The following is a 53501-nucleotide window of genomic DNA, read 5'->3' on the forward strand; positions in this document are numbered from 1 at the left end:
CGACCATGATGCCCGTCACGCCGCCGATCGTGAACAGGAACAGGAACGTCAGCGCGTAGAGCATCGGCGTCTTCAGCCACACGCTCCCCTTGTACATCGTCCAGACCCAGTTAAAGATCTTGATACCGGACGGGATGCCGATGAGGAACGTGATGAGCGAGAACACCACCGAGCTCACCGGGCTCTGCCCCGACGTGAACATGTGATGGCCCCACACGAGGAAGCCCAAGAGGGCGATCGCCACCGACGACAGCGCGACGGCGCGGTAGCCGTAGACCCGCTGGCGGCTGAACGTCCCCATGAGCTCCGAGATCACGCCGAACGCCGGCAGGATCATGATGTAGACGGCCGGGTGGCTGTAGAACCAGAAGAAGTGCTGGAACAGGACCGGGTCGCCCCCGAGGGCCGGGTCGAAGATGCCGATCCCCATCACGCGCTCCATCACGAGGAGCACCATCGTGATGCCGATGACCGGCGTCGCCAAGATCTGGACGATCGAGGTCGCGTAGATCGACCACAGGAAGAGCGGCATCCGGTTCCAGGTCATCCCCGGCGCCCGCATCTTGTGGATCGTCACGATAAAGTTGAGGCCCGTCAGGATCGACGAGAAGCCCATCACGAAGGCCCCCAGCGCCATCGCGATCACGGCCGTCCCGGTCTCCTTCGAGTACGGCGTGTAGAACGTCCAGCCCGTGTCGACGCCGCCCGTCGTGATCGACCACAGCGCGATGCTCGCGCCGGCCGCGTAGACGTAGAGGCTCAGGAGGTTGAGCCGAGGGAACGCCACGTCCTTCGCGCCCACCATGATGGGGAGCAGGAAGTTGCCCATCGTCGCCGGGATCGATGGGATGATGAAAAGGAACACCATGATGAGGCCGTGCATGGTGAACACCCGGTTGTAGGTGTCCGGCCCCATGATGTTGCCCCCGATGACGGCCCCAGTGTCGCTGTACTGGTTCACGAAGAACAGCTCCGTCCGGATGCCGAGCGCGAGGAGGCCGGCGACCGTGAAGAACACCGAGACGGCCACGAGATACATGATCCCGATCCGCTTGTGGTCCACGGAGAGCGCCCACGACTTGACCCAGGCCCACGCCCGGGCGAGGCCGCGGACGTCGTCGGCCGGGCGGGGCTCGCGGAGGTAGTTGTGGACCGGCTCGTGGCCGACCGGGTACGCCCGCGCGGCGGGCGCCGGCGCGGTCTGAGGAGTCTGGGTGAGCGTCGCCATAGGTGCGGGGGGTGGGAGGCCGGAGCCTCAGGGGCTACGCGGAAGGGTTACTCGGAGCGGACGGCGTCGCGGTCACTCGGGTCGACGGGGTCGGCGACCGGCGTGCCGGGGTCGCCCATCCCGCCCTCCGGCGGCTGCGCGTCCACCGAGGCCTCCTCGTCGCCGGTGGGGACGACCCGGTCCGCCTCGGTGGCGGCGCCGCTGACCTCGCGGATGTAGGCGGCGAGGCCGGCGACCTGCTCCTCGTTGAGCTGGCCGTCGTACGACGGCATGTTGCCGTTCTCGTAGCCCGGCACGATGTAGGCCTGCGGGTACAGGATCGCCTCCGCGATGTAGGCGTCGTCGACGACGCCGGACTCGGAGCCGGGCCGCGGCTGGCCCCAGATGTTCTGCCACGATGGGCCCACGCCGGCCGTGCCGTCGACCGAGTGGCACGTGTTGCAGTTGCGCTGCGTGTAGAGCTGCTCGCCGAGGTCGACCGGCGCCTGCGGCTCGTTGTTGCCGATCTCGCCCCGGAGCGCGGCGTAGTACGTGTCGCGGTCGACGACGTGGATCAGGGCGCCCATGTTCGAGTGGGCCGTGCCGCAGTACTCCGTGCAGAGCACCTGGTACGTCCCCACCCGCGGCGCCTCGAACCAGACGTAGGCGTAGCGGTTGGGGATCACGTCGTGCTTGATCCTGAACTCGGGCACGTAGAAGCTGTGGAGGACGTCCTGGCTCGTCATCTCGAGCCGGACCGGCGTGCCGACCGGGACCCAGATCTCGCCGAAACCCTGGATGCCGTTCTGGTACTCGAACGTCCAGGCCCACTTCTGCGCCTTCACGTTGACCGTGATCGCGTCACTCGGTGGGATGGCCGTGCCGACGTAGGCCCGGAAGCCCCAGAAGAACACGACGAGCACGAGGAGCGTCGGGACCACGATCCAGCTCATCTCCAGCCACTTGCTCTCGTGCACGTCGACCGGGCGGTCGACGTGGCTCTGACGCCGGTACTTCCAGACGAAGTACACCATCGCCGCGGCGACGATGATCGTCAGGATGATCGAGGCGTAGAGGATGAAGTTGAACAGGCCGTCGATCTCGTGGGCCGTCGTCGACTCCTGCGGCGGGAGCCACAGAGAGCCGCCCTCCGTCCAGAAGGACTGGCGGGTCGGGGCGCCGGCCAGCGAGTCGGGAGTCGTCTGCATCATCGGGGCAAGGTCGTCGCGGGGTGCGACGACGGAGAGTCAGTGGGAAGGCGCGGGGTGGGCATCGGGGCCGACCGCGTCGCGCCAGCCGTCGGGGTCCTTTCGAGACTCGCGACGCCAGAAGTACACGAGGAGCCCGCCGAACACGAGGAGCAGCAGCCCGCCGCCGAGCTTCGTGATCTGGAGGATGGCCAGAGAGTACGACTGGGCGTCCTCGTCGTACTCGTAACACGTGATGAGGAACCGGTCGAACGCGCTGCCGACGGTCCCCTCGCTGGCCTCGACGAGGCCGAGCTTGACGGTCTTGGGGTCGTGGTCGATGCCGTAGAGGTAGCGCGTGACCTTGCCCGTCGGGCTGAGGAGGACGTTCGCGGCGTTGTGGGCGTACTCGCCCGTCCGCGGGTCCCAGGCGTAACGGTAGCCGACGGCGTCGGCGAGAGCCTCGACGCTCGCCTTGTGCTCCTCGCCGACGGTCCAGAAGTGGAACGCATCGAGGTCGCCGAACTCGGCGATCCGGGCGTACTTCGCCTTGGCGCTGTCGGCGCGGGCCGGCGTGTCGCGCGGGTCAACGGAGACGGCCAGCACCTCATAGTCCTCGCCCAACGTGAGGTCGGTCTCGGCGATGGCGTCGGCCGTCCCATCGAGCACGAGGCTGCACACCATGGGGCACGAGTGGTAGACGAACGCGACCATGAGCGGCCGCTCGCCGTCGAGCAGCGTCGCGAGCGAGACCTCGTCGCCGTCCTCGTCGAAGAACGTGAGGTCCGTCGGGACCACCTCGCCCAGGAACTCGGTGATGCCGACGGCGCCGGCCAGCCGGTTCGGGAGCGCGCCCTGACCCTCCTCCCCGTCGAGCAGGGGCATCGAGCCCGCACGCGTGACCTGCGCCTGTGCCCCGACCGCCAGAGCGGCCCCAACGAGGAGGGTCAGGAGGGCACGGGCACGCATCACTCGATGTCGTCGGGGACGGCCTCGGCGCCGTCGGCGTCCAGGTCACCGTCGTTCTCGATCAACTCGACCGTGTCGACGTCCTCGTCGACGCCCACTTCCTCCTCGCCGTCACCGGCGGGGAGCGTCCGAGGAGCGATCTCGCCACGCTGGGGCGTGGCCTGGATGGCCCGGCCCATGCCGCGGTCGAGCGAGAGCGTGTTCCACTGCTGACGCCGCGACGGGAGGCCGGCCCCGTCGGCCGAGCCGTAGTCGACGGCGACGAGGCCCATGGCCCGCGAGATCGGGAGGCCGTACGTCGAGTCGGAGCGGGTGTACTGGTCGAGCTTCGCGACCGCCTCGGCGCGGAGGTCCAGCTGCTCGTAGTTGACCGCCTGCCCCTCGGCCCGCTCGCCGACCTGCGTCCGGAACGGGATGTAGAACAGGTAGATCAGGATGACGGCGAGCGCGGCGACGGCCGCCAGCGTCGCGGCGACGAGGCCGAGCAGCTGGCCGCCCTCGATCCCCTCCTCCTCGACGCCCATCCGGGCGAGGAGCGCCTCGGCCTCGGGGTCGCGGTCGCCCGTGACCTCCGCGGCCTCTTCGGACACCTCTGCCCCGGCCGAGCTGACGAGGCCTGCGACGGGCCCGTTCGGCTCGTCCTGCTCGGGACGCACCGTCTGGTCGGCACCCGGGCGGGTCCCCTCCTGGGCCGGCGGCACCGGCTCCGTCTCGTGCGGGTTCGGCACGGGATCCTCGGGGCGTTGGGGGCGGTCGCCGGCCGGCGGAGTCGTGGGGGCCTGGTCGCTCATTGGTCAGACAACGGGTCGAACCCGGACGTGTTTTCAGTTTTGATTGAAAGCTCCGTGGAGCAGACAGCGGACCGCGTCGGGCCGAGCCTGAAGACGGCTCGGCTCCCGTCGTCCCTACACGTTCTCGAAGCGGAGCGAGTCGGCGAAGTAGGGGTCGGCGTACGGCGTGATCGCATGGCGCCCGAGGCGGAGGATGGCGGCGCCGACGTAGAGCCCGAAGAGCCCGAGCCAGACGGCCATCTCCACGAGCGGGAGGTGCGGCTCGACCACGTGGAGCGCCATGCCCGAGGTCGCCTCATGGACGGCCTCGGGGGCCGGGACGGCCTGGAGGCTCGCCAGCAGCTCGCCGCCGCTCGCGAGGGCGGCGTGGCCCGCCTCGGCGGCCACGTGCATCGACGGCATCGCGATCCACCAGAGATCGACCCAGTGCATCACGAGGAGCCAGACGGCCATCGTCGCGAGGGCCGGCGCAATCCGCTTCGTCGCCCGCGGGAGCAGGATCAGGAACGGGAGGACGAAGTGGAAAATCAACAGCGCCCACGAGACCGTTTCCCAGCCGCCCTCGAACCGCTTGTGGAACCAGACGATCTCCTCGGGCAGGTTCGCGTACCAGTAGAGCATGTACTGGCTGAACGAGACGTACGTCCAGAACACGACGAAGGCGAACATGAACTTGCCCATGTCCTGCGTGTGCTCCGTCGTGATCTCGTCGGCCATCCCGGCCTTCTTGAGCAGGAGCGCCAGGAACGTGATGAGGCAGAGCGCGCCGAGCCAGCCGCCGGCGAAGAAGTAGACCCCGAACATGGTCGAGAACCAGTGCGGGTCGGTCGACATGAGGAGGTCGTACCCAAAGAAGGCTGTGAAGACGGCCGCAATGGGGATCCCGACCGCGCTCCACCAGCGCTGATCCAAGGTGTTCTGGGGGTCCGGCTTGGTGTCGTTGCGGACCGAGAGCGCGTAGAGCTTCGCCCCGAGGACCGAGAAGACGACGAAGTACAGGACGTACCGGACGATGAAGAACGGGACGTTCAGGTAGGCCGCCTTCCCCGCGATGATGGCGTCGTACTCGGGCGAGGCCGGGTCGAACAGCTCGTGGTGCGTCCAGTGGAACAGGTCGTGCATCCCGAGGAGCACGGGGATGCCGGCGAGCGCGAGGAGCGGGAACGAGGCCGCGAGCGTCTCGGCGATCCGTCGGATCGTGACCGACCACTTGGCCTTCGTGACGTGCTGGATCATCACGAAGAACAGGGCGCCGATGCTGATCGAGACGCAGAAGACCCACCCGATGAGGTAGGAGAACAGGACGCGCGGCGTGTCGCCGGCCGCGAGGCCGAACACGACGCCGATCGCGAGGAGCGCCAGCCCGACGCCGATCGGCGCGACCCACCAGCGCTGGTCGCCGGTGAACCGGTAGCGCGCCGGCACCCGGTCGCCCTCGGCGGCGACGGGGTCGAAGAGGAACTGCGTGAGGGGGTTCGCCATGAGGGTCGAATGCGTGACTCGGGAGGAGGGGCGTTGCGCGCCCTGCCTCACGGATCCGTCTTAGTTCTGCCGGACGTTGGGGTTGGCGGTGCTGAGCCGTTCGCGCTCCGTCTCGGGGAGGTCGGCGGCCGAGCCGGCCTGCGAGCGCTGGAGCGCGCGGACGAAGGCCACGACGGCCCAGCGGTCGGCCGGGGCGATCTCGTGCCCGTAGCTCGGCATCGTGTTGATGCCGTTCTGGATCACGTCGTAGATGTACCCGTCGGGCCGGGCGCGGAGCGCGTCGGTGTGGTAGCTCGGGACCGAGAAGCCGTAGCCCAGCCCGCCGTTCCCGACGGCGACGATGCCGCGGCCGTCGCCGGCGTAGCCGTGACACACCGTGCAGTAGATGTTGTAGCGCTCCTGGCCGCGCTCGAGGAGCGCCGGCGTGACCTCGATCGGGACTTCCGGGACGTAGGCGCCGTCGGCCGTCCGGCCGTACTCGAACGGCGCGTTCTCGGCCGTCTTGAGCTGGCCCCGCGCGACGGTCCCCGCCACGGGCGTCCGCATGGCGGCGCCGTCGGCGAAGAACGGGTTGGCCTCCTGCGCCTCGAACCGCTGGACGTAGTCCATGTTGAGGTTCGGGTGGATCGGCGGGGCCTCGCTGGTCATGCCGCGGCAGCCGCCGAGGCCGACCGCCAGCACAGCGAGGGCGAGGAGAGATCGATGGGTCATGGTCTGGGACGTCGCGCGTAGGTCGGGGGTCTCCCCCACGCCCCCGCACGACGGGCTACTCTAGATGTCGCCGGTGGTGTGCGGGGGCGGCGCGGCCGGCGTGTCGGCGTGCGCGGGCACGACGGCGGACGCGCCCGCCTCGGCCGTGTTGCCGACGGAGGTGGCCCCGTCGTGGTCGACGTACTCGACGCTGGTCGCGCCGAGGCCGTGGAGGTCGGCCGCCGTGGTGGCCGGGTCGAAGGCCGTGTCGCGGCTCGAGACGTGGACGAAGAACGCGTCGTCGGTGGCCCGCCCGAACCGGTCGGAGTGGAACAGCGGGTTGTACGGCTTCGGCAGCCCGTTGAGCGCGAGCATCCCGCCGACGGCCGTGAGCGCCGAGAACAGGATCGTCAGCTCGAAGATGATCGGGACCGAGCTCTCCCACGCGAAGAGCGGCTTGTTCGAGATGTTGATCGGGTAGCCGAGGAACTGGTTGAGCTCGCTGGGCCACCAGTTCGGCTGCGGGCCGGCGCTCGTCCACCACTGGAGGAACACGCCGAGCAGGCCGCCGAGGACGGCCCCGACGAACACCATGAACCCGAGCTTCGAGACCGGCAGGCCCATCGCCCGGTCCATCCCGTGGATGGGGAACGGCGAGAACGTGTCGAGGCGGGTGTAGCCCTTCTCGCGGAGGCCCTCGACGGCCTCGACGAGGGCGCCCGGGTCGGAGTACTCGGCGAGGAGGCCGACGTGCTGGTTGCCGCGGTCCTCGACCGTCTGGCGGATCTTGCTCAGCATCGGATTAGGCGTTGGAGTCGTCGGCGTTCGGGTCGTCCGGGATGCCGTCGTCGTCCGCGTCGCTCGCGGCGGGGCCGGCGGTCTGGACGTTGGCGTCCTGCTGGTACTGGGCCAGCTCGTGCGGCATCGCGTGGCCGTCGCCGTGGCCGTGGTAGAAGTGCGGGTCGGCCTGCGGCATCACGCCCTTGACCTCCGCGATGGCCACCATCGGCACGAACCGGAGGAACAGGAGGAACAGCGTGAAGAACAGCCCGAACGAGCCGATGTACATCCCGAGGTCCCAGACCGTCGCCGAGTAGTAGTCCCACGACGACGGGAGGAAGTCGCGGTGGAGCGACGTGACCGTGATCACGAACCGCTCGAACCACATCCCGATGTTCGTCGTGATCGAGATGGCCATCGAGAGCCAGATCGTCCGCCGCCAGGACTTCTTCCAGAAGAGCTGCGGGAAGATGAGGTTGCAGCTCATCATGATCCAGTAGGCCCACCAGTACGGCCCCGTCGCCCGGTTCATGAAGGCGTACTGCTCGTACTCGACGCCCGAGTACCACGCCATAAAGAACTCCGTGATGTAGGCGAACCCGACCACCGTCCCCGTCACGAGGATGATGATGTTCATCTTCTCGATGTGGTCGAGCGTGATGAGGTTCTCGAGCTTGTACACCTTCCGCGCGACGAGGAGCAGCGTCTGCACCATCGCGAAGCCCGAGAAGATGGCGCCCGCGACGAAGTAGGGCGGGAAGATGGTCGTGTGCCAGCCCGGAATGATCGAGACCGCGAAGTCGAAGGAGACGACCGAGTGGACCGAGAGGACGAGCGGTGTGGCGAGGCCGGCCAGGATGAGGTAGGCCCGCTCGTAGTGGCGCCAGTGGCGGTTCGAGCCCGTCCAGCCGAGGGCGAAGAAGCCCAGGATCTTGGCCCGGAGCATCCGGCCCGCGCGCACGGCCCGGTCGCGGATCGTCGCGAGGTCGGGGATCAGGCCGACGTACCAGAAGAGCAGGGAGACCGTCCCGTAGATCGACACCGCGAACACGTCCCAGAGCAGCGGGCTCTTGAACTGCGGCCACATGGCCATCTGGTTCGGGATCGGGAGGGTGTAGTAGATGACCCACACCCGGCCGACGTGGAACGTCGGGAACAGGAGCGCACACGCGACGGCGAACAACGTCATCGCCTCGGCCGCCCGGTTGATCGAGGTCCGCCATCGCTGGCGGAACAGGAAGAGGACGGCCGAGATGAGCGTCCCGGCGTGGCCGATGCCGACCCACCACACGAAGTTGACGATGGCCCAGCCCCAGAAGACCGGGTTCGTCAGGCCCCACACGCCCGGCCCGTTCCACACGAGGTAGGCCACGGACAGCCCGAGGATGCCGAGCGCCGTGAGCGCCGCGCCGAAGGCGAGGTACCACCCGAACGGCGTCTTCTTCTCAGTGTGGTACGCCACCATCTCGGTGACGTCGTGGAACGAGAGGTTGCCGCGGACGAGCGGGGCGTCCTCGAGCGTCATCGGCGTGCCGTCCGGGTAGGCCGGCGCGCCGTCGCCGCCGAGGCGGTCGTAAGCGGACTTGGAGGTGACGGTGGCCACAGTCGTTGGGTCTTAGGCTTCGGCTTCCGCGTCGGCCGCGTGCGCCTCGGGGGCGCCGTGGCCGTGCTCGACGGCGTCGAACGGCGTCGCGAGGCCCGGGTGCGGGTTCCGCAGGCGGGCGAGGTAGGTCAGGCGCGGCTTGACGGCCAGCTCCGCGAGGAGCGCGTAGTTCCGCGGGCTCGTCTTGCTCCGGCTCACGGCGCTGCCGGCGTTGCGGAGGTCGCCGAACACGATGGCGTCGGCCGGGCACGCCTGCTGGCAGGCCGTGACGACCTCGCCGTCTTCAAGGGGGCGGTCCTCGATGTGCGCGTACTGCTGCGCCTGGCGGATCCGCTGGACGCAGAACGTGCACTTCTCCATCACGCCGCGGTAGCGGACCGTGACGTACGGGTTCGACTGCATCTGGACCTCCGTCGGGAGCGTCTTGGTCCAGTTGTAGAAGTTGTACCGGCGGACCTTGTAGGGGCAGTTGTTGGCGCAGTACCGGGTCCCGATGCACCGGTTGTACGTCATCTCGTTGAGCCCGTCCGGCGAGTGCGCGGTCGCGTTGACCGGGCAAACCTGCTCGCACGGCGCGTTCTCGCAGTGGACACACATCATCGGCTGCGGGACCATGCCCGGGTCCGACTCGTCGGCGCCGACGTAGTAGCGGTCGAGGCGGAGCCAGTGCATCTCGCGGCCGCGTGCGACCTGGTCCTTGCCCACGACCGGCACGTTGTTCTCGGCCTGACAGGCGACGACGCACGCGTTGCACCCGGTGCACGCGTTGAGGTCGACCGTCATGCCCCACTGGTTCTCGGAGTAGAGCCAGTCGCCGATGGCGGGGTCCTCGGAGGCCGCGTTGTCGTCGCCCCAGAGCGGGTCGAAGTTTTCCCAGGGCGTGTCCTCGACGTAGTGGTCCTCGATCTTGGCGAAGGCCGGGTCCGCGAGGTACTCCTCGACGGTCGCCGAGCGGACGATGGCCCGGCCCTCCATCTGGCCGTGGTCCTGCGTGCTCGCCAGGAGGTAGTCGTCGGCGACCTCCTCGATGTCGACGCCCGGGAGGACGGCGGTGTTGGCGAGCGACCGGCACCGCTCGACGCGGGCCGAGGGCGCTCCGGAGGAGAGCTCGGCGCCGACGAACGCCGAGATCGTCCCGGCGCGGTACACGTCGGTGTCGACGCTGCCCGGCCGGAGCCACCGGTTGATCCGCCCGAACACGTTCATGTCCTCGATCTCCCGGTCGGTCGCGAGGTCGCGGCCGTAGCCGAGGAACGCCGTGATCGAGTCGTCGGGGTGGCCCGGCTGGACCCATACGGGCAGTTCGACGGGCGTCCCGGCGGCGGTCGTGATGCGGATGACGCGGGCGTAGTTCTTCCCGGCGTCGAGGGCCGTGCCCTCGAACTGGTCGTCGTGGTCCTCGTCGAAGCGGGTCTCCGCGTCGAGCCCGAGCCGGACGGCCGTGCGAGGCGAGATGAGGGCGGCGGGGTCCCAGGTCAGCTTCGTGACCGGGTGCGGCGCCTCCTGCATCCACGACACGTTCGAGAACGCGCCGTCGTAGAGCGTCGGACTGAGGCGAGTGACGAGCTCGATGGCCCCCTCCGTCGGCGGCTCGAGGCCGGAGAGGTCGGCGGTGCCGCCGCCCGCCCCGATGGAAGCGAAGGCCGTGTCGGCGACGAACCCGTCGTGGAGGGCCGTCCGCCAGGCGGTCTCAAAGCCGCCGCCGAGCCGCTGGCGCCACGCCTGCCGGAGCAGGTCGTAGCCGGCGTTGTTGCGGCCGGTCGCGAGCGTGTTGAGGACCTCGAGGTCCGAGTGGGCGTCGGCGTAGAGCGGGGCGATGAGCGGCTGGACGACGGACAGCGTGCCGTCGTAGGCGCGGGCGTCGCCCCAGCTCTCGAGGTAGTGGGCGCTGGGGAGGTGCCACGTCGCGCGCTGGCCCGTCTCGTCGCGGTAGAGCCCGTGGTGGATCGAGACCGGGACGCTCGCGAGGGCCGCCTCGAACTGGAGCTCGGCCGGGAGGCTGTACACCGGGTTCGTGCCCAGCATCAGGAGCACGTCGACGTCGCCGGCCGCCATGTCGCGGACGAGTTCGACGAGTTGCGGGCCGACCGGCTCGACCGGCTCCGCGCCGGTGGCGAGGTACTCGACCACGCCGCCGCCGAACTGTCCGTTGAGGGCCGCGGCGAGCGCGTGGACCTGCGGCGGCTGCGTCGGGCCGGCGACGAAGGCGGCAGCCCCGCCCGCGGCCCGGACGTCCTGGACGATGGCGTCGATGAACGGCTGCATCTCGGCCGAGACCGAGGCGCGCGCGCCGGTCCCGACGCCCAGCCCCTGGGCGATCGCGGCGGCCACGAACGGGACCGCGCCGGCCTTCACGGCCTTTCGGTGGTCGGCCATCCCGCCCGTCATCGTCATCGTCGACTCGATGGCGTAGAGCCGCGACATCGAGCCGCGCTCGTCGACGCGGCGGGAGGCGGCGTACTGGCGGTTGTTCCAGACCGTGTTCGGGTCCTCGGCGCCGAGGAAGTCGGCGTCGAGGGAGACGATCACGTCCGCCTCGGCGAAGCGGTAGAGCGGGCGGGCCGGCTGGCCGAGCGCCTGCTGCGTGCCGAGCGCCTGGTAGTCGTCGAGGTGGGCGCCGAGCGTGATCCAGCGGGCGCCGGGGTAGGCCGCCTCGAACCGGGCGCGGAGCGCGTCGGCCGTCGGCGAGGCCGAGGGCTCGGCGAGGACGGCGACGGAGAGCTCGCCGGCGCGGAGGCGGAGGCGGCTGGCCTCGGCCACGAACGCGCCCCAGTCGGCGCGGGCGGGCGCGGCCTCGCCGCGCGTCCAGACGTGGCGGCTCCGGTCCGGGTCGTAGAGCTGGAGGACGGAGGCCTGCGCGAAGATGTCGGTCGAGCCGCCGGAGACCGGGTGCTCGGGGTTGCCCTCGACCTTCGTCGGCCGGCCCTCGTGGCTCTGCACGAGGAGCGCGCGCCCGACGCCGCCGAGCGTCATCGACGTGGCGTAGTAGTTGGGCACGCCCGGGACCACGTCCTCGGGCTTGCGGGCGTAGGGCAGAATCGTCTCGACGGGCCGGCGGCAGCCGGTCATGCCGGCGAGCGCGGCGCTGGCGCCCATGACCTTGAGGAACGACCGGCGGCTGGTGCCCGCGTCGGCCTCGGTCACGGGGTCGAGGAACTCGCGGGAGGCGTCGGCGGCGGGCTGGCCGGGGCGGCTGCGCCAGGTGGGCGCCTGGCCCGCGGCGGCCTGGGCGTCTTCGTCGACCGCGCGGTCTGCGGCACTCAGGACGTCGAGCTCGATCATTGGGGTGAGTTCAGTGTTCGGAGTTCAGGGTTCGGAGTCCGGGGTCGTTCGAGCGGAAACGCTGAACGCCGAACTCCCAACTCCGCACTAGTAATGGCAGGCCGAGCAGTTCTGGGGGGGCTTGATCCCCTCCCGCTCGATTCGCTCTCGGTTCTGCTGGATGTCGGCCTCGGTCATCTGCTCGAGGTAGCCCATCTGGGTCACGAGCGCCGGGTCGCGGAGGTGGTCCTCCGGCTGACGGTGGCACTCGAGGCACCAGCCCATCGACAGCGGCTCGGCCTGGTAGACGACCTCCATCTGGTCGATCCGCCCGTGGCAGCTCTCGCACCCGACGCCGACGTTGACGTGGGCGGCGTGGCTGAACTGGGCGTAGTCCGGGACGTGGTGGATCTTGACCCACTCGATCGGGACGCCCGTGGCCCAGCTCTCGCGGACCGGCAGAAGCGCGGCCGACTCGGTCTTGACGACGCCGTGGCAGTTCATGCACGTCTGCGTCGGGGGCACGTTGGCGTGCGGGCTCTGCTCGACGTGGTTGTGGCAGTACCGGCAGTCCATCCCGAGCTGGCCGGCGTGGAGCGCGTGGCTGTACGGGACCGGCTGCTCCGGCGCGTACCCGACCTCATAAAACTCGGGCGAGAGGTAGTACCAGACGAACGCGACGAGGAGGAGTCCACCGCCGAGCGCTCCGAACAGAGTCACCGTCGGGAGCGCGTTGGCGCGACGCGGGAAAAGCTGAGGCATGACCGCTGGGTGAGGAGGCCCCGACGACAACGAGCAGAGGGGCGCTCGCGAAAGTAGATCGACGGGGAGAGGGGCCCGGCGAAGATAGGTCGAAAGGCCGGCCTGGAAGGCCAGGAACGGCCTTTCCGGCGCTCAGGATCGCCCTCACGCTCCCGATCGCCGGACGGCCCATCTCCGTCCGCTCCCCAAGGATAGCCACACTCGCCGGACGTTTCAGGCCGAACGGAGAGCGGCCCGCCTCGTCCGCCGCGCGAACCGGGCGGAGAGCCCGACGGCGGCGGTCGCCAGCCCGAGCGTGAGCCCCCACCACAGCCCGGGCGCCCCCAGGCCCATCCCGAGGCCGAGCGTCCCGCCCACCGTCAGACCGACGCCCCAGTACGAGAACGCCGCGATGAGCATCGGCACGCGGGTGTCTTTGAGGCCGCGGAGCGCGCCCGCGACGGACGCCTGGACGCCGTCGAACAACTGGAACACGGCGGCCACGCCGAGGAGCCCCGCGGCGAGGGCGGCCACCTCGGGCTGCGGGGCGCGCCCGGCGTAGATCCAGATCACGGCCTCGGGCTTCAGCCAAAACAGAAGCGCGGAGCACGTCATGAACGCCGCTCCGAGCGCGGTCGCGGTCCACCCCGCCCGCCGAGCGCCGTCGGGGTCGCCCTTCCCAGCCGCCTGCCCCACGCGGATCGCGCCGGCCATCCCGATCCCGAGAGGCACCATGAACGCGACGCTCGCGGCGTTGAGCGCGATCTGGTGGGCCGCCAGCGCCACCTCGTAGTTCGGCAGGCGGCCGACGAGGAGCGTCGCCGCAGCGAAGATGCCGGACTCGAGCCCGAACCCGACGCCGATCGGCCACCCGAGGCGGAACAGGGCGCCGAGCGCTTCGGGATCCGGCCGCCGGAGCCCGACGAACACGCGGAACCGCGCGAGCGCGCCGGTCCGCACGATCGCGGCGAGGGCGACGAACATGAGCGTCGTCGTGATCGCCGAGCTCCACCCGGTCCCGACGACGCCCAGCTCGGGCAGCCCCCACGCCCCGAACATCAGCCCGTAGTTGAGCACGGCGTTGGCAGCCACGCCGACGAGCGTGACGGCGAGGACGGGCCGCGGCCGGGCGTCGCCCTCGCAGAGCCCGCGGAGGGCCGTGAACCACAGGTTCGGGACGAACCCCCAGCGCATCGCGTCGAGGTAGTCGCCCGCGAGCGCGGCCGTGTCGGGCGCTTGACCGGTCGCGAGGAGCAGGTCCTCTGAGAACCCGAGGCCGACGGTCAGCGGGACGCCCAGGATCAGCGCGAGCCACAGGCCCTGGCGAGCCCCGCGCGCGGCGGCCTCGGTGTCGCCGGCGCCGACGGCCTGCGCGACGGTCGGCTGGACGGCCACGAGCACGCCGACGCAGATGAGCGCGAGCGTGAAATACGTCGTCGAGCCGAGCACGATGGCCGCGAGGGCTTCGGTCCCCAGCCGGCCGACCATCACGACGTCCACGAAGCCCATCGACATCTGGGCCAGTTGGACGAGGACGATGGGGACGGCGAGCGCGAGCGTGGCACGGACCTCGACGCCAAGCGCCGGGCCGCCGGGCGACAAGGCGGACATGGGCGGTCGGGGGACGGGCGCCCAAGCTACCGGCCACGGGCCCCCGGCTCCCGTTCATACCGGGGGATTCGCCATTAACCACATCCTGACTGGCGGCCCGGCCTGGGCGCCCTATACTCAGCCCCGATGCACCCCGCACCCGTCACCCCCCGCACCACGGCCGCGGCCGTCGACGTCTCGGTCGTGATCGTGACGTACAACGTGCGGGAGTTCTTGGAGCAGGCGCTCCGCTCGGTCGAGCGTGCCAGCGCCGGCCTCGAGGTCGAGACGTGGGTGGTCGACAACGACTCGGCCGACGGGTCGGTCGAGATGGTCCGCGAACGGTTCCCCGACGTCCGGCTCGTCGCGAACGAGGAGAACGTCGGGTTCGCGACGGCCAACAACCAAGCCATCCGCGAGGCCGCCGGGCGCTACGTCCTCGTCCTCAACCCCGACACGATTCTCCAGGAGGACACGCTCCGCCGGCTCGTCGCCTTCATGGACGCGCACCCGGACGCCGGGGCCGTGGGCTGCCGCATCCTCAACCCCGACGGGACGTTCGCGCCCGAGAGCCGCCGGGCCTTCCCGACGCCGGCCGTCGCGTTCTACCGCATCGCGGGCCTGAGCAAGCTGTTCCCCCAGAGCCCGACGTTCGGCCGCTACAACCTCACGTACCTCCCGGTCGACGAGGTCTGCGAGGTCGACGCCCTCAGCGGTTCGTGCATGATGGTCCGGAAGGACGCGGTCCTCCCGGGGCAAGGGGACAGGGGGCATGAGGCCGGCCGCGGAGACGGCGCCGCGTCCCCCACTCCTCATCTCCCATCCCCGCAGGTCGCGGGGCTGCTGGACGAGGACTTCTTCATGTACGGGGAGGACCTCGACTGGTGCTACCGGATCCAGCAGGCGGGCTGGCGGATCTACTACACGCCGGACACGCAGATCGTCCACTACAAGGGCGAGAGCACGAAGAAGGGCGACCTCCGGTACGTCCTGCTCTTCTACGGGGCGATGCTCCGGTTCGTGGAGAAGCACGTGGCGCAGCAGGAGGGCGCGGGCGTGCTGGACCGGCTCGCCTCGGGCCTGCTCGCAGTGGGGCTGCGGCTCGGGATCGTGGCGCGGGCCGCGATCGCGGCGCTGGGGCGGATCGGGCGGACGGTGGCCGCGCCGGCGACCGACGCCGCCCTCGCGTGGGTCGGGCTCGGGGCGACGGCGCTCGCCTGGAGCCGCGTCGACGGGTTCGCCTTCGAGGCCGGCTACTACGGGCTCGTGCTGCCGGCCTACGCCGTCGCGCTCGTCGCCGCCATCGGGCTGGCGGGCGGGTACCGGCGGGCCGGGCGGGCGCTCCGGCCGGTGCTGGCCGGCGCCGGGTTGGCGGGCCTCGCCGTGGCCGCTCTCTCCTACTTTGTCCCCACGCTCGCCTTCAGCCGCGCGGTCGTCGGGCTCGGGCTTGTGGTCGCGGCGGCCCTCCTGCTGGCCCGGCGGATCGGGCGGCGGGCGGCGCGGCGCGTCCCGCGCTCGGCACTCCTCGTGGGCGCCGGCGCCGAGGCCGAGCGGCTCCAGCGGCTCCTCGACGAGCACGTCCGCGGGAGCGCCGTGCTCGGCTACGTCGCCGAGGCGGACGAGGACGGCGTGGCCCTCCCCCGCCTCGGACGGCCCCGCCAGCTCCGTGACCTCGCCCGCCTCCACGGCGCCGACGACGTCGTGTTCGCAGCCGACAGCCTGACCAACACGGCCATCCTCGACGGGATGCGCGCGCTCCGCGACCTCCCGGTCCAGCTCAAGATCCTGGCCTCCGGCCGCGATCGGATCATCGGGAAGGCGTCCGTCGAGGACTACGCGGCTCCGCTCCAGGCCGCCGAGCGGACCGTCGCCCCGCTCCGTCCGGCGTGGACGCGCCGCGTCGTCGAGGTCCCGGTGGCCTCGGCCGTCCTCTTGCTGAGCCCCGCGCTCCGATTGGCCGCCCGGTTCCGCCCGACCCCTCGGCTCCGTCGGCTCGCCGCGATGGCCACCCGGATGCCGGGAGTTCTCGCCGGCCACCTCGCGCTCGTCGGCTACGACGCCGCCGGGACGCATCCCCCGCCCGCGTGGGGCCTGTTGCCGGGCGTCGTCTCGGTCCTCGACACGCGCGCCGCGCGGCCCCAAACGATCGCCGAGGCCCACCGGGCGTACTGGTTCTACGCGCGCCACCAGTCGACGTGGCTCGACGTCGAGATCCTCCTCCGCGCGCTGTGGGCGGCCGGGGAGGCCACCGACCGCGGACGACGGACGCCGGCGTAGGCCCGCGCGTCCGAACCGGGGCTCTCCGCCTCGGCACCGAGGCGGGCGGAGCCGAGCCGCACGGGGCGGCGAACCTCCGGCGCGGGAGGCGGTACCTTGCGGCATGGCCCACCTCCTCGACTTCGAGAAGCCCCTCGCCGACCTCGAGGCCAAGCTCGCCGAGCTCCGCGCCTTCGAGGCCGAGGACGGCTCCGTCGACCTCTCGGCGCAGGTCGCCGCGCTCGAGACGCGCGTCGACACGCTCCGCCAGTCGATCTACCGCGGGCTCACGCGGTGGCAGCGCGTCCAGCTCGCGCGCCACCCCGAGCGGCCCTACACGCTCGACTACATCGGCTCGCTGACCGCCGGGTTCATGGAACTCCACGGCGACCGGCTCTTCGCCGACGACCAGGCGCTCGTCGGCGGCCCCGCCACCTTCCGCGGCTCCCGCTTCGGCTCGGCCGACCGGACCGTCATGGTCCTCGGCCACCAGAAGGGCCGCGATACGAAGCAGCGGAAGGAACGGCGGTTCGGGATGCCCAACCCCGAGGGCTACCGGAAGGCCCAGCGGCTCATGGAGATGGCGGCCAAGTTCGGCAAGCCCGTCATCACATTTCTCGACACGCCGGGCGCGTACCCGGGGCTCGAGGCCGAGGAGCGCGGGCAGGCCGAGGCCATCGCCCGCAACCTCCTCGTGATGGCCCGGCTGCCGGTCCCGATCGTCGTCGTCGTCATCGGCGAGGGCGCGTCCGGCGGCGCCCTGGGCATCGGCGTGGGCGACCGCGTGCTGATGCTCGAGAACGCGTGGTACTCGGTGATCTCGCCCGAGTCGTGCTCCTCGATCCTCTGGCGCTCGTGGGACCACAAGGAGGACGCGGCGCGGGCGCTCAAGCTCACGGCGCCGGACCTCATCGAGCACGGCGTGATCGACGAGATCATCCCGGAGCCCGTCGGCGGCGCCCACCGGAATCCGCAGGCCACGTTCGAAGCGGCCGGCACGGCCATCGCCGCCCACCTCGACGCGCTGTCCGAGCTCCCCACCGACGAGCTGCTGGCGGGGCGCCTCGCCAAGTTCGACGCGATGGGAGCCTTCCGGGAGGGATGACCGGGTGACGGAGAGCACGCTGGACTGCGGGGGCACCCCATGACCCGATCGCCCGATCGCCCGATCCTCCACTTCACCCATCGCCACCGCGTCCGGTACCGCGAGTGCGACCCGATGGGGGTCGTGTACCACGCCCACGTCCTCGACTGGTTCGAGGCGGCGCGGACCGAGGCGCTCCGGGCAGCGGGCCTCCCCTACCGCGAGCTCGAGGAGAACGGCGTGATCATGCCCGTCGTGGACCTCGAGGTCAAGTACCACGCGAGCGTCCGCTACGACGACCTCGTAGAGGTCGAGGCCGCGTTCCCGAGTTTGGGCGTGCGCCTCCCCGTCGACTACCGCGTCCGCGTCGCGGGCGACGACGCCGTCCGGATCTCGGGCCGCGTGACGCTCTGCTTCGTCGACTCCGAGCGCGGCCGGCCGATCCCGCCCCCGACGCTCGTCCGCGAGACGTTCGCCCGCGCGGAGGGCGAGGAGCGCGCCGCGTCGTGAGCCGCGCGCTGTGGCAGAAGCTGGGCTACAAACCGGGCACGGTCGCCGTGGCCGACGAGGCACCGGAGCGCTACCGGTCCCTCCTCGCCGGCCTGCCCGGCGGCGTCACGTTCGGGACGCTCGACGACCGGCCCACGCTCGTCCACCACTTCACGACCGAGGCGGCCGGCCTCGACGCGCGGCTGGCCGTCTTCGCCGACGCCATCGCGCGCAACGGGGCGATCTGGGTGTCGTGGCCAAAGAAGGGGTCCGGCGTCGCGAGCACGGTGACCGGCGACGTCGTCCGCGGCGCCGCCTTCCCGCTCGGGCTCGTCGACGTCAAGGTCTGCGCCGTCGACGACACGTGGACGGCGACCAAGCTGGTGATCCGGAAGGAACTCCGGTAGCGAGCGAGGATCCCCGGCGGCGCGTCCGGGTTGCTCGCCTCCGCCCTCCCCTCCGCCGATGCCTCTCTCCCGCCGCCAGTTCGTCGCCCGGACCGCCGCTGCGACCGCCGCGCTCCCGTTCGTCTCCCCGCTGGCGGCGTCCGCCTCGGTGGCCTCGCCGAGCCGCTGGCCGAGGCGGGCCGAGTTCACGCCCATCCGCCGCGGCGTCGGCGCGTTCACGGACCGGGGCGGGACGATCGGGTACCTCCAGTCCGACGCCGCGCTCGTCGCCGTCGACACGCAGTTCCCCGAGTCCGCGGAGGCGTTCCTCACGGGCCTCCGCGACGGGTCCGACCGCGGGCTCGACCTCCTCGTCAACACGCACCACCACGGCGACCACACGGCGGGCAACCTCGTGCTGGCGCCGGTCGCCGAGCAACACGCGGCGCACGAGGCCGTCCCCGGCCTCCAGCGGGCCTCGGCCAGCCAGAGCGGGAGCCTCGACGCCCAGCGCTACGCCGACGCGACGTTCCGCGAGACGTGGAGCGCCGGCCTCGGCGACGAGACGCTCGCGCTCTACTACTTCGGGCCGGCCCACACCTGTGGCGACGCGGTCGTCCACTTCCAGAACGCCGACGTCGTCCACATGGGCGACCTCGTGTTCAACCGTCGCCAGCCGTACATCGACCGCGGGGCCGGCGCCTCCATCGAGAACTGGGGGACGCTCCTCGAGACGGTCCACGGCCGGTTCTCCGACGAGACGGTGTTCGTCTTCGGACACGCCGGCGACGGCTACCCGGTCATCGGCGATCGGTCGGACCTCCTGGTGATGCGCGACTTCCTCGCCGCGCTCCGCGAGACGATCGTCCCGCGCGCCGCCGACGGGGCGACCGCGGCCGACCTCGAAGCGACGGTGATCCCCGGCTTCGAAGCATGGGGCCCGACGCCCGCCCGCGTGATCGAGCCCGTCATCGCCGAGTTCGTCCGGTCCTAGTCCATGCTGCCTCTCCCCGACGCCGTCGCCAGTGACCTCGACGCGCTTCTCGACCGCGCCCTCGCCGAGGACGTCGGCCGGGGCGACGTGACGACGGAGGCGACGATCCCTGCGGGCACAAAGGCCACCGCTCACGCCCTCCTGAAGGAAGACGGCGTCGTCGCCGGGCTGGCCGTCGCCGAGCGCGTCTTTTCGCGCGTCGACCCCGACCTCACCGTCTCGTGGACGGCGAAGGACGGCGACCGGCTCGAGGCCGGGACCGTGTTCGGAACGGTCACGGGCCGCGCCCGGTCGATCCTCGTGGCCGAGCGGCTCGCCCTCAACCTGATGCAGCGGATGGGCGGGATCGCGACGGCGGCGGCTCGGATGGCCGAGGCGGCGACGCCGGCCGTGGTCCTCGACACCCGAAAGACCGCGCCGGGCCTCCGTGCGCTCGACAAGTGGGCCGTCGCGCTCGGCGGCGCGCAGAACCACCGCGCCGGGCTGTACGACATGGTCCTCGTCAAGGACAACCACATCGCCGCGGCCGGCGGCGTCCGCGCCGCCATCGACGCCGTCGGCAGGTACCTCATCGAGACCGACTACGACCTGAACGTCGAAGTCGAGGCGCGGACGCTCGACGAACTCGGCGAGGTGCTGGCGGCCGTCGACGCCGGCGCCCGGGTCGACCGCGTGCTCCTCGACAACATGGCGCGGCGGACCGACGACGGCCTCGACGTGTCGATGCTGGAGGAGGCCGTCCGCCGCGTCGGCGGGCGGATCGAGACGGAGGCCTCGGGCAACGTGACGCTGGAGACCGTCGGGCGGATCGGCCAGACGGGCGTCGACTACATCTCGTCGGGCGCGCTGACGCACTCGGTGACGGCGCTCGACGTGTCTTTGAAGGTCGGCCTCGACCTGGAGTGACGGAACGGGGCCGCACACGAACGGCACATGCCGCGGCGTACACTCCGACCATGCGCGCCTGCCTCGCCTCCCTCCTCGTCCTCACAGCCGGGCTGGCCCCCGCGACCGCTCAGCCCGTCCTCGCCCCCGGTCCCGCCGACCTCGTCCCCGAGGCGGCCCGCCTCGGGGACGACGCGCCCGGCCTCACGTGGGTGTGGAGCCCGGAGCCCCGCTGGCTCGACCCCGCCGACGCGAACCGCCGCTACTTCGACGGCGGCCTCGACTACGGCGCCAACTTCGTGTTCTCGACCGTCCCGGACGCCGAGGTGCCCCCAGTCACGATCGTGTTCGACCCCGCGACGCCCTCGACGGCCCGCGTCTTCTCCTACCGCCACGGGCTGGCCGACGCCGGCATCGGGCGGTTCGACGGGGCGGCCTATGACGTGTCGGACCCAGAGAACCCGCGGCGCCTCAACGTCGGGTTTCTCGAGGACAGCCAGACGAGCCAGCAGGATCGGACGTGGAACCCGGACGGCTCGCCGTTCGGCGCGCACGAGTACCTGATCGTCTTCGCCAGCGACTACGACCCGAAGGCGGAGACGTACGCGGGCGAGACGGCCTACGATCTCGACACGTACTACGGGCTCGCCGCCCGCGTCCGCGACGGACACGCGCTGTTCGAAACCGTCGCTGAGATGCGGTTCACGCCCGCCCCGCTCCGCGACGTCGCCGCCGCGGCCGTCGCCAACGGCGTGGCCGACGCCGTGTGGACGGCCGCGACCTACACGGGCGGCACCGACGTCCGCGCCGTGGTCGATGGCACCGTGCTCGCCACGGCCGATCCGTCGTCGGGCCGCGTCCGCGTGACCGGCCTCGACCCGGACCGGACCGTCGACCTCGCCATCCAGCTCCACGGGCCCGACGGGCTCATCGCCGAGCGGTCGATCCCCATCCAGGCGCGTGTCTCGGAGGGCGTGGCGGCGTTCTCGGCCCTCGATCCGGGACGGGCCCGGTCGTCGACCTACGGCGACACGTGGGGCTACGTGGCCGCGGACGGAACGGAGTACGCCCTGCTGGCGGTCCGCGACGGCGGGCTGTCGGTGATCGACGTAAGCGCGGCTCCGGGGGCGGCGCCCGTCGAGGTGGCCTACGTGCCCGCCCCGCCTCAGGCGACCGACACGAAGGACGTCAAGGTGTACGGCCACCACGCCTACGTGGTCAACGAGACGGGGCCGATCCAGATCGTCGACCTCAGCGACCCGACGGCCCCGGTCGAGGTCGGCCGCCTCGACGTCCAACCGGGCGTGACCGACGGCGGGTCGCACAACGTGCTCGTGGCCGAGGACCACCTGTGGGTGATCGGCGGGCGCTTCCAGGGCAACCCCGGCCTCCGTGTCTACGCCCTCACCGACCCGGCGAGCCCCGCCCTCGTCGACGCGTTCCGCCCCGACCACTGGCCGACGCCCTACTACCACGACTTCGAGGTCCGCGACGGGCGCGGCTACGGCTCGGCGATCTACAGCGGCGGCGGCGTCGACGTGCTCGACGTGTCCGACCCGACCGACGTCCGCCTCCTCACGTCGTTCTCGTACCCCGGCGCGGGCGTCCACAACACGTGCTCGACCGAGAACGGCCGGACGCTCTACGTCGGCGACGAGATCGGCACGAGCGGCAACTGGATCCGGATCTTCGACGTGGCCGACCTCGACGACGTCGAGCTGGTGGGCGAGGTCGTCGTCGACCCCAACGCCGTCGTCCACAACTGCTACGTCCGCGGCGACCGGCTCTACGTCGCCCACTACACCGAAGGCCTCCGGGTGTTCGACGTCTCGGACCCTCACGCACCGACCGAAGTGGCCTACCTCGACACGTTCCTCGAGCCGGGCTACGGCTTCCGCGGGGCGTGGACGGCCTACCCGTACCTGCCGTCGGGGAAGGTGCTCGTGTCCGACATGCAGACCGGCCTGTGGGTCGTCGCGCTCGAGGACGCCGCCGTCGCCGCAGAGCCCGCGTCGGCAGGGCCGACGGCGCTCCGCGTCTGGCCGAACCCGACGACCGGCGCGGCGACGCTGGCCTACGACCTCTTCGCGCCCGCCGAGGCGGACGTGGTCGTGCTCGACGTGCTCGGGCGGGAGGTCGCCCGCGTCCGTGAGACCGGCCGGGCCGGGACGAACCGCCTCTCCCTCGGCCTCGGCGACGCGCCGGCCGGGGTCTACGCCGTCCGTCTGACGGTCGCGGGTCGCGTTCGGGGCACCACGACCCTCACCGTCGCGCGGTAACGCCTAGACGTGCCGGGTCTTCCGGACGGGTGGGGCCTGGCGGCTCGGCAGCGCGGCCGGGTCGACGACCTCGAAGCGGACCCGGTGCGTCCCGCGCGAGCGCATGGCCAGCCGGTCGGCGGCGGCGCCGGAGAGGTCGAGTTGGCGCCCCCGGATAAACGGACCGCGGTCATTCACGCGGACGAGGACGCGGCGGTCGTTGTGCGTCGAGGTCACGCGGAGGAGCGTCCCGAACGGGAGCGACCGGTGGGCGGCCGTCAGCGCGCCGTGGTTGTAGCGCTCGCCGTTGGCGGTGCGGTTGCCGTGGAGCGAGGCGGCGTAGTAGCTCGCCACGCCGGTCCGGGCCGCGCGGCGGCTCTCGGCGCGCGCGCCACCCGGGACGATGGGGTCGGCCTGCTGGGCCACGCCGGGGAGCGCGAGGGCGGCGAGGGCCGCCAGAATCAGGAGTCGCGTCACACAGGAAGCGGGGGGGTGAGACAGGGCGAACGGGGCCTTCCGGGTCCCCATCCGCGGGCGTGTTCTCAGCGAGGTTAGAGCGCGGCATAACGGCGTCCTACTCGCAAGTCGAGTATCGCCGACTCTTGGAGGTCCCTCCACCGCCCCTCGACGGGACCCCCACTGTTCCTCCACAAACGGCTGGGACCGGGCCTGGAGGCAGCCCGTCTATCTTTCCGCTCCCTCCCATCACTGCGGTGCTCTCGCTCCTCGTCATCCTCGCCGCCAGCTACCTCCTCGGCGCCGTCCCGTTCAGCCTCGTCGTCGGGCGGATGATGGGCGTCGACCTCCGGAGGCACGGGAGCGGCAACGCGGGGGCCACGAACGCGCTCCGCGTGCTCGGCAAGGGGCCGGGCCTCCTCGTGTTCCTGCTCGACTTCGGGAAGGGGCTGGCGGCGGTCGCCCTCCTGTCGCAGATCCGTGTCGGCGGCGAGTCGCTCGTCGGGCTGCTCGGCTCGCGGCCGGAGCTCGCGGCGGCGTGGGCGGCGACGCTCGCGGGGACGGCGGCCATGGTCGGCCACGTGGTCACGGTCTGGGGCCGCCTGTTCTTCGGGTCGTGGAAGGGCGGGAAGGGCGTGGCGACCGGCGCCGGAATGCTGACCGGGCTGGCCCCGCTCCCGGTCGGGCTCGCGCTCCTCGTGTTCGTCGGCGTCCTCGCGGCGACGCGCTACGTCTCGCTCGGCTCGATCCTCGCCGCGCTGTCGCTCCCGCTGTCGCTCCTCGCGCTCCACTTCGGGTTCGGGTGGGAGAGCCCGCCGCCGGTCTGGATTTTCGCGACGGTCGTCCCGGCGTTCATCCTGTGGACGCACCGGGCCAACGTCCGCCGGCTCCTCGACGGGACCGAGTCGCGCATCGGCTCGAAGGCCGGCTGACCCCGCTCCCCGGACGGCGTCGCGCCGGTCCGGCTGGGCGCCGAGGCGGGAAGAGGGTAAAAAATGAGGCGCGTCAAGCGGCGCGGAAACAACGGCCTCGATCCCGAGGGGGATTCGCCCTCTCATCCGCGGCACACGAAACCGAGGTGGCCCGGGTTCGAGAGGGCCCATTCACCCCGTGCTCATGCGCCTCTCGTTCGTCGCCCTCGCCGCCCTCCTCCTCGCCCCGCTCGCCTCGGCCCAGTCGCAGTACGCCGACGGGGAGGGAACCTACCTCTCCCTCGGCCACCTCAAACTCTGGGGCGGGAACGGCGGCCTCTCCGGCGTCGAGTTCGGCGGCGAGATCGGCCGGCGGTTGGGGGACGGCGTCGACGTCGGCTTGATCGGGTCGTACGGAACGTACGGCCTCCGCAGCGACGAGTACGGCACGACGGGCTGGAGCGCCGGGGTCACGGCCGGGCTCACGCGCCCCGCCCCGCTCGGGACCGTCGCCCGCCTCCAGGGCCTCGTGGCGTACGGCAGCGTCGACGGGACCTACCCGGAGGCGGACGCGCCCGACCTGCGGTTCGACCGCTCGTCTCTCACGGGCGACGTCTCGGCCACGCTCGGCAAGGAGATCCCCATCATCGGGTCAGTCCGGCTCCAGCCCGCGGTCGGCCTCTACGGCCGCGCCGTCGGGACGGTGGACATCGGCGCGGACGACTCGTTCGAGCAGCGGCCGGGACCGCGTCTCGACGCAGGGCTCCAGTTCGAGCTCCCGGTTCGGTTCCGCCTGTTTGGCACCGACGCGGCCCTCGTGACGGGCATCCGTCGATCGCTGGTCCCGGGCGAGGTGTCTGCGCGCTCCGCCATCCCGATGGTCGGGCTCCGCATCAACTTCTGATAACGGATATATGGAGAGGTCCACCGGAGAGAAGAGGCATAAAAAGGTGCCTAGCGAGGGGGCCAGTTTGCCGGTACCCTCCGGCTCCTCATCCGCCCGGACTGTATCGACGCATCGCTACGCCCTTCCTTTCCCGCGTACTGATGCGTTCCGATCTCCGGGCTTTCGTGGTCCTCTCCGCCCTGCTGGCCGCGTCCGCCAGCGCCCAGCCCGCCGACGCCGACCGCCTTGGGCTTTACGCCGTCGTCGGCTCGGCCGCGCCCGCCCAGTCCCTCTTCCGCGGGCCTGCCGACCCGGTCCTCACGCTCGGCTACCGCGTCTCCGACGCCGTCCACGTCCAACTCGGCGCGCGGCTCGACACGGACCGGGTGCAGATCGGCGGCGACTTGCCCGGGATACGCCGTGAAGTCCCGGACCCCATCGACGCGGACGTCGAGAGCCGGACGCGGGCGCTGGCCGGCTCGGCCGGCGTGACGATGCCGCTCGGGCGTGCCGAGGTCCGCACGCAGGTGAGCCTGGGGGTCGACGTGCTCGACCGGACGGTGACGTCGTACACGTACGGGGCAGGGCCGGACGCACCGGTCGGCGTGCCGAAGACCACGGAGACCGCCGAGGCCTCGTCCACGTACCTGCACGCCGGAGTCAGCAGCCTCGTCACGCTTCCGATCCAGAGGAAGGGCGGTCGGCTCGCGCTTGGCGTCGGGCTCGCCGTCCTCATGACCGAGCGGATGCGCGGCACGATCGGCACGCCGCCGGCCTCCGGGATGGCCTTCCTCTCCGTCCCCGCGAGCCTCGAGGCGGGCCCGGTCCGCCTGACGGTCGACGCGCGAGCCGGGATCGCCCGTCGGCTGGAGGAGGGAGACGCGCTCTCCGAACGGTGGTCGCCGGTGACCGCGATCAGCGCGCGCGTCGAGATCTGAGCCATCCCCCCCGCCTCGGCGCCGAGGCGGGGACCCTCGGGTCTAGCTCGCGGCCTGGCTGGCAATCGGGACGACCGTCTCGGCGACCGTCTCGGCAATGATCCGTTGGCCCTCGGGCGTCGGGTGGACGCCGTCGGCCTGGTTGAGCCGGGCGACGCCGGCCACGCCGTCGAGCAGGAATGGGATGAAGGCCGCGTCGTGGGCCTCGGCAACGGCCGGGAAGACGGCGCGGAACCGCTCGGTGTAGTCCTCGCCGTAGTTCGGGAGGGCCTCCATGCCGGCCACGACGAGGCGGGCGCCCGGCGCGGCCTTCTCGACGGCGTCGAGGATCGCGTCGAGATTTTCGCGCGTGGCGGCCGGGTCGACGCCGCGGAGTCCGTCGTTGGCTCCGAGGGCGAGGACGAACACGTCGGGCGTGGTCTGGCGGAGGGCCCACGCGATCCGCCCGCGACCGCCCGCTGAGGTCTCGCCGCTTACGCCCGCATTGACGACGCGGACCGGTACGCCCGCCTCCTCCAACCGCGCGCCCACGAGCGCGGGGTAGGCGAGGTCGGGACTGGCGAGGCCGTAGCCGGCCGTGAGGCTGTCGCCGAAGAACAGGATCGTGACGGCCTCCTCGTCCGCGTCGTCGGCCGCCTCCGCGAACGGCGTGTCGGGCGTCGAGGGCGACTCGGGCGTGGCGGTCGAGAACGGCTCGACCGACTCCGGCCGCTCCGGGCCCGGGTCGGGCTCGACCTCCTGGCAGCCGGTGAACAAAACGAGAGCGGAGAGCATCAAGACGGTGCGCATGGCGTCGGTCGCATTTTCCAGAGACACCGGGTCCGGCGGAGGGCGGTTCCTGACCCGGCCGCTCTTGGTGAACCCTTCCGCGGGCTCCCCGTACGGGCGGCGCCGGATCGTCCGTTGGACCAACCAATCAGCCCCCTCCGCCCGTGGACGGCCCCGTCCTCTCCGCTCACGCCCTCTCCAAGACGTTCACGAATGCCGGCCGGTCGCTGACCGTCCTCGACGACGTGTCGTTCAGCGTCCCCGCCGGCGCGACGTGCGCCATCGTCGGGCCGTCCGGGAGTGGCAAGACGACGCTCCTCGGCCTGTGCGCCGGCCTCGACCGGCCGACGTCGGGCACGGTCCGCCTCGCCGGCGTCGACCTCGGCCCGCTCGACGAGGACGCCCGCGCCGCGCTCCGGTCCGAGGCCGTCGGGTTCGTGTTCCAGGGCTTCCGCCTGCTCCCGACGCTGACGGCGGCGGAGAACGTGGCGATCCCGCTCGAGCTCCGCGGCGAGCGCGGCGCCCACCAGTCGGCGCTGGAGTTGCTCGACCGCGTCGGACTCGCCGACCGCTCCGGCCACTACCCGACGCAGCTCTCGGGCGGCGAGCAGCAGCGCGTGGCGCTCGCCCGGGCCTTCGCCGGCCGCCCCCGCCTCCTCTTCGCCGACGAGCCGACGGGAAACCTCGACGCCGAAACGGGCGCCCGCGTCGAGGCCCTCCTGTTCGACCTCAACCGCGAGGCTGGAACCGCGCTCGTCGTCGTCACCCACGACCCGGAGCTGGCGGCGCGGTGCGAGCGGACGATCACCCTCCGCGCTGGCCGGGTCGTCGAGGACACGGGCCCCAGCCCCGCCCGCCTCGGCGCCGAGGCCGAAGAGGTGGGCGCCGAGGCGGAGACCGCCCGCGACACCGTCTGAGCACCATCGGCGTTTGCTCCTTGTCATCCTGAGGAGCAAAGCGACGAAGGATCTCACTCGAGCCGCCCCGGCACATCGATGGGAGAACCGATCGAGTCCGACGAGATCCTTCGCTCCGCTCAGGATGACACGGGTTTGAGGCCGGCGACCACACGTCCTCTCAGCCCCTCCCACACTCCTCCTCTCCAGCCCGATGGCCCTCTCCCCCGTCCGATTCGCCTGGCAGGACAGCCGCGGGATGCGGCGGCGGCTCGTGCTGTACGTCTCGGCGATGGCCCTCGGCGTGGCCGCCCTCGTCGCGATCCGGTCGTTCGGGATCAACCTCGAGCGGGCGGTCGAGGAGCAGTCCCGCGAGGTGTTCGGGTCGGACCTGGAGGTCCGGCGCGGGGCGGCGTTCTCGGATACGACGGAGGCGCTCATCGACTCGATCCGGACGGAGACCGAGGCGGCCGTGGTCCGCGAGGTCTCGTTCCCGTCGATGGCCCGCTTCCCGCAGTCGGCGGGGGGCGAGGGGCGGACGCGACTCGTCCAGATCCGCGCGCTCGACGGGCCGTACCCGCTCTACGGCCGCGTCGAGACGACGCCCGCCGACGCCGGCCGCCTCATCGGCCGCGACACGACGGGCGCGCTCGTCGACGGCACGCTCCTGCTCCAGATGGAGGCCGCCGTCGGCGACTCGGTCGCGGTCGGAGACCGGAGCTACCCCATCGTCGGGCAGGTCGACGGCGTGCCGGGGCAGACCGACATCGCCGGGCTCGTCGGGCCGCGCGTCTACCTCCCGCTGGCGAACGTTGACTCGACGCTCCTCGGCTTCGGCAGCCGCGTGCGGTACTCGACGGCGTTCCGCTTCGAGGACGAGGCCGCCGGCCTCGACGCCGCGCTGCCCCGCCTCGACGCCGCCGACGTGCGGTACGAGACGGCCGGCGAGGAGCAGGAGGAGGTGTCGGAAGCGTCGGGCTACCTCACGCGGTTCCTGTCGCTCGTGGGCTTCGTGGCGCTGCTGCTGGGCGGGATCGGCGTGGCGTCGTCGGTGAGCGTCTACGTGAGTGAGAAGGCCGAGACCGTCGCGACGCTCCGGTGCCTCGGCGTGTCGTCGCGCCGCGTGCTGGCGGCCTACGCGCTGCAGGCGCTGGCCCTCGGGTTCGTCGGCGCCGCGCTCGGCGCCCTCCTCGGGATCGGCGTGCAGCGGCTGCTGCCGGAGGTGTTCGCGAGCTTCCTGCCGGTCGACGTCGACAACGCGATCGCGCTGCGCGCCATCTTGGAAGGGATCGGCGTGGGGCTGGGGACCGCGCTCCTGTTCGCGCTCTTGCCGCTCGTCGGCGTCCGCCGCGTGCCGCCGTTGCGGGCGCTCCGCGAGGACGCCCGGGCGAGCGGGTTCGACCCGCTCCGGTGGCTCCTCGGCGCGCTCCTCGTGGCCGCCGTTGGCGGGTTCGCGTACCTCCAGACACAGAGCTGGGTCGGCGCGGCGGCGTTCGTCGGGGGGACGGCCGCCGTGTTCGCCCTCCTCGCGCTCGCGGCCACGCTCGTCCGGGCCGTCGTCCGCCGCGTCGTCCGCCCCGGCCTGCCGTGGGCGTGGCGGCAGGGGTTGTCGAACCTCCACGCGCCGGGCAACCAGACGCTCGTCCTCCTCTTGACGATGGGCCTCGGTGTCTTCCTCGTCCTCGCGCTCGGCCTCGTCCAGCGGTCGATCCTCGAACAGGTCGCGCTCCCGTCCCAGGAGGCCGGCGCGCCCGACGTGGTGCTGTTCGACGTGCAGCCGACGCAGGTCGACAGCCTCCGTGGGATCGTCGAGTCACAGGGCCTGCCGGTCGTCGACGAGGTCCCGCTCGTGTCGATGCGGATCGCCGCGCTCAACGGCGTGGCGGTCGACACCCTCAGCGAACGGGCCGACAGCTCGTTCGCGGGGACGGACGGCGGGCCGGAGCGGTGGGCGCTCCGCCGCGAGTACCGCTCGACCTACCGGTCCGAGACCGTCGACTCGGAGACCGTCGTCGCCGGCACCTTCGTGGGGACCGCCGGGGCGGACGACGCCGTGGTCCCGGTTTCGCTGGAGTCCGAGCTCGCGCTCGACCTCGCCGTCGGCGTCGGCGACCGGATCACGTGGGACGTGAGCGGGGCCGAGATCGAGACCGAGATCACGAGCCTCCGCGAGGTCGACTGGGCGCGCGTCTCGCCCAACTTTTTCGCCGTCTTCCCGGCCGGCCCGCTCGACGAGGCGCCGCAGACGTCGATCCTCCTCGTCCGCGCCGGCTCGCCGGAGGCCTCAGCGCGGCTCCAGTCGGCGGCGGTCGAGGCGTTCCCGAACGTGTCGGCCGTCGACGTCCGCCTCGTGCTGGCGCTCATCGACCGCGTGTTGGGGCGCGTCGCGTTCGTCCTCCGGTTCATGGCCCTGTTCGCCGTGGCGACCGGCCTGGTGGTGCTGGCGGGCGCCGTCCGCGTGGCGCTCGCGCAGCGGACGCGCGAGGCCGTCGTGCTACGGACGCTCGGCGCCAGCCGCGCGCAGGTCCGGCGGATCCTGGTGGCCGAGTACGCCCTCCTCGGCGTCCTCGCCGCGCTGACGGGCGGCCTGCTCGCCGTCGCCGGGGCGTGGGGGCTGGCCCGCTTCGCGTTCCAGATCCCGTTCGCGCCCGACGTAACGTGGCTCTTGTGGGCGTTGCTGGTAGTCCCGCTCCAGACGGTCGCCGTCGGTCTCGCGGGCAGCCGCGGTGCGCTCCGCCAGCCGCCGCTGGCGGTGCTGAGAGCGGAGGGCTAAGCACGGGAGGCTTTCGTGCCCCTACCCGGTGGCGACGTTTCAGGGCTCGGGGACATGTTGGGGGCCGCCTTCCCCCTCGCGCCCGATGCCGCGAGTGTACCAAGACGACGTCGCCCGCCTCCTCCGCCGACGCGGATGGGCCAAAGGAGCGGCGGGCAACGACGGTCGGTTCATCGAGTGTCTCAAGTACCTCGGCGTGACGCGGCGCGACGGGACGACGAATACGGACCTCGTCCGCAACGGCCAGGAGGTCGGCGGCGCGCTCGCCAGCCTGGGGCGCGGGGAGATCAAGGCCGAGGCGACCGACCTGATCCGCACCTTGCGGCTCCCGGACTGACCCGCCTCGGTCCCTCCGTCGAGACACCGAGGCGGGCGGGGTCGGCTCAATAGGCCTCGACGTGGACGCCCGCGACGGCCCGACCGCTCGGGTCGGCGGACGACTCGAAGGACGCGTCCCAGGCGAGGGCCTCCGGCGTCGAGCACGCGACGGACTTGCCGCTGGGGACGGTCCGCGCGCAGGCGTCGTGGGGGTAGTGCTCCTCGAAGATCGTCCGGTAGAGGTAGCCCTCCTTCGTGTCCGGCGTGTGGATCGGGAAGCGGAACGCGGCGCTCGCCATCTGCTCGTCGCTCACCTCGCGCTCGGCCCAGTCCTTCAGCGAGTCGATCCACGAGTAGCCGACGCCGTCGGAGAACTGCTCCTTCTGGCGCCACGCGACGGACGCCGGGAGCATGTCCTCGAACGCCTCGCGGAGGATGTGTTTTTCCATTTTGCCCTCGCTCGGGCGCTTCGCCTCGGGGTTCAGGCGCATGGCGACGTCCATGAACCGCTGGTCCAAAAACGGGACGCGCGCCTCGACGCCCCACGCGGCCATCGCCTTGTTCGCGCGGAGGCAATCGAACAGGTGGAGCCGGTCGAGCTTGCGGACGGTCTCCTCGTGGAACTGCTGGGCGTCGGGCGCCTTGTGGAAGTAGAGGTAGCCGCCGAAGATCTCGTCGGCCCCCTCGCCCGAGAGCACCATCTTGATGCCCATGGCCTTGATCCGCCGCGCCATGAGGTACATCGGCGTCGCCGCGCGGATCGTCGTGACGTCGTAGGTCTCGAGGTGACGGATCACGGAGGGCACGGCGTCGATCCCCTCCTCGACCGTGAAGTGGAGCGTGTGGTGCTCCGTCCCGATGTACGCGGCGACCTCCTGGGCGGCCTTGAGGTCCGGGCTGCCTTCGAGGCCGATGGCGAACGAGTGGAGGTGGGGCCACCACGCCTCCTGCTGGTCGTCGGCCTCGACGCGCTTGTGGGAGTACTTCTGCGCGAGCGCCGCCGTGATCGAGGAGTCCAGCCCGCCGGACAGGAGCACGCCGTACGGCACGTCGGTCATGAGCTGGCGCTTGACGGCCGCGTCGAGCGCCTCGCGGACGGCCTCGGGCGCGGCGCCGTTGTCCTTGACGGGCTCGTACTCCATCCAGTCCCGCGTGTAGTAGCGGACGGGCTCGCCGACTCTGCTGTCGAGGACGTGGCCCGGAGGGAACGTCTCGATCTGCTTGCAGACCGGCACGAGCGCCTTCATCTCGGACGCCACGTACAGCGTCCCGTGCTCGTCGCGACCGGTGTAGAGCGGCATCACGCCCATCGGGTCGCGCGCGATGAGGTACCGGTCCTGCTCCGCGTCGTAGAGGACGAAGGCGAAGATGCCGACGAGCGTGTCGAGGAAATCGGCCCCGTGCTCCTGGTACAGGGCGAGGATGACCTCGCAGTCGGAGTCGGTCTGGAACTCGAAGGGCTCCGACAGCCCGGCCCGCAACTCGCGGTGGTTGTAGATCTCGCCGTTGACCGCGAGGGCGTGCGTGCCCGCCGGGTTGAGGAGCGGCTGCGCCCCGTGGATCACGTCGACGATGGCGAGCCGCTCATGCGCGAGCACGGCCTTGTCGGTGGCGTAGACGCCGGACCAGTCGGGGCCGCGGTGGCGCTGGAGGCCGCTCAGGCGGACGGCCGTCTGGCGCGCGGCGGCGGGGTCAGTGGCGAGGTCGAGGAGTCCGAGGATGGAGCACATGGGTCCGGGGGTGGAGATCGGGCGGGGCGGGCAAAAAAAAGCGGCCCCTCCTGAAGTGGAGGGGCCGCTCGGGTCGGTGTGTGGGGTCTGCCTTAGACCAACGCACGCCGGCACTCGCGCCTCCTCCAGGAGACGGGATTGCGATTGGCGTTGTTGAGAATCCGGGTCAAGGCAGGGCGCCGGTCGGTTGCCTTCACGATATCGCCAGAATCGGCGACGGGTCAAGGGGCGACGGGCTTTTCCCCTGGAGCCGTTGTCCCCCACCAGTTGGCCGGGGCGGCCACTCGGCCCATGTGCCCAGTCCGAGACGGGGAAGCGACGTTTCGAACGTCCGATTGTGAATCCGACGGCTTCGTGACACGAATCCCACATCTTCCCGTAGGATAGGGCAAGGGAAGCCGCCGCACGACGTCCATCTGCGCAGCGGCACCTGGGGCGCGGGGGCCGTGGTGGGACCCCGCGCCCCGCCCTTTGGGGCGGCCCCGGCGGTCGGCAGACGCCGCGCCGGGGCCCGCCACAAAGGGATTGGGGCCCGAGCCAACGGCCGCGAGTCGCCCCGCCTCGGCACCGAGGCAGAGGGAGTCGGCCACGGCTCGCTCCACGTCGAAGGGCACGCCGGGCTGTCGATATCTTCCGGGCCTCCCCCGGACCCCGCCCCGTGTACCTCAGCCGGCTCGACCTCCACGGCTTCAAGAGCTTCGCCCAGAAGACGTCCGTGGACTTCTCCCCCGGCGTCACGGCCATCGTGGGGCCCAACGGGTGCGGCAAGTCGAACGTGATCGACGCCGTGCGGTGGGTCCTCGGCGAGCAGCGGTCGCGGCTTCTGCGGAGCGAGTCGATGGCCGGCGTCATCTTCAACGGGTCGTCGGGGAAGAAGCCGCTCGGGATGGCTGAGGTCTCGCTGACGGTCGAGAACACGCGCGGCGTCCTCCCCACGGAGTATTCGGAGGTCACAGTCACGCGCCGGCTCTACCGCAACGGCGACTCGGAGTACCTCCTCAACGGGACGGTCTGCCGGCTCCGGGACATCCTCGACCTGTTCATGGACACCGGGATGGGCGCCGGGGCCTACTCCGTCATCGAGCTGTCGATGGTCGAGGACATCCTCTCGGAGCAGGCCGACGACCGCCGCCGGCTGTTCGAGGAGGCCGCGGGCGTGACGAAGTACAAGCGCCGCCGCGCGCAGGCCCTCCGCAAGCTCGACTCGACGCAGGCCGACCTGACCCGCCTCGACGACATCATCGAGGAGGTCGACAAGCAGGTCCGGTCGCTGTCGCGCCAGGCCCAGAAGGCCGCGCGGCACGAACGACTGGCGACGCGCCTCCGCCGGCTCGAACTGGCCCTCGCGGCGCACGACGTGACGCGGCTCCAGGACGAGCGCGACCGGCTTGAGGCCGCGGTCCAGGAAAAGGGCACCGAGGCGGAGGGACTCGGGGCGAAGGTGGCCGCGGGCGAGGCCCAGATCGAGGGCGCGCGGACGGCGCTCGTGGGGCTCGAACAAGACATGGCGAAGGCCGCCCGCGCGCTCCAGACGCACGCCGAGACGGTCCAGAAGCTGGAGGCCGAGATCCGCCTCGGCGACGAGCGCCAGTCGGCCGGGCGGCGGGCCCTCGAGCGGATCGCGCGCGAGCGCGACGCCGACGCGGTCCGCGCGGCCGACGCGGAGCGGGACGAGGCCGAGGCCGCCCAGCGGATCGAGACGGCCGAGGCCGCGCTCGCCGAGCGCGACGCGGCGCTCCTCGTGGCGGAGGGGGAGCGGACGGAGGCGCGCGACGCGGCGGAAACGGCCCGACAGAACGCGCAGTCGGCGCGGGCGACGGCGGCAGAGGCGACCGGGGCGCTCCGCGACGCCGAGCGGGCCGTGGAGCGTGCCCGCGACCGCCGCGCGTTTCTGGAGCAGGACGCCGAGCGTGTCGCCGCCGAGCGCCAGCAGCTCGCCGACGCGCCGGAAGCCAAGACCGATCGTGCGCCGCTCAACGATGCCGAGTCTGCCCTCGACGCGGCCAACACAACGCTGACGCGAGCCGTCGAGGCCCGAGACGCCGCGCGCGCCGCGTTCGAGGCCGCCGACGCCGACCGGCAGCACGCCCGCGCCGCCGCCCAGGCCGCGAAGGCGGAGGCCGACCTCCTCCAGGCGCTCGTCGAGGCCGGCCCGGGGGGCGACGGCGCCGTCGCGTTCCTCGTCGCGCATCCCGATGTCGAAGCGCCTCTCCTGGCCGAGGTTGTCGGGGCGAAGGAAGCGGACCGGCTCGCACTCGACGCGGCGCTCGGCGCGTGGTCGCAGGCCCTCGTCGTCCCGGACGAGGACGCCGCCGACGCCGCCATCGGCCGGCTGCGGGCGGCGGATCAAGGACGGGCGACGTTTCTCGTCCTCTCGCGCGTCGGCAAATCGCAGACGGAGCGATCGCCGGTGCCGCCGGGCGCGACGCCCGCACTTGACCTCGCCCGCGCCGACGAACGGTACACGCCGCTGCTCCAGGCGCTCCTCGGCAACACGTTTGTGGTCGAGTCCATGGTCAAGGCTAGGTCGCTGCGCGACGCCTACCCCGTCGCCCGGTTCGTGACGCGCGAGGGCGCGTGGACCGACGCGAGCGGCGCCGTCCACGGCGGGAGCCCGACCCCCTCGGACGCCGCCGGGCGGATGGGCGTCCGCGAACGGCAGGCCGAGGCGGCCGACGTGCTCGACGCCGCCGAGCGCGCCCGGGAGGCCGCCGAGCAAACCGCCGAGGCGGCCCGAGCCGACCGCGACGAGGCCGAGACGGCCCGCCGTCAGGCGGAGTCAGACCGCGATCGGGCGCGCGACGCGCGGGACAAGGCCCGCGACGCCGTCACCCGTGCCGAGGCCGCCGCGCAGGCCCAGGAGGCCCAGTCCGCCCGCCTCGGCGCCCGTGCGGAGGAGATCCGTCAACAGATCGCCGCCCTCCCCGAGACGGAGGCCTTGGAGGACGCTGTCGCCGCGCGCCAACTCGAAGCGTCCGACGCCCACGCGCGACAGGCCATGGCCGACGCCGCGCTCGACGACGCGCAGAAAGCCCGCCAGTCCGCCGAGGCCGCGTGGAGCGACGCCCGACTCGCACACGCCCGGTCGCAGTCGGCGGCCCAGGCCGCCCGTGAGGCCCGCGACCGCGCCGCGCAGACGCGCGCCGACATCGCCCGCCGCCAGGCCGACCGCGACGCCGAGGCGGGGCGGGTCCGCGCCGAGATCGCTGAGGCGGCCGGCTCTGCCGAGGCGGTCACGCAACAGCTCGACGCCGAGCGCCGCAAGACGGACGACCTCCAGCAGCGCGCGTCCGACGCCGAGACGGCCGTCCTCGAAGGCCGGGCGCGCATCGCCGACGCCGAGCGCGCGCTCCGCGAGATCCGCCAGGCCCGGGAGGCCGCCGCGACGGCCCGCGCCGACGCCGAGCGCCGCCTCGCCGAGGTCTCGACCCGCCAGGAGACGACGCTCGAACGGCTCGACGAGGAGCACGGCGCCGACCTCGACGAGGCCAACGCCGAGCTCGACCGGCTCCAGGCCGAGGAGTCGTTCCGGCCCGAGACGGCCCGCGCCGAGATCCCCGACCTCCGCCAGAAGATCCGAGCGCTCGGCGCCGTCAACGCGCTCGCGCTCGAGAGCTACGAGACCGAGCAGGAGCGCCTGAGCTTCCTCCAGGAGCAGCGTGCCGACCTCGCCTCGGCGGAATCCTCGCTCCTCGAGACGATCCGCGAGATCAACGAGACGGCCCGCCAGCGCTTCGACGAGACGTTCACGCAGGTCCGCGCGGCGTTCCAGAAGATCTTCTCGGACCTCTTCGGCGGCGACGCCTCGGCCGACGTGGCCCTCGACGGCGACGACCCGCTGGAAGCGCCGGTCACCATCACGGCCCGGCCGAAGGGCAAGCGGCCCGTCTCGCTGACCCAGCTCTCGGGCGGCGAGAAGACGCTCACGGCCACGGCGCTCCTCTTCGCCATCTACCTCGTCAAGCCGAGCCCGTTCTGCATCCTCGACGAGGTCGACGCCCCGCTCGACGACGCGAACGTGGGCCGGTTCATGCGCCTCATCCGGTCGTTCGCCGACTCGACGCAGTTCATCCTCGTCACCCACAACAAGCTGACGATGGAGGCCGCCGACCGGATGTACGGCGTGACGATGCCGACGCCGGGCATCAGCCGGCTCGTCGGCGTCCGGTTCGACGAGGCGGAGGGCGCCGCCGTCGAGGCCGAGCCGGCGTAGCCCCTCCGCCTCGACGCCGAGGCGGAGGGAGCCGGCATGTCCCGGCGCGCGGGGGCGCATGCCGTTGTGCCCTTGAAGCGTCGTTTGCAGCGCGCCACCTTCGGCGCACTCGCGCTCCGCTCCGATATGCCGAACGTCGTGCTCCTCCTCGCCGCACTGGCATTCGCCGGGTGCGACGTCTTCGAGTCGAGCGAACCGGTCGCATTCACACGGATTGCCCTCCCCGCCCGCCCGGTGCTCGTCAACGGGACGACCGTGGTCCGAGGAGACTACCAGCTCAGCGCCTTCACGCGATCGGTGAACGACAGCCTGATCTCGGTCCCGACCATCGACTTCGACCGCCAGACGGTCCTGGGGGTGTTTTATGGGGGATCGTTCCACGCGGGCTGCCGCGGAAACGTGGAGACCATCGAGGGCATCCGGTTGGCGGGCGACGCGCTCATCGTCGAGGTCGGCCCGCTACCGGACCTGGGTCCGTGCCGGGCCATCGTGTATCCGTCCGACATGGTCGTGGTCAACGCGCGGGCCACGTCGGTGCGGTTCGTCGGGGCGGTCCCGCAGTAGAGCACGGGAACGGCCCGGTGGGGCTCCGGCGTAGCTTGGCCGTCTCCCCCCGACCGCTATGCCCGACGCGCTCGACTCGACCGCCGAGGCCCTCTCCCGACGGCTCCTCGCCACGGCCCCCGCCGACCGGCCCCGCACGGCGCTCGACGTGGACGGCCTGCCGGCGCCGGTCGCCCACCTGCTCCGCGCCCGGCTCGCCCTCGCCGTCGACGACGCGGCCCCGCGGGCGTCCGAGTGGATCGGTGGGAGCGACGTCGAGGCGGCGGCGGCCGACTGGCGCGAGGCGGCCACGCGGGCCGTCCGCTTCCCCGCCACCGTTTGGGCCGACGCCGTCCGCCAGGCCGTTCGCCTCGCCCTGGCCCACCTCGTCCGCCCCGCCGCGACGCTCGCCGACGCCGCGTTCGAGGGCGAGACCGGGCCGCTGCCGATCGGGGTCGCGCTCGACCGGGCCCGCGCGTTCGGCCCGTATCCGTACCTCCCGCAGATCGCCGCTCGTTACGCCGAGCGGAAGGGGGTCGAGGCGCTCGGGCGCGACGAGTTCGCCGGACTCCTCCAACGGATCGACCGCCGGATGGTCTCGACGTTCGGCCCGGCCGACTGGATGACGCTCCTCGGGCCGCTCGTCGCGCTCGTTGGCCCCGTCGGCTCGCCGCCGGGGACGATCCCGACGGGCCTGCTCCGTCCGCTCTTCGAGGCCCGCGGCGCCGACAGCCTCGCCGACGTGCTCGACGGGATCGACGCGGTCACGGCCGACGAGCTCCGCGCCCGCCTCGGCGCCACGCTCACGCCCGACGAGCCGGACCCCACGCCCGAAGCGCGGGTTGAGGACCCGACCGCCGGGACGCCCGAGCCGTCGGCCCCGCAGCCCTCGGCTCCCCCGTCTGCCCTCCCCGCCGACACGGCGGAGGCCGACGAGCCACCCGATCTCGAGTCCGAGTCGGCCCCCACCACGGAGGCCGCCGCGAGCGAGCCCCCCGACTCGCCTTCGGCGGCCGGGGAAACCGGCACTCTCGAATCGTCGAGCGAGTCGCAGCGCGCCATCGCCACGGCGCCACCGGACCTTCACGCCCCGCCCTTGCCGCCCGTCGCGGACGGCGTCCGCCCGCCTGCGATCGGCTCGAGGTATCAGTCACCGGAGTACGACGAGGCCCACGACTCCGAGGTGCTCGGCCCCGCCCGGCCCGCCGCACCACCGCCCGGACCGGAGCCCGATGAGCCGGAGGGCGAGGACGGGATGGACGAGGTCCGCGACGTCATCGCTGCGCCGAGGGAAGACCCGCGCGCGCCCGACGTCCCGGTGCTGGACCTCCCCGACGAGACCCACGAGGCGGACGCGGAAGTCTCGGATGACCTGCCACCCGTCCTCGCCGACGAGCCCCCCGCCCCGACGACGGCCGAGGCGCACGAGGGTGACGAGGAGCCGTTGTGGATGCGGATCGCCCGGCGCCAAGCCGAGCCGGCAGCCGGGGCCCGGGATGCCGAGGAGCCTCCTGCCGAAGACAGCGCGCCCGACGACGAGCCGCTCTGGAAACGGTTCGCCGCCTCAGAGCTCGCCCAGAAGCTCCCGACCCCACCCCGCGATCTGGCCTCGTCCGGAGACCTCGACGACGTGCCCAGCAGCCCCACGCTCGACGCCCTCGAAGCCCGCGTCCTCGGCCCCGGCGCCCGTGACCGCCGTGCCTGGTACGTCGAGGAGCTGTTCGAGGGATCGCCGGGCGCCTACCACCGGACGCTCGACCGGATCGACCGGGCCGCCAGCTACTCCGAGGCCACCCACATCGTCTCCGCCGACATCTTCCGCGCGCACCACGTCAACCCGTACACCGACAGCGCGGTGGCCTTCATCGACGCGCTGCAGGTCCAGTTCGACGTGCGCCGCTAGCGGGTCAGGCCGCCTCGGCACGCCGACGGACGGCCTCGGCGAGGTCCTCGGGCTCGACGAGCCCGTCCGCGGGGAGCACGCCGTCGCGGACGAGGTCGAGGAGGCCGGCGCGCGTGAACTCGGTCGGCACGGCGAGCACGGTGAGCCCGGCCGCGACGGCGGCCCGCGCGCCCGTCGGCGAATCCTCGATGGCGAGGGACCGGGCGGGGTCGGCGCCGACGTGTCCGAGCGCGAGCTCGTAGCCGCACGGGTCGGGCTTGTGCGCCTCCACGTCGTCGGACGTGACGACGGTGTCGAACGCGTCGCCGAGGCCGAGGGCGTCGAGGACGGGCCAGGCGTTGGCCCGGTCGGTCGTCGTCACGATCGCGGTGGCGTGAGCCATCCGGTGGGCCGTCTCGACGACCGCGAGCGCGGCGGGCAGCGCGTGGCGGCGCACGAGGTCGGGGTCGCGGAGCATCCCGCGATAGCGTCCCAGCCGGAGGGTCACGAACGACTTCCACGGCTCGACCGAGGGATCGTGCGCCCGGGCGGCCTCCGCCAGGTCGAAGTGGTCGAGGAGGCCGGCGGCGATCGTCTCCCGTCCGCCCCCGATGTAGGGGACGTAGGCCGCCTCGACGTCGGCCGGATCGATGTCCGGGCGGAGCTGGTGAGCGGCCCAACCGTAGGACTGGCCCTTCAGCGACTCGGTGTCGGCGAGCGTCCCGTCGAGGTCGAAGGCGAGGAGGTCGAGCACGGGCTAGCTCGCGCGGGGCGGGACGGCGTGGCGCGTCTCGCCGGCCCCGTGGACGACGAACTTCTGCGTCGTCAGCGCCTCCAGCCCCATCGGGCCGAACGCGTGGAGCTTCGTCGTCGAGATGCCGATCTCCGCGCCCAGCCCGAGCTCGCCGCCGTCGGAGAACCGCGACGACGCGTTGACGAGCACGACCGACGCGTCCACCTCGCGGACCCACCGGCGGGCCGCGGCCACGCTCTCGGTCGCGATGACCTCAGTGTGCTGCGAGCCGTACGTCGCCACGTGGTCGAGCGCGGCGTCGAGCCCGTCGACCACCCGGACGGCGATGATCGGCGCGAGGAACTCCGCCTCGTAGTCCGCCTCGGTGGCCTCGGGGACCGACTCGCCGAGGATCCGGCGCGTGGCGGCGTCCCCACGGAGCTCAGCGTCGTGGGCGGCCAGCTCGCGGTGGGCGCGCGGGAGGAAGTCGGCGGCGACGGCCTCGTGGACGAGGAGCGTTTCGAGCGCGTTGCAGACGCCGGGCCGCGAGAGCTTCCCGTCGAGGAGGAGGTCGAGCGCCACGTCGAGGTCGGCCGTCTCGTCCACGAACAGGTGGCAGACGCCCTTGTAGTGCTTGATGACTGGCACGCGGCTGTGCTCGTCGACGAACCGGATGAGGCCCTCGCCACCGCGCGGGATGACGAGGTCGAGGTGCTCGCTCATCCGGATGAGGTCTTTGATCGCCTCGCGGTCCGTTGTCGGGACGAGGGTGACCGCGGCGGGGTCGCCCCCCTCCCCTTCCAGCGCCTCGTGGAGCGCCGCCGCGACGGCCCGATTCGAGTGGACCGCCTCCGAGCCGCCCCGTAGGACGACCGCGTTGCCGGCCTTAAAGCAGAGTCCCGCCGCGTCGGAGGTCACGTTCGGCCGGGCCTCGTAGATCATGGCGATCACGCCGAGCGGCACGCGCATCCGCCCGACCTCGATGCCGCTCGGCCGCCGCCGCGTTTCGGCCATCTCACCCACGGGATCCGCGAACGACGCGACCTCGCGGAGCGCATCCGCCATCCTCGCAATCCGCTCGGGCGTGAGCGTGAGCCGGTCCGTCATCGCCTCCGACAGGCCGCGCTCGGCGGCGCCGTCGAGGTCGCGCTGGTTGGCCTCGAGGATGGCGGCCTCGTGCGCTTCGAGGGCGTCGGCCATCGCCCGAAGCGCTCGGTTCTTGGCGTCGGTCGAGAGCGTGGCGACCTGCCGGGACGCCCGCTTGCAGGCGACGACGAGGTCTTCGAGCGTGGCGGTCGGGATCTCAGCCATCGGGATCGGGAGTCTCAAGGAGCGCAAGATCGTCACGATGGACGACGGCCGAGGGGCCGGCGTAGCCGAGGACCGCTTCCAGCTCCCCGCTCTGCCGTCCGCGGACGCGCACCAGCTCGTGAGCTGCGTACCGGACGATCCCCCGCGCGAGCACCCGGCCCGCCTCGTCGGCCACCTCGACCGGCTCGCCGCGGCCGAAGTCGCCGGCGACAGCCACGACGCCGGGCGCCAGCAGCGACGCGCCGCGGCGGCAGACGGCGTCGGCCGCGCCCGCGTCGACCACGAGCCGGCCGGCGACTGGCGTCGCGTGCAAGAGCCAGTGCTTTTTCGCGGGGAGCGGCGGGTCGAGCGCCCGAAACAGCGTCCCGTGGAGCGCCCCCTCCGCGAGCGCGCCGAGGCGGGCCGCGTCGGTGCCGTTGACGAGGACCGTGTCGATCCCGCGCGAGGTCGCCTTCTCGGCGGCCTGGAGCTTCGTCCGCATCCCACCCGTTCCGGCGTCGGTCCCCGCCCCGCCCGCGAACGCGTGGACGCCCGCGTCGACCCGGTCCACGACGGGCACGAGGCGGGCGCTGCCGGTCGTCCGCGGGTCGGCGTCGAACAGGCCGTCGACGTCGGTCAGGATCACGAGGAGGTCCGCCTCGGCGAGCACGGCGACGTGGGCGGCGAGGTTGTCGTTGTCGCCGACCTTGAGTTCGTCGACCGCCACCGTGTCGTTCTCATTGACGACCGGGACGACCCCGCGACCGAGCAGCTCGGCGAGCGTGTTCCGCGCGTTGAGGAAGCGGTCGCGGTGGACGAGGTCGTCGTGCGTGAGGAGGACCTGCGCGGTGGGCGCGTCCAGAAATCGCCCCCAGTGGCCCATCAGCCGGGGCTGGCCGACGGCCGCGAGCGCCTGCTTCTCGGGGATCGTCCGCGGCCGGCCCCCGCCCAGGGCGGCGCGTCCCGCCGCGACGGCGCCCGACGACACGACGACGACCTCCCGCCCGGCCGCCCGACTCTCGACCACGAACCGCGCGATGGCACCGAGATGGACGTCGCTGGGCACGCCGTCCGGCGCCACGAGCGCGCTCCCCACCTTCACCACGGCGCGCGACCAGGGGCGGAGCGGGGTCGATGTAGAATCCATAGGATCGCAGTGGCCTGTCAAACGACGTAGGGGCACACCGGCGGCGTGCCCCTACGAGTCCACCGAGGCGGGCGCGCTAGCCCTCGATCCCGAGCGCGGCGCGGAGGACCTGTTCCTGCACGGCGGCGTGGACCTTGGCCGAGCCCGCGGCGGGCGAGGCCGCCGCCGGCCGGCCGGCGTACGTCACGCGGTGCGAGCAGTCACCGTGGAGGTCTTCGCGGAGCGCGTCGAGGCGGGGCTGGACGAACGTCCAGGCGCCCATGTTGGCCGGCTCCTCCTGGAGCCACACCACGGGCTTGCCCTCGAAGCGCGCCAGCTCCTCGCGGACGTCGTCCTCGGGGAACGGGTAGAACTGCTCCAGCCGCGCGACGGCCACCGACGACGGGCGGTCGAGCGCCTCGCGTGCCTTGAGCGCGTCGTACACGACCTTGCCCGAGCAGATCACGAGGCGGTCCGCCTCGGGCGCCTCGGACGCGATGAACGGGCGGTAGGCGCCGTCGGCGAGCTCGTCAACCGACGTCACGGCCTCCGGGAGGCGGAGGAGCGACTTCGGCGTCATCACGATCAGCGGCTTCTTGGCGCCGCGCAGGACCTGCCGGCGGAGCGCGTGGAAATAGTTGGCCGGCGTCGAGTAGTTGGCCACGATGAGGTTGTCCTCGGCGCACGCCTGGAGGAACCGCTCGAGGCGGCCCGACGAGTGCTCCGGGCCCTGCCCTTCGTACCCGTGCGGGAGGAGCATCACGAGCGACGACGTCTGGCCCCACTTGGCCTCGGCTGCCGTAATGAACTGGTCGATCATGATCTGCGCCCCGTTGACGAAGTCACCGAACTGGGCCTCCCACAGCACCAGTGCCGACGGGTCGGCCACGGAGTAGCCGTACTCGAAGCCGAGCGCCGCGTACTCGGAGAGAAGCGAGTCGTAGACCTGGAACCGGGCTTGGCCGTCGCCGGGGCCGCCCGGCGTGAGGTGGTTGAGCGGGAGGTACCGGTGGCCGTCCTCCTGGTCGTAGAGGATCGCGTGGCGTTGGCTGAATGTGCCGCGCCCGGAGTCCTGGCCGCTAAGGCGGACCGGCGTGCCCTCGAGGAGCAGCGTCCCAAACGCGAGCGACTCGGCGAAGGCCCAGTCGATCGTGCCCTCCTCGAACTGCTGGCGGCGGCGGTCGACGACGAGCCGGGCCAGCTTCTTGTGGACCTGGAGGTTGTCGGGCATCGTGACGAGCCGCTCCATGACGTGCGTCAGCGCATCGCGGGGGGCGGCCGTCTCGACCGCGGCGTCCTCGGTTTCGATCGCTACGGCGACGGGCTGGCGGTCCTTGTTCTTCTCCGCGAGCTCCTTGGTCTCCTCGAACGCCCGGTCGAGGATCGACTTGAAGTCGTCCAGGATCTCTTCGGCCTGCTCCGGGGTGAGCTCGCCGCGGCGGAGGAGGAGCTCGAGGTACAGCTTCCGGACGCTCCGGTGCGCGCCGATGTCGGCGTACATGAGCGGCTGCGTGTAGGACGGCTCGTCGCCCTCATTGTGGCCGTACTTCCGGTAGCAGACGAGGTCGATCACCACGTCCTTGTTGAACACGTTCCGGTAGTCGAGCGCGAGGCGCGCGACGCGGACGGCCGCCTCGGGGTCGTCGCCGTTGACGTGGAAGATCGGGGCCTGGATCATCCGCGCGATGTCGGTCGCGTAGGCCGAGCTCCGCGAGTGCATCGGGAGCGTCGTGAACCCGATCTGGTTGTTCACCACGAGGTGGACCGTCCCGCCCGTCCGGTAGCCCTCGAGCTGCGACAGGTTGAGCGTCTCGGCGACCACGCCCTGCCCGGCGAACGCGGCGTCGCCGTGGACGAGGATCGGGAGCACCCGGTCGCGGAGCCGTTTTTCGGACGCGTCCGGGTTGTCCTCGACGATCCGCTGCTGCATGGCCCGCGCCATCCCCTCGACGACCGGGTTCACGGCCTCGAGGTGCGACGGGTTGGAGGCCAGCGTGAGCTGCGTTTCCGAGCCGTTGGGCGAGGTGTGCGTGCCGGTCTGGCCGAGGTGGTACTTCACGTCGCCCGAGCCGTGGACGGCGTCGGGGTCGACGGTCCCCTCGAACTCGCTGAAGACCTTATCGTAGGGCTTCCCGAGGATGTTCGTGAGGACGTTGAGCCGCCCGCGGTGGGCCATCCCGATCACGACGTCCTCGGTCTCCTGGTCGGCCGCGTCGGAGATGACGGCGTCGAGGAGCGGGATCATCGTCTCGGCGCCCTCGAGCGAGAACCGCTTGTGCCCGATGTACTTCGTGTGGATGAACTGCTCGAGGGCCTCGGCCTCGTTGAGCTTCTCGAAGATCCGCTTCTTCCGGGCCGTGTCGATGGGCTCGCGGAACTGCTGGGGCTCGATCCGCTCGATGAGCCAGCGCTTCTCCTCGGGCGAGGAGAGGTGCATGAACTCGCTCCCGACGTGGCCGGTGTAGGTGTCCCAGAGCGTGTCGAGGATGTCGCGGAGCGTCATCGAGTGGTTCCCCGCGAGGCCGCCGCCCGTCACGCCGGCCATGCCGCCGGTGAAGAACGTCCGGTCGAGGTCCCAGACCGTGAGGCCGTAGCTCGCCGGGTCGAGCTCGGTGTGATTGCGGGGCTCGTAGCCCAGCGGGTTCGTGTCGGCGAGGAGGTGGCCGCGGACGCGGTAGGCCCGGATGAGCTCGTAGACGCGGGCCTGCTTCTCGACCTTCGAGGCCTTGGCGCCCGAGCCGAGGGCGGCCTTGCCGAGCGCCGGCGTCGAGTCGGCCTTGCCGCGGAAGGGCGGGATGTGGAGGCCGAGGCTCTGGAAGACCTCCTCGTAGAAGCCCCTCCCACCCTGGAGGAGCGTGGCGATGACGTTGAGGAACTCGCCCGACTCCGCGCCCTGGATCACGCGGTGGTCGTAGGTGCTCGTCATGGTCATGACCGGCGAGAGCCCGAGGCGGGACAGCTCGGCCGGGTCCATCCCCTCGTACTCCGGCGGGTACCCGATCCCACCGACGGCGACGATCACGCTCTGGCCCGGCATCAGCCGCGGCACGGACATCTGCGTCCCGATGCCGCCGGGGTTCGTGAGCGTCGCCGTCGTCCCGGCGAAGTCGTCGAGCTGGAGCTTGCCGCCGAGGGCGCGCTTGACGACGTCGTTGTAGGCGCCGAGGAACTCGGCGAAGCTGAGGGCCTCGGCCTTCTTGATGTTCGGGACGAGGAGCTGGCGCTTGCCGCGCTTCTCGATGTCGATGGCGAGGCCGAACGACGTGCTCGCCGGGTCGATCCGCTCCGGCTCGCCGTCGTGCTCGCGGAAGGCGGCCTTCATGCTCGGCACGGCCTCCATGGCCCGCACGATGGCGTAGGCGATGAGGTGCGTGAACGTGACCTTGTCGCCGCCGACGCGCTGTTGGTGCCGGTTGATGAGCCGCCGGTTCTCGCTGAGCAGCTTGACGGCGATCTCTCGCACCGACGTGGCCGTCGGGATCGTGAGGCTGGCCTCCATGTTCTCCACGATCCGTGCGCCGACGCCCTTGATGGCGCTGGCCTCGGCGCCCTCGGGCAGCGAGATGTCGGGGGCCGCCAGCCGGGCGGGGAGCTCCACCGGTCCGGTCGGAGCGCCGTCCCCGCCGGCGGGCGCACCGTTCGACGTGCTCGGCCTCGGCGCCGAGGCGGGCGGGGTCGGGGCGGCGGGGGCCGGCGGCGTCGGGCGCGGCGCGGCCGCCGGGGCGCCGTCGCCGCTGGCCGGCGTCGCGGGCGTGGCGCCGTGACCGTCGGCCGGCTCGCCCGCGAGCATCCGCGCCTTCGTGTCTGAGTCCGACGCCTCGGCGCCGATCGAGGCGGAGTACGTCGGGCCCGGGTCGAAGTCGGCGAAGAACTCGCGCCAGCTCGCGCTGACGGACTCCGGGTTCTGCCGGTACTGGGCGTAGAGGTCCTCGACGTAGCCGCTGTTGAATCCGAACATGCTGGGCGGCCCGGTGGGCCGAAAAGGAGTGCGTAGGGCAGCGTTCGAAGGTACGCGCCGGCCCCGGCGACTGATTCCTGAAGACGCGGCGGAGGGCTCGAACGCGACGCGGGCCGCCTCTGGGAGACGGCCCGCGGTGGTGGGACCCGGCAGCGGCGGGGCGGAACGGTGGGTTAGCGGGCTGGCCTCACGTCACCCCCGCCCCTCTCGGTAGAGGGAGGCGTCGACCACCCCGGCCATCGCCGCCGTGTCGAGGCGGAGCTCGAGGAACTCCGCGACGCACTCGGCCTGCTTCCGCGGGCACGCCACCGTGGCGGCGTAGGGCACATCGAGCGCGGCCGCGCCGGACCGCGCCGCGACCCACGCCTTCGCCCGCTCGACGTGCTGCTGGAAGGGCCCCCGCAGCACGTCTGGGCTGACGGCCGGGCGCCCCAGCCGCTCCAGCATCCGTCCCTGGGAGCGGAGCACTTCGTCCAGGTCCCGCTCCATGAACAGGACTCTGTAGTCGGCCCCATCTGGCAGATGAGGGAGGAGGGGCGCGATCACCTTGACGGCATGCCCCTCTGCCTCCGCCGCCCAGGAGTTGTCGATGCGAAGCCGTTTGACGCGGTCGTCCTCGTAATACCCCCGGGGGTTGCTCGCGTCCGGTGGCCGCGCCCCGTCCGTCACCGGAGGGAGGCCGCCGGCCTCGAGCATCTGCATCATGAGAGAGGTGCCAGAGCGGGGCAACCCAGAGACAACCGTGATCATGCGGGGGGGACCGGGGACTCGTGCAGCATGACGTACGTGTGGCCCCGGCGGCGTGCCGCCGGGGCCACACAGGGCCCGGAAGAAGGGCGCCTATCGGACGATCGTCACCGGGAACGTGTCGGTGAACGTCTCACCGGAAACGCGGACCATGTAGAGGCCGGCCGGGAGGCGTGCCCCGTCGATGTCGATGGTGCGGGCGCTCTCTGCCGCGAGCGTGCCCTCAAAGAGGACCGCGACGGGCTGTCCGAGCGCGTTATAGAGTTCGGCCGTCGTCGCCTGGGTGCGGGTCACCGTGAGCTCAAAGCGCGTCCCCGTTGCGGAGGGGTTCGGATAAGGTGGCGAGAGCCGGTGCGTGCTCACCGTCTCTGGCCCACCTTCGCCGGCCGTGCCCATGTCCCCCGTCGTGATGGCAGCGTCGGGGGTGGCGTTGTAGGCCGCCGAGACAGCGATGATGGCCCCCCCCTGCGCTGGCACCTCGACGAGGGCCCAGCCGTAGTGCGTGGTCGTGTTGCCCCCCTCATCGCTCAGAGAGATCCGCAGCCCGACGTATTGCTCCCCGGCACCGACCCAGCCCAGCGGGTCGTCTCCCTGGAAGGTGAAGGTGTTGAGGTAGTAATCCTGGAACTCGCTGCTGGGCCCCACGGTGACGCCGACGTCGAGGGGAAGGGGGTAGTCGTAGTTGTCGCCGCCGAAGGGGACGAGCTCGCCGATGATGCCCGTGACGGTGTCCGGTCCCTCCCCGAGGTCCGGGTCTTCTGGGGCCTGATAGAGCCGGATGTAGTCGCGGGGGTTGCCGTCGTTGTCGACGTCGTCCTCGTTGAACTCGAACTCGGAATCGCCGTCGCCATCGAGGTCCACAAAGAAGCCCCGGTCTTGGACAAACTCACGGTCGAGGTCCACCGTGACGATCTGGGCCTGCGCGGCTGGGGCCAAGCCAGCGGCGGTGGCCGCGGCCGTGGTGTACCAGAACAGGTCGCGCCACGCGCCGTCGCGGGGATCGGAGTCAGGAGTAGCGGAACGTCCCATGAAGACCTCGTGCGTTGGTGAAAGGGGTGGTGGATGGTAGGGACGATGCGGATCGGGAGGCAACCGCGGACTCCCGGGCCGATCGGAAGGAAAGCCTGAGGGACTCTACGCGCCGGCCCCCTCGCCCTCCGAGGCGCCCGCTCGGAGTCGGCGGTACGCCTCGGCGTGAGCCCGGGCTGGGTGGGGCTGTCGGAGGTACCCCATGTAGAGCCGGGCAAGCCAGCGGTGGGCTTGTCGGTAGGTGGGGGCCTGTGTGAGGCACGTCTCGAACGCCTCCACGGCACGGTCGATCCAGCCGAGCCGCGTGAAGGCGACCCCGAGGTAGAAGTGCGCGTCGGGGTAGAAGTACAGGCGGGAGACGGCGGCGAGCCCCGCGTCCATGGCCTCGGTGTAGCGCCGCTGGCCCACGAGCGCCATGGCCCGACCGTGGTGGGCGCGGGCGCAGTCCGGGTCAGCGACGAGGGCCTGGTCGAAGTACGCCTCGGCCTCCTCGAACGTCCGCATCTGGAGATAGACGGAGCCGATCTGCAGCAGGACCTCGACGTCGCCCCCCATCTGGTCACGCAGGCCCTGGAGCTCCGCGAGGGCCTCGTCCGCCCGCCCGTCCCGGAGGGCGAGCTGGGCCTGGAGCACGCGGAGCATCGGGAAGGCCCCGTGCTCGGCCGCCGCCAGCCGGTCGGCGAGGGCGCCAGCCTCGGCGCGCCGGCCGAGGCGGCGGTAGCACTGCGCCAGGAAGTAGCTGTAGCGCGGCTCGTCGGGGAACGCCGCGACGGCCGCCTCGAGCGGGGCGACGGCCTCGGCGTAGCGCCCGGTCGACATGTACACGCGCGCGAGGTGGTACTCCCGCTCCCGGACGGTCCGCTCCACCCGCTCCTCGGCGTCCCCCTCCGGCGCCTCCACGTAGCCCAACTCGACGAGCTGGGACATGGCCTCCCGCTCCGCCCACGGGTCGATCTGCACCTCAGGAGGGTGGAGCCCGGCCTCGCCCGGGACGTCCTCCCACGTCGGGATCGCGTCCGGGACGAACGGCTCCTCGAAGGCCTGCACGAGCGGCGTCCCTCGCATGTCCTGCCCTACAGGGAGCCCGAAGAGCGTCAGCACCGTCGGGGTGATGTCGAGAAGGCTGGCCCCGTAGATCGGCTCGCCCTGGCGGAGGGCCGGCCCCTTCATGCAGAGAACCCCGAAGGGCCGGTGCTCGACGGCCGGGCCGGCCGGGATCTTCGGGATGGAGACGGGGCGGAGGTGGTCGGAGTGGAAGCCGTGGTCGGAGAGGAGGATGACGGTGGTCTCGTCGCCGGCGAGTTCGAGGAGCCGGTGGAGCAGGAGGTCGAAGAACTGGTACCCCGCCGTCACCACGTTCTGGTACCGCTCGAACTCCTCCTCGGACACGTGCGACGGCCGCGGCGGGTGGTACTTCATGAAGCCGTGCCCGAGGTGGTCGAGCGCGTCGTAGTAGACGGCCGTGAGGTCCCACTCGGTGTGCCGCATGGCCCACGTCGCCGCGGCGTGGACCGAGGCGGTCCGGGCGATGATCTTCGCGAGGGCGTTCAGCCTCGGGTCGGCCTGCTGGTCGATCTCGGCGGCGCGGGGGACGAACGGGAGGACGTGCGCCGCCGTCAGCTCGCCGGGGTGGACGCGGAGCGACGAGAGGAACGGGGCGAGGGCCTCGGGGTGGACCGCCCCGGGCGTGGGCGGCCACGGCTCGCCCAGCGGGGCGCCCGCGGTCCGCCAGAAGTCGGAGACCACGACGCCGTCGATGGGCTCGGCCGGGTGGCTCGGCCACCACCCCACGACGTTCGACCGGAGCCCCGCCTGGGTGAGGATGTTCCAGAGCGCCTTGCCCGTCCGTGAGCTGCCGAGCACCGGGCGCACACCGTCGCCCTGCGGGTCCGGCTCGACGAAGTAGAGGACGTTGTGGAGGTCGGCCGTCTTGCCCGTCGCGACGCTCGTCCACAGCATCGGCGAGAAGGGGGGGTCAAGCGTGGCGATGCTCCCGCGCGCGCCGCCGTCGATGAGCCGGGCAAGGGCGGGCAGCTTGCCCGCCTCCAGAAGCGGGTCGATCACCCGCCAGTCGGCCGCGTCCCACCCGATGAGGAGCACCTTCTTCGCGAGCCGCTCGCGTCGCGGCACGTCGGCCCCGAGCGTCCCGTGCGTTCGCGGCAGAGCCTCTGGTACGGGAGGAGGCGTCTGCTCCCCGTCCCGGGCGTCGCGCCACAACCGGAGGCCGACCTCGCCGAGCGCCAGGAGTTGAAGGGACCCCTGCGGCGGAATGAGATACGGGGCGCCAGGCTTGGTGCTCAGCATTGGGAATCGTGTCGAGTCGGACCTGTACCGGGGCCCCCCGCCCGGCCCATGGAGTCCTCCGAAGGTACCTCGCCGCCTGTGCCGGGTGACCGTAGAAGCGGGCCGCACGGGGCCTAGGGGACGGCGGCGGCACTGCCGCTCCATCGACACTTCCCCTCGACAGCCTTCATCGTGGCTACATTCAAGGTCTCCTGGCGGAGTCGGCCGTACCCCCTCGTCTGGCGGTCGGCGTCGACGAATGCCCCGTATCTCTGGCAGGCCGATCCCGCTTTCCTTCCCCGCGCCCACCATGAAGCGAAGCACCCTCCTGGCCCTCCTTCTCCCCCTGTTTTCGACGGCGGCCTGGGGTCAGCAGCACACCGTCACCGGCACCGTCACCTCGGCCGAGGACGGCTCGCCCCTCCCCGGCGTGAACGTCGTCCTGCTCGGCACGACGACGGGGACGGCCACCGACGCTGAGGGGGCGTACACGCTGGGGGTCCCCACGGACGAGGGCGTCCTCGTGTTCTCGTTCATCGGGTACGAACTGCAGGAGGTGGAGATCGGCGGCCGCTCGGAGATCGACGTGGCCCTGGAGCCCTCGTCCCAACTGATCGACGACGTCGTGGTGATCGGGTATGGGGAGGAGACCCGTCGGAACCTGGCCTCGGCGACGACCTCCGTGAGCGCGGCCGAGCTCCAGAACATCCCGGTGGCCGGCGTCGACGCCGCGCTCCAGGGGAAGACCTCGGGCGTCCAGGTGCTCCAGAACTCCGGCACGCCGGGCGGCGGGATCAGCGTCCGCATCCGGGGACACGCTTCGATCGACGCGAGCAACCAGCCGCTCTACGTCGTCGACGGCGTCCCGATGATCTCCGAGGACGTCTCGCAGTTCGGGTTCGGGGGCCAGGACCTCACCGCCGTCACCAACCTCAGCCCCAGCGACATCGAGTCCGTCGACATCCTCAAGGACGCCGCCGCGACGGCCATCTACGGGAGCCGGGGGGCCAACGGCGTCGTCATGATCACGACGAAGCGGGGGCGCGCGACGCGGTCGACCATCACGCTCGACTCCTACGTCGGGACGCAGAACGTGGTCCGCGAGCTCGAGCTCGCCAACGCCCAGGAGTACGTCGCGTTCATGAACGAGGCGGCCCGCAACGACAACCCCAACGCCGGCGACCCCTTCGGCGACCCCAGCGCGGTGACCACCGACACGGACTGGCAGGGCGAGGTCTTCCGCACGGCCCCCATCCAGAGCCACTCCCTCGCCATCCGCGGCGGCGACGAGCGGACGCGGTACTACCTCTCGGGGAGCTACTTCGACCAGCAGGGGGTCGTCATCGGCTCGGGCTACGAGCGCGCCAACGCCCGCCTCAACTTCGACTTCAACGCCACGAACCGGCTCTACCTCAAGTCCTCGCTCACACTCTCGCGCGAGGCGAACAACCGGATCGAGAACGACAACACCATCCGCGGCGTGCTCACGAACGCCATCGCCAACCCACCCGACGTCCCGGTCCGCAATCCGGACGGCACCTTCACCGGCACGGCCGACGGGCTCGCCTACCCCAACGGCGTCGCCATCGGGACGCTCAACACGGGCGAGGCCCTGACGTACCGCGCCATCGGCAACCTCACGGCCGAGTACAGCCTGCTCCCCGGCCTCCGGCTCAACGCGCGCGCCGGGGCCGACGTCCTCAACCTCCGCGAGGACGAGTACCGCTCGCCGCTCATCGGCGGGGATTACGCCGAGAGCGTCAACGGCATCTCGCAGTCGGCCTTCACCTTCTCGACGCGGTACACGGCCGAGGGGTTCGCCACCTACAGCTCCACGTTCGGAGACGCCCACGACGCGAGCGTGACGGGCGGGGCCAGCGTCGAGCTCAACGACACCGAGGACAACTACCTCCGCGCCGTCAACTTCGCCAACGACTACTTCAAGTCGGTCGGCGACGCGGCCGAGGTGGAGGACTACTCCGGCGGGTTCAGCACGCACAACCTCGTCTCGTTCTTCTCGCGGGGGTCGTACATCTACGACGGCCGCTACATCCTCACCGCCAACGTCCGGGCCGACGGGTCGTCGCGGTTCGGGCGGGAGAACCGGTACGGCGTGTTCCCGGCCGTCGCGCTGGCGTGGCAGGCGGCGGAGGAGCCGTTCCTGGAACGCTACGTCGGGGCGGGACGGGTCTTGTCGGACCTCAAGCTGCGGGTCAGCTACGGGCTCACGGGGAACCAGGAGATCGGCAACTACACCTGGCGCGACGCCTGGACGAGCACGACGTACGGCAGCCAACCGGCGATCTGGCCGGTCCAGCTCGAGAACCCCGGGCTGACGTGGGAGACCACGCGCCAGTGGGACGTCGGGGTCGACCTCGGCCTCTTCGGGGACCGCGTCACGCTCACCGCCGACTACTGGGACAAGCACACGAGCGACCTCCTCTACTTCCGCCCCGTCACCTACACGACCGGCTTCGCCGGCATCTCGAGCAACATCGGAGCCGTCGACAACCGGGGGTTCGAGTTCCTGCTCAAGACTACGAACGTCCGCTCGTCCCGGCCGCGGGGCCTCCGGTGGGAGACCTCGCTGAACCTCTCTCACTACACGAACAACGTCGCGGAGCTCTACTCCGACGAATTCATCTCCACCGGCTGGCGGAGCGTGAACCGCGCGGTCGAAGGGTACCCCCTCGGGGCGTTCTTCATGCTCAAGTTCCTCGGCGTCGACCCCGCGACCGGCAACGCCCTCTACGACAACTTCGACGGGGGCGGCGTCTGCCTCGCGGCCGGCACCCGGACCGACGACGAGGCCGCCGTGTTCTGCGACGGCGACGACGTCCAGTTCGTCGGGAGCCCCCACCCCGACCTCACGGGCGGGCTCACGAACACGCTCGCCTTCGGGGGCTTCGACCTCAACGTGTTCGCCCTGTTCTCGGTCGGGAACGAGATCTTCAACGCCACGCGCGCCTTCGCCGACGACGGCGGCGCCTCGCTCGACAACAAGCTGGCCGCCACGATGGACCGCTGGCAGCAGCCCGGCGACGTCACGGACGTCCCCCGCGCGAGCCGCCGGGGGGGCTCCGGGGCCGGGGCCATCTCGAGCCGGTTCGTCGAGGACGGCTCGTTCCTCCGTCTCAAGACCGTGACCCTCGGTTACAGCGTCCCCGAAGCTCTCGCCGCTCGGGTGAGCGCCCGCTCTCTCCGCATCTACGCCTCGGCGCAGAACGTGCTGACGGTCACGAACTACTCGGGCCTCGACCCCGAGTCGAACATGAACGGGTCCGGGAGCAACGTCGCCCTGGGGACCGAGTTCTACACGTTCCCGCAGCCGCGCACCTTCACGGTAGGCCTCACGCTCGGGCTCTAGC

The 53501-nt window shown here is 71.9% G+C and carries 38 protein-coding genes (1 of these 38 only partly in view); 17 read left to right on the plus strand and 21 right to left on the minus strand.

What is annotated here, in order from left to right; all coding sequences use genetic code 11:
- The 11 genes from ctaD to BSZ37_RS19095 form a co-directional block, all read right to left on the minus strand.
- A protein-coding gene (gene ctaD, locus BSZ37_RS19045) for a cytochrome c oxidase subunit I (protein ID WP_095512066.1) crosses the window boundary here: on the minus strand, positions 1-1228 show its 5' portion. Its footprint begins 626 nt before the window's first position; 1228 of the gene's 1854 nt are visible here — the first part of the coding sequence; it begins with the start codon at positions 1226-1228; its stop codon lies off the left edge, out of view.
- 47 nt (positions 1229-1275) lie between these two features.
- Entirely contained in the window at positions 1276-2415 is a 1140-nt protein-coding gene (coxB, locus tag BSZ37_RS19050; protein WP_179299762.1) for a cytochrome c oxidase subunit II, read from the minus strand.
- A 39-nt stretch (positions 2416-2454) separates the two neighbouring features.
- Positions 2455-3363, minus strand: a complete 909-nt coding sequence (locus BSZ37_RS19055; protein ID WP_095512068.1) for an SCO family protein — start codon at positions 3361-3363, stop codon at positions 2455-2457.
- A complete protein-coding gene (locus BSZ37_RS19060; RefSeq protein ID WP_179299763.1) occupies positions 3363-4091 on the minus strand; it encodes a hypothetical protein in 729 nt (242 codons plus the stop codon). The genes BSZ37_RS19055 and BSZ37_RS19060 overlap by 1 nt, the downstream gene beginning before the upstream one ends.
- Positions 4092-4268: 177 nt before the next feature.
- Positions 4269-5636: a hypothetical protein gene (locus BSZ37_RS19065; protein ID WP_095512070.1), complete on the minus strand. Its 1368-nt coding sequence runs from the start codon at positions 5634-5636 to the stop codon at positions 4269-4271.
- A gap of 60 nt (positions 5637-5696) precedes the next feature.
- Positions 5697-6347, minus strand: a complete 651-nt coding sequence (locus BSZ37_RS19070) for a c-type cytochrome (RefSeq protein ID WP_095512071.1) — start codon at positions 6345-6347, stop codon at positions 5697-5699.
- 60 nt (positions 6348-6407) lie between these two features.
- A complete protein-coding gene (locus BSZ37_RS19075; RefSeq protein WP_095512072.1) occupies positions 6408-7124 on the minus strand; it encodes a DUF3341 domain-containing protein in 717 nt (238 codons plus the stop codon).
- A 4-nt stretch (positions 7125-7128) separates the two neighbouring features.
- Positions 7129-8631, minus strand: coding sequence for an NrfD/PsrC family molybdoenzyme membrane anchor subunit (gene nrfD, locus BSZ37_RS19080; protein ID WP_342761221.1), 1503 nt, complete (start codon positions 8629-8631; stop codon positions 7129-7131).
- A 90-nt stretch (positions 8632-8721) separates the two neighbouring features.
- Entirely contained in the window at positions 8722-11991 is a 3270-nt protein-coding gene (locus BSZ37_RS19085) for a 4Fe-4S dicluster domain-containing protein (protein WP_095512073.1), read from the minus strand.
- A gap of 87 nt (positions 11992-12078) precedes the next feature.
- The gene (locus BSZ37_RS19090; protein WP_095512074.1) at positions 12079-12732 is read right to left on the minus strand and encodes a cytochrome c3 family protein; all 654 of its coding nucleotides are present in this window, start codon (positions 12730-12732) and stop codon (positions 12079-12081) included.
- Between the two features lie 213 nt (positions 12733-12945).
- Positions 12946-14322, minus strand: coding sequence for an MATE family efflux transporter (locus BSZ37_RS19095; RefSeq protein ID WP_095512075.1), 1377 nt, complete (start codon positions 14320-14322; stop codon positions 12946-12948).
- A gap of 126 nt (positions 14323-14448) precedes the next feature.
- Between BSZ37_RS19095 and BSZ37_RS19100 the strand changes: the two genes are divergently transcribed.
- The 7 genes from BSZ37_RS19100 (at position 14449) to BSZ37_RS19130 (ending at position 22674) form a co-directional block, all read left to right on the plus strand.
- Positions 14449-16578, plus strand: coding sequence for a glycosyltransferase family 2 protein (locus BSZ37_RS19100; protein WP_095512076.1), 2130 nt, complete (start codon positions 14449-14451; stop codon positions 16576-16578).
- Between the two features lie 103 nt (positions 16579-16681).
- The gene (locus tag BSZ37_RS19105; protein WP_095512077.1) at positions 16682-17662 is read left to right on the plus strand and encodes an acetyl-CoA carboxylase carboxyltransferase subunit alpha; all 981 of its coding nucleotides are present in this window, start codon (positions 16682-16684) and stop codon (positions 17660-17662) included.
- A gap of 39 nt (positions 17663-17701) precedes the next feature.
- Positions 17702-18151, plus strand: coding sequence for an acyl-CoA thioesterase (locus BSZ37_RS19110; protein ID WP_095512078.1), 450 nt, complete (start codon positions 17702-17704; stop codon positions 18149-18151).
- The gene (locus BSZ37_RS19115) at positions 18148-18537 is read left to right on the plus strand and encodes a DUF3052 family protein (RefSeq protein ID WP_095512079.1); all 390 of its coding nucleotides are present in this window, start codon (positions 18148-18150) and stop codon (positions 18535-18537) included. Before BSZ37_RS19110 ends, BSZ37_RS19115 begins: the two co-directional genes overlap by 4 nt.
- A gap of 58 nt (positions 18538-18595) precedes the next feature.
- Positions 18596-19510 (plus strand): MBL fold metallo-hydrolase, encoded by a 915-nt coding sequence (locus tag BSZ37_RS19120; RefSeq protein ID WP_095512080.1) that lies wholly within the window; start codon positions 18596-18598, stop codon positions 19508-19510.
- 3 nt (positions 19511-19513) lie between these two features.
- The gene (nadC, locus tag BSZ37_RS19125) at positions 19514-20416 is read left to right on the plus strand and encodes a carboxylating nicotinate-nucleotide diphosphorylase (RefSeq protein WP_095512081.1); all 903 of its coding nucleotides are present in this window, start codon (positions 19514-19516) and stop codon (positions 20414-20416) included.
- A gap of 50 nt (positions 20417-20466) precedes the next feature.
- On the plus strand, positions 20467-22674 hold the full coding sequence (locus tag BSZ37_RS19130) for a choice-of-anchor B family protein (RefSeq protein ID WP_095512082.1): 2208 nt from the start codon (positions 20467-20469) through the stop codon (positions 22672-22674).
- 3 nt (positions 22675-22677) lie between these two features.
- Here the strand turns inward: BSZ37_RS19130 and BSZ37_RS19135 are convergent, their stop codons facing one another.
- Entirely contained in the window at positions 22678-23130 is a 453-nt protein-coding gene (locus BSZ37_RS19135) for a septal ring lytic transglycosylase RlpA family protein (RefSeq protein ID WP_179299764.1), read from the minus strand.
- Between the two features lie 236 nt (positions 23131-23366).
- Here BSZ37_RS19135 and plsY point away from each other — a divergent pair, with 236 nt between their 5' ends.
- The 3 genes from plsY to BSZ37_RS19150 all read left to right on the plus strand — a co-directional run bounded on the left by plsY (position 23367) and on the right by BSZ37_RS19150 (position 25844).
- Positions 23367-24041, plus strand: coding sequence for a glycerol-3-phosphate 1-O-acyltransferase PlsY (gene plsY / locus BSZ37_RS19140; RefSeq protein WP_218830575.1), 675 nt, complete (start codon positions 23367-23369; stop codon positions 24039-24041).
- 184 nt (positions 24042-24225) lie between these two features.
- The gene (locus tag BSZ37_RS19145; protein ID WP_095512084.1) at positions 24226-24924 is read left to right on the plus strand and encodes a hypothetical protein; all 699 of its coding nucleotides are present in this window, start codon (positions 24226-24228) and stop codon (positions 24922-24924) included.
- Between the two features lie 143 nt (positions 24925-25067).
- Positions 25068-25844: a hypothetical protein gene (locus BSZ37_RS19150; RefSeq protein ID WP_095512085.1), complete on the plus strand. Its 777-nt coding sequence runs from the start codon at positions 25068-25070 to the stop codon at positions 25842-25844.
- Positions 25845-25886: 42 nt separating this feature from the next.
- Here BSZ37_RS19150 and BSZ37_RS19155 read toward each other — a convergent pair whose 3' ends face one another.
- On the minus strand, positions 25887-26633 hold the full coding sequence (locus tag BSZ37_RS19155; RefSeq protein WP_095512086.1) for an arylesterase: 747 nt from the start codon (positions 26631-26633) through the stop codon (positions 25887-25889).
- 143 nt (positions 26634-26776) lie between these two features.
- On the opposite strand from BSZ37_RS19155, the gene BSZ37_RS19160 reads away from it, so the two are divergent.
- The 3 genes from BSZ37_RS19160 to BSZ37_RS19170 all read left to right on the plus strand — a co-directional run bounded on the left by BSZ37_RS19160 (position 26777) and on the right by BSZ37_RS19170 (position 30618).
- Positions 26777-27529 (plus strand): ABC transporter ATP-binding protein, encoded by a 753-nt coding sequence (locus tag BSZ37_RS19160; RefSeq protein ID WP_095512087.1) that lies wholly within the window; start codon positions 26777-26779, stop codon positions 27527-27529.
- 193 nt (positions 27530-27722) lie between these two features.
- Positions 27723-30281: an ABC transporter permease gene (locus tag BSZ37_RS19165; protein WP_095512088.1), complete on the plus strand. Its 2559-nt coding sequence runs from the start codon at positions 27723-27725 to the stop codon at positions 30279-30281.
- 94 nt (positions 30282-30375) lie between these two features.
- Positions 30376-30618 carry a hypothetical protein gene (locus BSZ37_RS19170; protein WP_143537738.1) on the plus strand — a complete coding sequence of 81 codons (243 nt, stop codon included), beginning with the start codon at positions 30376-30378 and terminating at the stop codon, positions 30616-30618.
- Between the two features lie 46 nt (positions 30619-30664).
- Here the strand turns inward: BSZ37_RS19170 and asnB are convergent, their stop codons facing one another.
- Positions 30665-32329, minus strand: coding sequence for an asparagine synthase B (asnB, locus tag BSZ37_RS19175; protein ID WP_095512090.1), 1665 nt, complete (start codon positions 32327-32329; stop codon positions 30665-30667).
- Between the two features lie 658 nt (positions 32330-32987).
- On the opposite strand from asnB, the gene smc reads away from it, so the two are divergent.
- The 3 genes from smc (at position 32988) to BSZ37_RS19190 (ending at position 38988) form a co-directional block, all read left to right on the plus strand.
- Positions 32988-36542 (plus strand): chromosome segregation protein SMC, encoded by a 3555-nt coding sequence (smc, locus tag BSZ37_RS19180; protein WP_179299765.1) that lies wholly within the window; start codon positions 32988-32990, stop codon positions 36540-36542.
- A gap of 84 nt (positions 36543-36626) precedes the next feature.
- On the plus strand, positions 36627-37106 hold the full coding sequence (locus tag BSZ37_RS19185) for a hypothetical protein (protein WP_143537739.1): 480 nt from the start codon (positions 36627-36629) through the stop codon (positions 37104-37106).
- A 58-nt stretch (positions 37107-37164) separates the two neighbouring features.
- Positions 37165-38988, plus strand: a complete 1824-nt coding sequence (locus tag BSZ37_RS19190; RefSeq protein ID WP_095512093.1) for a hypothetical protein — start codon at positions 37165-37167, stop codon at positions 38986-38988.
- A 4-nt stretch (positions 38989-38992) separates the two neighbouring features.
- On the opposite strand, the gene BSZ37_RS19195 is transcribed toward BSZ37_RS19190, so the two are convergent.
- From BSZ37_RS19195 to BSZ37_RS21660, 7 genes are all read right to left on the minus strand, one after another.
- Positions 38993-39721, minus strand: coding sequence for an HAD family hydrolase (locus BSZ37_RS19195; RefSeq protein WP_095512094.1), 729 nt, complete (start codon positions 39719-39721; stop codon positions 38993-38995).
- Positions 39722-39724: 3 nt separating this feature from the next.
- Positions 39725-41011, minus strand: a complete 1287-nt coding sequence (locus BSZ37_RS19200; protein WP_095512095.1) for a glutamate-5-semialdehyde dehydrogenase — start codon at positions 41009-41011, stop codon at positions 39725-39727.
- On the minus strand, positions 41004-42137 hold the full coding sequence (gene proB, locus BSZ37_RS19205; protein ID WP_095512096.1) for a glutamate 5-kinase: 1134 nt from the start codon (positions 42135-42137) through the stop codon (positions 41004-41006). The genes BSZ37_RS19200 and proB overlap by 8 nt, the downstream gene beginning before the upstream one ends.
- A 76-nt stretch (positions 42138-42213) precedes the next feature.
- Positions 42214-46074 (minus strand): multifunctional oxoglutarate decarboxylase/oxoglutarate dehydrogenase thiamine pyrophosphate-binding subunit/dihydrolipoyllysine-residue succinyltransferase subunit, encoded by a 3861-nt coding sequence (locus tag BSZ37_RS19210; RefSeq protein WP_095512097.1) that lies wholly within the window; start codon positions 46072-46074, stop codon positions 42214-42216.
- A gap of 192 nt (positions 46075-46266) precedes the next feature.
- Positions 46267-46779 (minus strand): sulfotransferase family protein, encoded by a 513-nt coding sequence (locus BSZ37_RS19215; RefSeq protein WP_143537740.1) that lies wholly within the window; start codon positions 46777-46779, stop codon positions 46267-46269.
- Positions 46780-46914: 135 nt separating this feature from the next.
- Entirely contained in the window at positions 46915-47850 is a 936-nt protein-coding gene (locus BSZ37_RS19220) for a T9SS type A sorting domain-containing protein (RefSeq protein ID WP_095512099.1), read from the minus strand.
- 105 nt (positions 47851-47955) lie between these two features.
- Positions 47956-50154 (minus strand): alkaline phosphatase family protein, encoded by a 2199-nt coding sequence (locus tag BSZ37_RS21660; RefSeq protein WP_179299766.1) that lies wholly within the window; start codon positions 50152-50154, stop codon positions 47956-47958.
- Positions 50155-50443: 289 nt separating this feature from the next.
- On the opposite strand from BSZ37_RS21660, the gene BSZ37_RS19240 reads away from it, so the two are divergent.
- Positions 50444-53500: a SusC/RagA family TonB-linked outer membrane protein gene (locus tag BSZ37_RS19240; RefSeq protein ID WP_179299767.1), complete on the plus strand. Its 3057-nt coding sequence runs from the start codon at positions 50444-50446 to the stop codon at positions 53498-53500.
- Position 53501: the final 1 nt, after the last annotated feature.

Source organism: Rubrivirga marina (assembly GCF_002283365.1).
GTDB classification, from domain to species: Bacteria; Bacteroidota; Rhodothermia; order Rhodothermales; family Rubricoccaceae; genus Rubrivirga; species Rubrivirga marina.

Coding starts and splice junctions, on each gene's coding strand:
- coxB (WP_179299762.1), bottom strand. CDS start 2,415: ATGCAGACGACTCCCGACTCGCTGGCCGGCGCCCCGACCCGCCAGTCC.
- BSZ37_RS19055 (WP_095512068.1), bottom strand. CDS start 3,363: ATGCGTGCCCGTGCCCTCCTGACCCTCCTCGTTGGGGCCGCTCTGGCG.
- BSZ37_RS19065 (WP_095512070.1), bottom strand. CDS start 5,636: ATGGCGAACCCCCTCACGCAGTTCCTCTTCGACCCCGTCGCCGCCGAG.
- BSZ37_RS19070 (WP_095512071.1), bottom strand. CDS start 6,347: ATGACCCATCGATCTCTCCTCGCCCTCGCTGTGCTGGCGGTCGGCCTC.
- BSZ37_RS19075 (WP_095512072.1), bottom strand. CDS start 7,124: ATGCTGAGCAAGATCCGCCAGACGGTCGAGGACCGCGGCAACCAGCAC.
- nrfD (WP_342761221.1), bottom strand. CDS start 8,631: ATGACGCTCGAGGACGCCCCGCTCGTCCGCGGCAACCTCTCGTTCCAC.
- BSZ37_RS19085 (WP_095512073.1), bottom strand. CDS start 11,991: ATGATCGAGCTCGACGTCCTGAGTGCCGCAGACCGCGCGGTCGACGAA.
- BSZ37_RS19090 (WP_095512074.1), bottom strand. CDS start 12,732: ATGCCTCAGCTTTTCCCGCGTCGCGCCAACGCGCTCCCGACGGTGACT.
- BSZ37_RS19095 (WP_095512075.1), bottom strand. CDS start 14,322: ATGTCCGCCTTGTCGCCCGGCGGCCCGGCGCTTGGCGTCGAGGTCCGT.
- BSZ37_RS19100 (WP_095512076.1), top strand. CDS start 14,449: ATGCACCCCGCACCCGTCACCCCCCGCACCACGGCCGCGGCCGTCGAC.
- BSZ37_RS19105 (WP_095512077.1), top strand. CDS start 16,682: ATGGCCCACCTCCTCGACTTCGAGAAGCCCCTCGCCGACCTCGAGGCC.
- BSZ37_RS19110 (WP_095512078.1), top strand. CDS start 17,702: ATGACCCGATCGCCCGATCGCCCGATCCTCCACTTCACCCATCGCCAC.
- BSZ37_RS19120 (WP_095512080.1), top strand. CDS start 18,596: ATGCCTCTCTCCCGCCGCCAGTTCGTCGCCCGGACCGCCGCTGCGACC.
- nadC (WP_095512081.1), top strand. CDS start 19,514: ATGCTGCCTCTCCCCGACGCCGTCGCCAGTGACCTCGACGCGCTTCTC.
- BSZ37_RS19130 (WP_095512082.1), top strand. CDS start 20,467: ATGCGCGCCTGCCTCGCCTCCCTCCTCGTCCTCACAGCCGGGCTGGCC.
- BSZ37_RS19145 (WP_095512084.1), top strand. CDS start 24,226: ATGCGCCTCTCGTTCGTCGCCCTCGCCGCCCTCCTCCTCGCCCCGCTC.
- BSZ37_RS19150 (WP_095512085.1), top strand. CDS start 25,068: ATGCGTTCCGATCTCCGGGCTTTCGTGGTCCTCTCCGCCCTGCTGGCC.
- BSZ37_RS19155 (WP_095512086.1), bottom strand. CDS start 26,633: ATGCGCACCGTCTTGATGCTCTCCGCTCTCGTTTTGTTCACCGGCTGC.
- BSZ37_RS19165 (WP_095512088.1), top strand. CDS start 27,723: ATGGCCCTCTCCCCCGTCCGATTCGCCTGGCAGGACAGCCGCGGGATG.
- asnB (WP_095512090.1), bottom strand. CDS start 32,329: ATGTGCTCCATCCTCGGACTCCTCGACCTCGCCACTGACCCCGCCGCC.
- BSZ37_RS19190 (WP_095512093.1), top strand. CDS start 37,165: ATGCCCGACGCGCTCGACTCGACCGCCGAGGCCCTCTCCCGACGGCTC.
- BSZ37_RS19200 (WP_095512095.1), bottom strand. CDS start 41,011: ATGGCTGAGATCCCGACCGCCACGCTCGAAGACCTCGTCGTCGCCTGC.
- proB (WP_095512096.1), bottom strand. CDS start 42,137: ATGGATTCTACATCGACCCCGCTCCGCCCCTGGTCGCGCGCCGTGGTG.
- BSZ37_RS19210 (WP_095512097.1), bottom strand. CDS start 46,074: ATGTTCGGATTCAACAGCGGCTACGTCGAGGACCTCTACGCCCAGTAC.
- BSZ37_RS19215 (WP_143537740.1), bottom strand. CDS start 46,779: ATGATGCAGATGCTCGAGGCCGGCGGCCTCCCTCCGGTGACGGACGGG.
- BSZ37_RS19220 (WP_095512099.1), bottom strand. CDS start 47,850: ATGGGACGTTCCGCTACTCCTGACTCCGATCCCCGCGACGGCGCGTGG.
- BSZ37_RS21660 (WP_179299766.1), bottom strand. CDS start 50,154: ATGCTGAGCACCAAGCCTGGCGCCCCGTATCTCATTCCGCCGCAGGGG.
- BSZ37_RS19240 (WP_179299767.1), top strand. CDS start 50,444: ATGAAGCGAAGCACCCTCCTGGCCCTCCTTCTCCCCCTGTTTTCGACG.